The organism is Variovorax sp. MPBD4-3 (genome assembly GCF_058809745.1).
The window spans coordinates 1-55,888 of the sequence record NZ_JBXASW010000030.1 but is presented as its reverse complement, the minus strand read 5'-3'; the positions used below and the strand labels follow the sequence as shown (position 1 = coordinate 55,888).

Sequence of the window (55,888 nt, the reverse complement as noted above, 5' to 3'; positions counted from 1 at the left end):
CGCGGCCAGCTTGGCGGCCAGGTCGCGGTCGTAGGCCGGCGCGCCCTCGTCGCTGAGCGCCAGCAGCGCGATGAACTGCACGCCGGCTTCGACCAGCTCGTTGGCGCGGTGCAGCAGCTTTTCTTCCACGCCGCCTTCGTACAGGTCGGAGATCAGCACCAGGATGGTGTTGCGCGGCTCGCGGATCAGGCCCTGGCAGTAGCCCACGGCGCCGTTGATGTCGGTGCCGCCGCCCAGCTGCACGCCGAACAGCAGGTCGACCGGGTCCTGCAGCTGCTCGGTCATGTCGACCACGCTGGTGTCGAACACCACCAGCCTGGTCGCCACCGCCGGCAGGCTGGCCATGACGGCGCCGAAGATGCTCGAATAGACCACCGACGCGGCCATGGAGCCGCTCTGGTCGATGCACAGGATCACCTCGCGCTGCGGCTGCCGCGCCTTGCGGCCGTAGCCGACCAGCGACTGCGGCACTACCGTGCGGTACTCGGGCTGCCAGTGGCGCAGGTTGGCGCGGATGGTGCGGTTCCAGTCGATCTCCGAATGGCGCGGGCGGCGGTTGCGCTGGCTGCGGTTGAGCGCACCGCTCACGGCGCTGCGCATCGGCTCCTCGAGCTTCTTCATGAGCTCGTCGACCACCTTGCGCACCACGGCGCGTGCGGTGTCCTTGGTGCCCGCGGGGATCACGCTGGCCAGCGCCACAAGGCTGGCCACCAGGTGCACGTCGGGCTGGGCGTTGTCGAGCATCTCGGGCTGCAGCAGCATCTGGCGCAGGTTGAGCCGCTCCATCGCGTCGCGCTGCATCACCTGCACCACCTGGCTCGGAAAGTACTTGCGGATGTCGCCGAGCCAGCGCGCCACGCTGGGCGCCGAATCGCCACGGCCGCCGCGCTGGCCGCCCTGGCCCAGGCCGCGCCGGCCGTCGGCCTCGTAGAGCGCGGCGAGCGCCATGTCGATCTCGCGCACCCGGCCTTCCACGGCGCCGCAGCTGGGCGTGGCCTCGCTGCCGAGCACCAGCCGCCAGCGCTGCAGGCGGTCGGTGGAGGGCGGCGTCTCGTCCGCGGACGCGGCAACGGTGTCGTCGGTGTTCATGCCTTCACTCCCAGCAGTTCCCGCAGCAGCGGCAGCGCGAGCACCGCGCGAGATTCGTCCCACTCGGCGGCGGCTGTGGCGACCACCGCCGTGCCGCCTTTTCCACCGGTCGCGCCCCGCTTCGCGCGCTCGCCCAGCGCGCGCCGGTCGGCGCCCGAGAAGTCGGCGAAGCTGCGGCGCACCAGCGGCAGCACCTGCAGGAAGTGTTCTTCGCCCAGCGCCGACAGCCAGCCGTCGACCAGCGGCCACACGGCCTCGTCGTGCAACAGCACCATCGCGTTGCGGTTGAGGAAGCCTTCGAGCCACGCGGCCGCCTCGGTGGGCGGAGCGCCTGCCGAGAGATTGCGCGCGAGCTGCTGCGAGGCACCTTCGCTGTCGATCTGCGCATCGTCGAGCAGCAGCCGGCAGGCCACGCCGCGCAGCAGCGGCGCCGCGCTCTCGCCGAAGGCGATGGCGCGCAGCGCGCCGCGCCATGCGGCGGTGGTTTCCTCGCCGTCGCGCAGGCGCACCGCGTCGTGTGCGGCGATGAGGCTGGTGCGCAGCGATTCGGCCGCTTCGGCGTCGAGCGCGCCGCAGGCAATGGGCAGGCCGATGGCGCCGCGCACGATGAGGCTGTCGAGCACGTGCGAGAGCAGCGCGCTGTCGGTCTGGCGCACGCTGCCGTAGCGGAACACGTTGGCCAGCGGCGGCACCGCGCCGATGAGCTGCACCGCGTCGCCGGTGAGCGCGGCGCGGTCTTCGAGCGCGCGGGTCACGGCCTGCACTGCCGCGGGCAGGTCGGCCAGCAGCACGGTGTCGACCTGCCCGGCCAGCGCGGTGAGCGAGCTTTCGCCGGCCAACTGCTCCATCACGCGCGAGGTGGCGGCATGCGCCAGGGTCGCGCCGAAGCGGCTGGCCTCGATGATGCGCAGCGCGAATTCGGGCTGCCACTGCAGCTGCCACACCTCGTGGAAGGTGCCGCGGCTGGAACGCTGGCCGACGGTGGGCGCGCCCCAGGGCAGGTCGAGCAGGCGCAGCCGGTGCAGCAGGTGGCTGCGCGCGAGGTCGTTGGGCTGGCGCAGGTCGAGGTCGAGCGTGCGCGCGGTGGCTTCCGGCTTCAGGCGCAGGCTTTTTTGCTGCTGCTCGATGTCGCGCTGCAGCGGCACGGTGGGCACTTCTGCCGGCACCTGGCCCATGCGGTCGCCGACGGTCAGGCGCTCGCGGATCAGCGTGAGCGGCGCCTGCTCGCCCATGCAGATCACGCTGCGCACGGCCTCGTCGAGTTCGGGCAGGCCGGGCGCGGGGCGTTCGCGCAGCGCGGCGAGGGTGTCGGCCAGGCGCGTGGCCTCGATCAGGTGGGCGGAGGAGCAGTCGAGGTCGTGCTCGCGCAGCAGCCGCGCCACGCGCGCGAGCCAGCCGGTGCTGCGGCCCGCCACCTGCTCCCCCTGCTGCCACAGGTGCTCGTACCAGCCCGGCGAATCGATGCCCGCGCCGTAGCCGCTGGCGCTGGTGAGGTGGCGGTAGGTCCACGGCACCCAGGTGGCCAGCACCTTGAGCCTGGGCAGGCCCTTGAGCAGCGCCGCGTCGGCCTTGGCGGTGGCCGCGCCCTGCAGGGCCGGCACGTGCCAGGCGCCGCAGACCACGGCGATGCGCTGGTGGCCGGCCTTGACGGCTTCGCGTATCGATTGCCGCATGAAGGCCTCGCGCAGTTGCTCGCGCTTCGCGGCGCGCGGGCCGCGGCGGTCTTCGGGTGTTTCGGCGCGCACGGCCGTCATGGCCTCGGCGATGGCGCCGAACAGGTCTTCGCCGTCGCCGCGCTCCTCGACCATGTGGTTCCACCAGCTCTCGCCGTCGGCATAGCCGGCGGCGTGGGCGAGCCAGTCGAAGGGGTCGTCGGGGATCCGCTGCAGCGCCGCTTCTTCGCCGGAGGCCGGTGCTTCGTCGTGTTCGTCATCGCCCGGCGGCTCGCCGGCTTCGGCCTCGGGCGCTTCCTGTGCCTTCGCGGCCTCGGCTTCGTCGGCGGCGCGCGCGGCCTGCTCGATCGCCATGCGATGCGACTGCGGCAGGTCGATGAAGCGCACCGGCAGGTTGCGCGACACGCCCCATTGCAGCGCCTGCCATTCGGGCGAGAACTCGGCGAAGGGGTAGAAGGCGGCGAGCCCCGTGTCCTCGCCCGCGTGGATCAGCATCGCGACCGGCGGGCGCAGGTCGGCGTGCGCCATGAAGGACAGCAGGCCTTCCGCGTCGGGCGGGCCTTCGACCAGGATGCAGTCGGGCTGCAGCGACTCGAAGGCGCGCAACAGGCTGCGCGCGCAGCCGGGCCCGTGATGGCGGATGCCGAAGTAGTGCAGCGGAGAGCCCATCTGTTCAGTGCGTCGGAAAAGTGAAGTAGCAGGGGCTCAGAGACCGTAGCGCGCTTCCATGGCCTCGTGCCATTCGGTCGGCTCCCCGGCCGCGCGGGCCAGCTCGGTCCAGCACAGCTGGTGGCCCTTGCACAGCGCAGCCACGCGCGCGGCAATGGCGCGCGGCGGCACGCTGGCGGGCGCGGTCACGGCGAGGTAGAGGCCGGGGAGGCCGTCGTCTTCGTCGTCTTCGTCGTCTTCGTCTTCTTCGTCTTCTTCGTCCGCGCCATCCGCTTCGGCGTCGCTCACGCGGTAGTTGTCGTTGCTGTACTGCCAGGTGCTCCAGCCCGCCTCGTGGAGCGCGTCGCGCAGGGCGCTCACGCTCTCCTCGCCAGGGTGCACGCCGTCGATCATGTAGCTCGGGCCGTAGGGGCCCTTCTCCAGCAGGTGCACGGGCGCGGTGAAGACGCGGGTGTAGGTGCGCAGTTCTTCCTCGTCCTCGGGCGGCTGCTCCGCCAGCCTGGGCTCGAACACCACCCAGTCGCCCAGGCGCTGCTCGAGGCCGCGCGGCGAGGGCTGCACGATGCGCGCGGTGGCCGGGCCGGTGCGGCGCGCGAGCACGTCGCGCTCGCGGCCGTTTTCCTCGCAGCGCAGGTAGACCAGGCCCCAGTCTTCCTCGACCTCGGCATCGTCGGGCTGGCCGGCTTCGAGTTCCATCTCGAGCGCGCGGGCCTGCGCGCGCACGTCGGCCCACTGGCGCGCCGCGGTGGCGGCGATCAGCAGCTCCCAGCGGCGGCCGGGCTCGGGCGCATCGTCGGCGGCCAGCACCATGCGGCGCTGGGCCACGGCCGTGTCGAAGTCCTTCAGTTCCATGGCCGCGTCGGCCCACAGGCGGCGCGTGGCCGTGGCCTCGGGGTCGTGCGCCAGCACCTGCTCGACCAGCGGGCCGACCTGCGTGTAGCGCCCTTCGCGGAAGGCGATGCGCGCGCGGTACCAGGCGGCCATGGCCGGCTGCGCGGCCTCGATGCGTCGCGCCTGTTCCTCGATGGCGCCCAGGTCGCCGGCGCTGAAGCACAGGCCGAACCAGTGGTTCTGCAGCGCCACCGATTGCGGCGCCGCCAGCACCATGGCCTGCAGCCGGCTGCGCGCCTCGTCGTGGCAGCCGTAGTTCGACAGCGCGGAGGCCAGCATCATCGCCAGCCCCTCGTCGCCGGGCAGCGCCTGGTGCGCCTGCTCCAGCCACTGGATGACGGCCTCGTTCGACAGGCCCTCGGCCTCGGGCGAACGCAGCCAGTCGGGCAGCGATTCGGGCGCGCTCGGCGCGGGCTTCGGCGCCACGGCGGCGAGCGCCTGCCCGGCACGCCGCACCTTGTCGGCGGCACCGAAGTCCTCGCGCAGCAGCGGCACGTGGTGGCGTGCACGCGCCACGGCCTGCGCGGCCAGCCACGGCACCTGCCGCGCGCCGGCCAGCTCGGCCTGGGCTAGCGCAAGGTCGATCAGCAGCCGGTGGCTGCCGACGGTGTGCAGGTGCTCGATGGTGGTCCACAGCGCGTGGCCCAGCGCGGGCGTGTTGAGCTCCGGCAGCGCGCGCGCGGCCGCGACGGCGGCGCGGCACCACGACACATGGTCGGCCACCTCGATGTCGCCGAATTCCGGCAACAGGTCCCACCCGGCCTGCGGCTGGCCGGCCAGCACGAGCGCGCGGCTGCGCTGCAGCCGGCGGGTCGACTGCTCGCGGCGGTCGTCCTCGTCGGCTTCGTCCTCGGAGTCGTCGAGCAGCTTGAGCGCGGTGTGCGGGTCGCCGGCCGCGAGCCATTGCTCGACCTCGGTGGTGACGAACAGCGTGGTCACTTCCTCGCCGGCGCGGCGCTGCGCGTCGCGCTGGCTCTTCAGGTAGAGCACGGCCTCGCGCGGCTGGCCCTGGTCGCCCATGGCATTGGCGCGCTCGATGCTCAGGCAGCCGAAGCAGCCCCAGCTGGGGTCGATGCGCGCCAGCGTCTCGTCGCAGGCCGCGAGGCGCTCGCCGGCCCAGCCGGGGCCGTCGACGTTCGCGTAGGTGGCCACCAGGTCCTGCGTGACGCACACGCTCTGCGGGCAGCCCTGGGTCTTTTCCTGGTGCGCCCGCTCGTAGGCATCGACCACTTCGCCGAGCTGCGACTCGCCGTGGTGGCGCGCCACGCGCGAGGCGCACAGCCAGTGCTTGAAGTACACGTCGAGCCACGGAATGTCGAGGCCGCGCGCGCTGGCGAGCGCCTCGGGCACCAGCGCCTCGACCAGCGCATGGTTGCCCTGGAACTGCTGGTGCGGCACATCGTGAATCAGGTAGGCCAGGCGCTGCTGGCCTTCTTCCTCGAGCCGGTCCGACAGGTCGTTGACCCAGGCAAAGCTGTCCATCGTGTTGATCCTCTCTCTTTGGTTTTCTAGGAAGCCGAGCGCGGCGCGCAGAGCGCGGCCACGGCCCGGCTGAAATCGGCCAGCAGTTCGACCAGCGGCGGCTGGCCCTTCAGTTCCTCGCCGCCCGGCGCCATGATGGCCTTGAAGCTGCGCAGCAGCGCGACCGCATGCGCGGGCACGGCGCGGCCCTCGCGGTGGCTTTGCAGCAGCGCCTGGATGGCCGGGTTGTCGAGGTTCACGTACAGCCGCGCCGACACGCTCGCGTCGATGCGCTGGGTGAACGCGCGCGCCAGGCTGAGCGCGGCGCCGGCCATGCGCTTCCTGGCCTCGTCGGTCTCCAGCCGCGCCTTCAGCTGCGCCTCGCGGTCGGGCACGGCGATCAGCGGCAGCTCGGGCGACACGAAGCGCGCGGGCACCACCAGCTCGCCCCATGCGAGGTGTTCGCGCAGCCAGGCGAGTTCGCTCTCGGGCAGGTCTTCGCCGCGGAACATGCGGGCGTTGCCGGCGGCGGTGCCGATCTCGATGAGCTGAACGCCGCGATCGCTTACCCACTGGCGCAGGAAGCCGGCCACGGCGTAGCGGTCGCCGCGCGCCACGGGCACCTGCAGCGCGCGGAACAGCACGTCCTCGAAGCCGCCGCTCTGGCCCAGGCTCAGGTGGATGCGGCCTTCGCGCACCAGGCTGCGCACCGGCAGGTCGCCCTGGCTGGTGGGCAGGCGCACGGCGTCGGCCAGCATGGCGAAGAGCTCGTCCTCGCACAGCGCGGCGCCCAGCAGCGCTTCGTTGTGGCGCGTGAGCAGCCGGCTCCAGGCCGGTGCCTGCGACCGCGAAAGATCGGCCAGGCCGCGGATCAGCGCGTCCTGGATGTGGGCGCGCGTGGCCTGGTAGGCGGCGTCGCGCTGCAGGTCTTCGCGGCTGGCGGTGGGCGTGAGCGCGTTCGACTCGATCACGCCGCCGATGAAGCCGGCCCACACCGGCAGCAGGTCGCGCGCCTCGTCGTCGAGCAGCATGCCGCGCACGTAGACGCTCAGGTGGCGGTTGTCGCTGGTGCCGTAGGTGGCGCCGTCCTGCACCCACAGCAGGCCGCGCGCGTCGCTCTCGCCCTCGGGCTCCACGGGAATCACGCAGATGGGCTCGAAGTGCCGCTCCATGCGTGCGGCGAAGGCCATGCGCTGGCGCTGCAGCACCGCGGGGTGCAGCACCACGCCGTCGGCGGCGGCGCGCCACGGCGGCGGGTCGGCGTTGACGCATTCGTCGTCGAACCACAGCGGCTCGCGCAGCAGCGCGCAATAGCGCCCGAGCACTTTCTTCAGCACGCCGGCCGAGCACAGGTGGTTGAAGTCGCTGCGCATCGAGAGGTGGATCTCGGTGCCCACCGGCCGCGCGTCGATGGCCTGCACCGCGTAGCGCCGGCCGTCCGACGAACGGTAGCGCCAGCCTTCGCCGGGCGACTGGAACGAGGTGCTGTTCACCACAACCTGCTCGGCCACCACGAAGGCGGAGAGAAAGCCCAGCCCGAACAGGCCGATGAGCTCGTCGCTGCCGTCCTTGTCGGACGCGCGCAGCTGCCGCGTGTAGCCGTTGCCCAGCGTGGCGAGGTAGCGGTGCAGCTCCTGCTCGGTGAGGCCGGAACCGTTGTCGCGGATGACGATGGTCTGCGCGGCCTCGTCGGCCAGCACGTCGATGCGGCCGGCCTCGGTGAAGGACGGGTCTTCGAGCCGGCGGCGCGAGATGGAGTCGTGCGCGTTCTGGATCAGCTCGCGGATCGCCACCACGGGCGTGGAATACAGGTGCTTGGCCAGCACGTCGAACAGGCCGTCCAGGTGCACCTGGGTGGTCTGCAGCGCCGGCGTCTGCGAAGGGAGGTCTGGCTGTGGGGAGTCCGACATCGGCGCGCTCACAGCTGCTCGCGGCAGGCGCGGTACAGGTCCTTCCAGTCGCTGCGCTCCTTCACCACCGTCTCCAGGTACTCCTTCCACACCACCTGGTCCTGCACCGGGTCCTTGATGACCGCGCCGATCAGGCCCGAGGCCACGTCGGCCGAGCGCAGCACGCCGTCGCCGAAGTGGCCGGCCAGCGCCATGCCGCTGTTGATGACGGAGATGGCCTCGGCGGTGGAGAGCGTGGAGCTGGGCGACTTGATGCGCGTCTTGCCGTCCTCGGTCTGGCCGTTGCGCAGCTCGCGGAAGATCTGCACCACGCGCCGCACTTCCTGCAGCGCCGGCGGCTCGGCCGGCAGCGCGAGCGCGCGGCCCAGTTCGCCCACGCGCTTGACCACGATCTGCACTTCCTCCGCCTCGCTGGACGGCACCGGCAGCACCACCGTGTTGAAGCGGCGCTTGAGCGCGCTCGACAGCTCGTTCACGCCCTTGTCGCGGTTGTTGGCGGTGGCAATGACCGAGAAACCGCGCACCGCCTGCACCTCGCTGCCGAGTTCGGGAATGGGCAGTGTCTTTTCGGACAGCACGGTGATCAGCGTGTCCTGCACGTCGGCCGGGATGCGGGTGAGTTCCTCGACGCGCGCGATCTTGCCCAGGCGCATGGCGTGCACCAGCGGGCTGGGCACCAGCGCCTTGTCGGACGGGCCGTGGGCCAGCAGCTCGGCGTAGTTCCAGCCGTAGCGCAGCTGCTCTTCGCTGGTGCCGGCGGTGCCCTGGATCAGCATGGTGGAGTCGCCGCTCACGGCGGCGGCCAGATGCTCGGACACCCACGACTTGGCCGTGCCCGGCACGCCGTACAGCAGCAGCGCGCGGTCGGTGGCGAGCGTGGAGACCGCGATTTCCATCAGTCGCGGATTGCCGATGTACTTGGGACTGACCTCGAAGCCGCTGGCGAGCTTGCCGCCCATCAGGTAGGTGAGCACCGCCCAGGGCGAGAGCTTCCAGTTGGCCGGACGCTGGCGGTCGTCGACCTTCTGGAGCGCATCGAGTTCTTCGGCGAATTGCTGTTCGGCATGCTGGCGCAGGACATTGCTCATGGACGGCCTTGGGATGGAGAAGAAGAAGTAGATGAAAGGGTGAGGAACAGCCGGCGCGCGCGCACGATGCGCGCGGTCTCGGCCAGCGCGTTGGCGGTGCCGGGTGTTTCGTCGGCGGCGCGCGGCAGGTCGGCCAGCGCAGGCAGCGCCGAGGGATGCAGCAGCGCCGCAGCGCTGGTGAGCACCTGGCGCAGCATGTAGTCGTTGGCGAGGCTGCCGCGCTCCACGCGCAGGCGCAGTGCGGCGGCCAGCCTCGCGGACAGCTCGGCCGACGGCGTTTCGCCGGGCGCGCAGGCCTGGTCGGCGAAGCCCACGACTTCCTGCGCGCCGTTGCCTTCGGCGCCCAGCTCGGCGAGCCAGTGGCGCTCGCGGCGCGCGCGCGGCAGCAGCGCGAGCAGCTGGCCGATCCAGGCGCGCTGGGCGCGCGGACGGTCGAGCATGGCGTCGCACCAGTCGTGGTCGGGGGCGGCGATGACGGCGTCGTTCCAGCCGCGCAGCAGCGCGTCTTTCCAGTCGCCGGCGGCTGCCCAGTCGAGCAAGGCCGCCGGCGTCATGCCGGTGCGCGCGGTCCACCAAGACAGCGGCGCCTGGCGCACGAGCTGGTAGAGCCACCATGCGCGCTCGCCGAGGCTGTCGTGCGTGGGGCGTGCGGGGTCGATGGCGTCGTCCTTCCAGCGCGCGTCGGCGGCTTCGGGAGCGTCGATGCGCCATGTGGCGCCGTCCTGCTTCAGCAGCCGGTCGAGGAAGGCGGCGATGCGCTGCGCATGCGCGCTCTGCGGCAGGCGCTGCAGCAGTTCGACGGCGGCCTGGCGGACGTCGCGGGCGCGGTCCTTGAGCTGGGCGTCGATCAGTGCCTCGTCGTCGGGGCCGAGGTTTTCGGCGAGCGCGCCGAGCAGCGCGGCGCGGTCCTTGGCGGGCAGTTGCTGCAGCTCGGCGGCAAGGCGTTCGCGCGCGCCGGCCGGGTCGGCCTGGCGCTGTTCGCGCAGCACCGCGACGCGTTGGTCGAGGCTGCCTTCGTCCCAGCGTGTCTGCGCGTCGGCCTGTTCGCTGGCGCCGACGGCATAGCGCCAGTCGTCGTTGCGCGCCGCGAGCCAGAGACCGCGTTCGCCGAGCGCGGGGGCCACGGCGGGCCGCAGGTCGACGGCGCGACGGCCGGCGTCGAGCGCCAGGGGCAGCAGGCTGTGCGGCAGGCGCAGGCCAGCGGCCGCGAGCGCTGCCAGGCCTTCATGCTGCAGGCGCAGCGGGCCGCTCGACAGGGCATCGGCGATGGCGGCCTGCAGCGCGGCGTCCTTGAGTTCGGGGCGTTCGTCTTCGGCGGCGACAGGCGCGTCGGACGGCGGCAGCTTCGGCGCGACGAAGCCCGCGCGGCGCCCGACCGCGACGGCACCCGCCATGCGCAGCAACCGGCCTTGCGCCTCGCCGCCTTGCAGCGCCTGCAACAGCCCGGCGAATTCGCCCGCCATGCCTTCGGCCGGCGGCACGGGCTGGCGCGAGGTGCCGACCAGCGCGGCCTGCAGCAGTTGGTTCCAGTGGCTCATTCGATGACCTCCGTGCTTCGCACTGCGGTGCGAGCTTGCTTGGGGCGGCCCGGCGCTGCGCTCATGTCCGCACTCCCGCCAGCGTCCAGACCGGCGCGCTGCCCGCCACGGCACCCATCGGCCATGCGGTGAGCGGCGCGAACTGCTCGCCGTCCCACTCGCCGAACACGCGCAGCGGCGCACCGCCGGAATGCGCCAGCAGCTGCCATGCCTCCTGCGCCGCGATCTGCATCGGCAGCGCCTGCGGCGCGCCGCCGAGGCGCAGCCACCAGCGGTCGCCGTCGCGGCTGGGCACGGCGTCGGCCCACACCATCGGCAGCAGCGGCTGCCAGGGGTTGGCGGCGATCTGCTGCGCCATGCGCTGCCATTCGTCATCGGGCACGTCATTGGCGGGGGCAGCCGTGGCGGGCGCGTCGGACGGCAGCTCGGCCACCAGCGCGCGCTGCGAGGCATGGCCTGGATAGAAGCACAGCACCGCCGCGCGTTCGCTGCCGCTGACCCAGCCGGTCTCGAAGCCGCGCCCGCCGTGGGCGTAGTCGAGCAGCAGCGCGCGGCGCCCGCTCGCGCGGCCTTGCAGCCACACGTGGCGCTCGACCAGCTTGGTGTCGCGCTCGTCGATGCACTGGCCCAGCACCAGCCAGTGGTCGCTGACGCGTTCGCCCTCGGCGAGCAGCGCCTCGCGGTCCTGCGGCCAGCCGAGCGCGGTGCGCAAATCGGCCAGCGTGGCGGGCGACAGCGATTCGCGGCGCGGGACCGCATCGACGATGAGCTGCAGCCGCCCGAGCCGGTCGAGCAGCCGCGCGGGCCAGCCTTCGCCCACGCCGATGAGTTCGGCCGCCTGCGTGATGCGCTGGCCGAGCCCCGGCGCCTGGGCATCGACCATGCGCGCGGCCATCGCGCTCCAGGCTTGCTGCTGCTCGCTGCCGAGCGATGCCAGGCCGCGCTGCGTCTGGTCGTCGAGCCAGAGTGCAAGCTCCTGCGCGCCGGCCTCGATGCGCTTCCAGCGTTGCGCGTCGCGCCTGGCGGCAGCGGCGGGGTCGGCCGCGGCCGGCGGTTCGGCGGCGCGGGCTTCTTTCTTCTCGGCCTTTTCGCGGCGCGAGGCGAGCCACTCGGCCACCCACGGCGGCGGGTCGCCCTGGGTGAAGCCGGCTTCGTTCTGCGCGCGCAGCAGCATCAGCGCCAGGCCGTGCTTGCAAGGGAATTTGCGGCTCGGGCACGAACACCGGAACACCGGGCCCGTGAGGTCGACCTGCGTCTGGTAAGGCTTGCTGCCGCTGCCCTGGCATTCGCCCCACACGGCGGTGTCGGAGAACGCGAGCGTGGGCCACTTGGCCGGTGCGAGCAAACCCTTGGCGGCCTTGGCCGACGCGTCGTCGGGGGCGAGCGCCAGGACGGCTTCTGTGCTGAGACTCATCGGGGCACCCTCGCGCCGCTCCGCGGCGCGGATGATTGAAAGAACGCGGCCATCAAGGCGCGACGGGATTGCCCGGCGTGCCGGCCTCGCGGGCCGAGGCCGCCGCGGCCGCGACGGCCGGCGTGCGGTAGCTCACGTTCACCGCAGGCTCCGGCGGCGGTCGCGTGATCTTGAAGAGAGGCGGCCTGGCGGGGGCAGCCGGAGCGGCGGCAGTCCGGGCCGCGGGCGCGACCGGCGCTGAAGGCGCAGTAGACGCTATAGGCGTGAAAGGCGCCGCTGGCGTCGAATACAGGATGGGGGCGGGCGTTCCCGGCGCGGCCGTCACGGTGACGGCGGCCGGGGCCACGGTCGAGGCGGCCGGGGCCACGGTCGAGGCGGGCGCGACAGGCGCTGCGGGCGCGGCCTTCGGGTCGTAGAGCACCGCGCCCTTGCTGATCCCCGTGGCCACCGGCCCCACGCCGACACCGACGCCGGCCGAGCCCGACACCTGCCCGCCGTTGTTCACCGCCACGCCCGCGCCGAGCGGGCCGAAGCCCGTGTTGAGCCCGACCGAGAAGTTGCCGTCCTTCGTGGCGCCGAGCCCCAGCGAGAGCCCCGGCACCAGCGGAATGCCGACGTGATAGTGCGAGCAGCCGCCCACCATGAGGAGCAGCAGCGCCGCGGGAACCGCGGCGGCCGTTGTCCGGACGGTGCGCGGCCGGCCGGTCACACCAGCAGCGCGTTCACGCGCCTCACGTAGGCCGCCGGATCGGCGGGCAGGCCGCCTTCGGCCAGCAGCGCCTGGTCGAACAGGATGTTCGCGAGGTCGTCGAAGTGCGCCGAGCCCTCGAGCTTCTTCACCAGCGGATGCTCGGCGTTCACCTCGAGCACCGGCTTCAGCTCGGGCGCGGGCTGGCCGGCCTGCTTGAGCATGCGCGCGAGCTGCGTGCTCATGCCGCCGTCCTGCACCACGAGGCAGGCGGGCGAGTCGACCAGGCGGGTGGTCACGCGCACGTCTTCGGCCTTGTCCTTGAGCGCTTCCTTGAGCTTCTCCAGCAGCGGCTTGAACGACTCGGCGGCTTCCTCGGCAGCCTTCTTCTCGGCCTCGTCCTGCAGCTTGCCGAGGTCGACCGCGCCCTTGGCCACGCTCTGCAGCGGCGTGCCGTCGAACTCGTTGAGGTAGTTCAGCGCCCACTCGTCGACGCGGTCGGTCATGAGCAGCACCTCGATGCCCTTCTTCTTGAAGACTTCGAGCTGCGGGCTGTTCTTGGCGGCGGCGAGGGTGTCGGCGGTGATGTAGTAGATCGCGTCCTGGCCTTCCTTCATGCGGGCCTTGTAGTCCGCGAAGCTCACGCTCACCGAGTCGGTGGTGGTGGAGGCGTAGCGCAGCAGCTTGGCGATGCGGTCGCGGTTGCCGAAGTCCTCGCCCAGGCCTTCCTTGAGCACGGCGCCGAACTCGGCGTAGAACTTGGCGTACTTGCCCGATTCGTCGGCCGCGCTCGCGGCGGCTTCGGCGGCGGTGGGCGCGTTCTTGTCGACCACGTCGGTCACGGCTTCGGTCGGCTCGGGTGCGGGCACCGATTCGCCCGAGCCCACGTCGATGCGGCCTTCGGTGCTCTCGGGGCCGGTCTTCTGCTTCTTCGCCAGGTCTTCGAGCATGCCGAGCACGCGCTTGGTGCTGCCTTCGCGGATGGCCTTTACGTCGCGGCTTTCCTGCAGCAGCTCGCGGCTCACGTTCAGCGGCAGGTCGGCCGAGTCGATCACGCCCTTCACGAAGCGCAGGTAGCTGGGCAGCAGGGCCTCGGCGTCGTCCATGATGAAGACGCGCTTGACGTACAGCTTGACGCCCGCGCTCTTGTCGCGGTTCCACAGGTCGAACGGGGCCTTGGCCGGGATGTAGAGCAGCTGCGTGTATTCGGTGCTGCCTTCCACGCGGTTGTGGCTCCAGGCGAGCGGCGCCTCGTAGTCGTGGCTGATGCTCTTGTAGAACTCTTCGTACTGCTCGGCGGTGATGTCCTTCTTGGGGCGGCTCCACAGGGCGTTGGCCTTGTTGACGGTTTCCCATTCGCCGGTCTTCACCATGTCGCCGGGCTGGTCGTTCTCGCCTTCCTTCCACTCTTCCTTTTCCATCAGGATGGGCAGGGAGATGTGGTCGGAGTACTTGCCGACGATCTGCTTGAGCTTCCAGGCGTTGAGGTATTCGTCGGCGTCGTCGCGCAGGTGCAGCGTGATGCTGGTGCCGCGCTCGGGGCGGGTGATGTCGGCCACCTCGAAGTCGCCGGCGCCGCCGCTGACCCAGCGCACGCCCTGGTCGGCCGGCAGGCCGGCGCGGCGCGATTCGACCGTGATCCTGTCGGCCACGATGAAGCCCGAGTAGAAGCCCACGCCGAACTGGCCGATGAGCTGAGCGTCGGCCTTCTGGTCCCCGCTGAGCTTGCTCATGAAGTCCTTGGTGCCGCTCTTGGCGATGGTGCCGAGGTTGTCGATGGCTTCCTGGCGCGACAGGCCAATGCCCTTGTCGGTGATGGTGATGGTGCGCGCGGCCTTGTCGAAGGACAGGCGCACGTCGAGATCGGACTGGCCCTCGTACAGCTCGGGGTGGTCGAGCGCCTCGAAGCGCAGCTTGTCGCACGCGTCGGAGGCGTTCGAGATCAGCTCGCGCAGGAAGATTTCCTTGTTCGAATAAAGCGCATGCGTGACGAGGTGCAGCAGTTGCGCGACTTCAGCCTGGAACGGGAGTTTGGTGTTGGAGGAATCAGCCATGGAAAAAGAAATATCGAGTCAAAAAAATTCTAAATCGGCACGGTGCCCGCAAGGTGACGGCGTGCCGACTTTCTAAGGTAAGGCGTTCGTGTGCTTCTTCAACATCCCGAGCCTCGGGACTGATGCACTTCGTATTTTTATTAAAACGAATGGCTTCCATGTAGGCGCACGGCGCCTCATGGAACACAAAAGAGTACCGCACCCGGCATCTCCAAAAAATCCGATTTCCGATGCGCCGGGCATGGCGTCGAACGGCAATTCTGCCGGTCGAGGTGCGCGGCGGGGCTGCGCCAGGTCAGCTCCCGCTGGGATTGATCGCCAAAGCTGCGGGGTTGCCCTCGTTTCCAACCCACCAGGAGCTTTGCATGAACAACAAGAATCCCCGGACGCTGTGGATCGCCGCCTGCCTCGGCCTGGCCGCCTTCGCGGCGCAGGCCCAGGTGCCGGCCGACGCGCCGGCCGGCACCACCGTGCAATGCAAGGACGGCAGCTATGCGTCACCCGACACCAGGTCAGGCGCCTGCCGCGGGCACAAGGGCATCAAGACGTGGTTCGGCAAGGGCGCGGCCGCGGCGCCCGCAGCAAACGCCGCTGCCGCGGCTCCGGCCGTGCAGACCCAGTCGGCCGATGTCGGCAAGACCGGCGTCGCGCCGAGCACCGGCACGGCCACCAAGACCCCCGGCGCGCCCGACCCCACGAAGATGGCCGCCGCGCCCGGCGGCGGTGCCGGCAAGGTGTGGGCCAACGACGAGACCAAGGTCTACCACTGCATGGGCGACCGCTACTACGGCAAGACCAAGAAGGGCGAGTACCTGAGCGAGGCCGATGCCAAGGCCAAGGGCATGCACGCCTCCCACAACAAAGCCTGCTCGTAGGCTCCTTCGTCATTTCGGCTGGGATTCGACTTCCCGGGTCCAGCGGTCGATCAGCCGCTTGCGCTCGGCCGCCTTGCCGTATTTCTCGAAGTCGTACTTGATGAGCTTCACGTCGGCCATCGACGGGATGCGCGGGTCGGGCTTGAAGGTCTTGTTGGCCGGCGACTGCAGGCTGCCTGCCTTGCCGCCGATGGACTGGCCCGCGGGGCTCATGAGCCAGTCGTAGTAGCGCCTGGCGTTCTCCTTGTTGCGCGCGCCCTTCACCAGGGCGATGCCGCCGATCTCGTAGCCGGTGCCCTCGCAGGGCGCGGCGGTCTTCACGGGAAATTTGTCGTAGCGCCAGCGCTCGAAGCCGAAGATGAAGCTCACGCCGATGGCCACTTCGCCCTTGGCCACGTTGGGCGCCTGCGCCTGGCCGCTGCGGGTGTAGCTGGTCACGTTGCGGTGCAGCTTCCTGAGGTAATCGAAGGCCTGGTCCTCGCCCATCTGCTGCACCAGGCCCGCGATGATGGTGTAGGCCGTGCCGCTGGAGGCGGGGTGCGATATTTCTATCTCGCCCTTGTATTCGGGCTTGACCAGGTCGGCCCAGCACCTGGGCTCGTGCAGCTTCTTTCTCTTCAGCAGGTCGGTGTTGAAGCCGAAGCCGATGGCGCTGGTGTAGAAGCCGCCCACCATGTTCTGCGACATCGCGTACTGGCGCACCGACCAGTCGTACAGGTCGTTGATGTAGGCCGGCCGGTAGGGCTCCAGCAGGCCCTGCTCGGCGGCCTGCAGGAACGGATCGCCGGTGCCGCCCCACCAGATGTCGGTCTTGGGGTTGGCAGCTTCCGCGCGCAGCTGCGCACCGATTTCGCCGGTGCCCTTGTGGGCCTGCTGCACCTTGATGCCGGTCTCGCGCGTGAAGGCCGCGGCGGCGGCCTCGCACCAGCCAGCGTCGGTGCTGCACAGCGCGTTGACGGTGCCCTGCGCGGCCGCGTTCGACGCGCCCAGCAGCGCCGCCGTGGCCACGAGGGCCGTGCATGCGACGGCGGCTGCGGTGTGTGGAATGGCGAATGGGCGCATGCGGCGGGTCTCCTCGGTGTGCGATGGCAGGAAGCCGCAGGATAGCGCCGCGTCGCGCGGCGGCGCAGGGTTTTCAGCGTGCGGCCAGCAGCGGCGGCAGGTGCTCGGCCAGCCAGTCGATCACCACGCGGGTCTTCAGCGGCAGGTAGCGGCTGCGCGAGCGGATCACGTTCAGCGCAAAGCCGAAGGGCCGCGGCTCGTCGAACACCCGCACCAGCGTGCCGGCATTGAGCGCATCGGCCGCCAGCCAGGCCGGCAGGCGCGCAAGGCCCATGCCGCCGATGGCCGCCTCGAGCAGCACCTCGGCGCTGTCGCAGCGCAGGCGCGACGGCAGCGTCACCTCGACCATGTCCGCGAGGCCGCCTTCGCCCGCATGGAAGCGCCAGGTCGATACCTGCCCGTCGCGCGCGTAGAACACCGCCTCGTGCGGCGCCACGAGCTCGGCCACGCCGCGCGGATGCCCCCGCTCGGCCAGGTACGCGGGCGCGGCGCACAGCGCCATCCATTGCGTGCCGACGGGCCGCGCGACGAGCTCGTCGGTATCGGCCAGTTCGCCGCTGCGAATGGCCAAGTCGAGCCCTTCTTCCACCAGGTCCACCCGCCGGTCGTTGAACGAAAGTTCGAGCGACAGCTGCGGATGCCGCCGCGCCAGCGTCAGCAGCAGCGGCCCCACCTTCAGCCGGCCCAGCATCGCGGGCATGCTCAGGCGCACCAGGCCGGAGGCGGTGCTGCGCGCCGCGTCGGCCATGGCCTCTGCCGCCTCGAGTTCGGCCAGCACGCGGCGGCAGCGCTCGTAGTAGCCGTGGCCTTCCTCGGTGAGGCTCTGGCTGCGCGTGGTGCGCAGGAAGAGCCGCGTGTTCAGCCGCGCCTCGAGCCGACCGATGCTCTTGGCCACGGCCGAGCGCGTGACGTGCAGGCGCTGCGCGGCCAGCGCAAAGCTGCCCGCTTCCACCGCCGCCACGAATTCTTCGATGCCCTGGAGACGCTGACCCATTGGATACTTTCAAGCACCATTAAAGCGAAAATTATCCACCACTGGATATCAGCAATCGTCAATAGCATGGACGCTCTTTTTTCCCCGGAGTCCCCTCATGCAAGAAGCTCGAATGCTGCGCCGCTGGCAATTGCCGGTGCTCGGCCACGCCAACCTCGAACAGGCCGAAGCGCCCCTGCCCGCGCCGGGCGCGAACCAGATCCTGGTGCAGGTCGGCGCGGTGGCGCTCAACTACCGCGACCTGCTGATGGTGCGCGACGGCATGGGCATGCCGCTCGCATTGCCCTTCACGCCCGGCTCCGACATGGCGGGCACCGTGGTGGCCGTCGGCGAGGGCGTGACGCGCTTCGCGGTGGGCGACCGCGTGGTCAATACTTTCTGGGGCGGCTGGATCGACAGCCACTGGCAGGCCGGCGCCACGCTGTTCGGCGGTCCGGGGCCGGGCATGCTGGCCTCGCACGTGTGCATCGACGCGGACTGGGCCGTGGCCGCGCCCGCCACGCTGAGCCTGGCCGAAGCCAGCACCCTGCCCTGCGCCGGCCTCACCGCCTGGTTCGCGCTGGCGGAGACCGGGGGGCTGCGCGCGGGCGAGACGGTGCTCATCCACGGCACCGGCGGCGTCGCGCTGTTCGGCCTGCAGATCGCGCGGATGCATGGCGCGCAGGCCATCGTGGTCACGGGCAGCGAGAGCAAGCGCGCGCAGGTGCAGGCGCTGGGCGCCTCGCACGTGCTGGCGCGCGACGGCGACTGGCCGGCCGAAGTGCGCAGGCTCACGCAAGGCCGCGGCGCCGACCATGTGCTCGAACTCGCGAGCGGACCCAACCTCGACCGCTCTCTGCAGGCGCTGAGGCAGGGTGGGCGCGTGTCGATCATCGGCATGCTCGAAGGCGAGACCCTGAGCGCGTCGTTTTACGCCATGGTGCTGGGCCGCGCCACGGTGCAAGGCATCGGCGTGGGCCACCGCCGCGCGCTGGAAGACCTGGTGCGCGCCATCGACGTGAACGCGCTCAGGCCGGTCATCGCGGCGCGCTACGACTTCGATGCGCTGCCCGCCGCGCTCGACCACCTCGCGCGCGGACCGTTCGGAAAGATCGTGGTCACGCCCTGAAAACGTGACGGAACGCGCAGCCCGCGAACGCGGCATCCTGCTGCAGATACACAAAGCCGCAGCGAACGCGAACAGGCGCCCGTCGCGGGCGCCATCATCGGCGCGACGGCGCTCAGCTGCCGCTGCCCGACTTCACCATCGGCAGCGAGGTCGATTGCCCGATCGGCTCGGTGCCGGTCGGGTGCGACGCCGCATAGGCGCCGGCCTGGATGTCGGCCACCGGCATCGTCGAATTCATCGCGGGTGCGCTGGTCGACTGGCCGATCGGCTCGGTGCCGCTCGGGCGGGCAGCAGCCATCGCGCCGGCCTGCACATCGGGGTTCGTGGGCGAGTTCATCTGCAGCGGATGGAAGTCCGAACCATCGGTGGTTTCGGCCGATGCGGTAACCGCGCCCATCGCTGCCAGCGCAGCAAGGGAACCGACGGCGAGAAGCTTGAGGGAAGTACGCATGGTGTGTTCTCCTGAGGGCATGTTGTCTCCGGCCTCGTGCCATCGCGCGAACTGCGCGTGGCAGGACCTGAACGCACTCTAGGCACGCCATCTGAGTTGAACGTGAGCGAAGAGTTAGGCGCGGATGAGTGAGCGCGCCGCGCGCCGGCCTTCGCACTCAGTGCGAAAGAGGCGCGGCCGGCGACGGCGGCAGATGCACGCGCGCCCTCAGTCCCGGGCCGTCTTCGCGGTTGTGCAGCTCGATGCGCAAGCCGTGCCGCTCCGCCGCCGTGCGGGCAATGGCCAGCCCCAGGCCGCTGCCGCCCGCCGCCGCGCCCGGCACGCGGAAGAAGCGGTCGAACACGCGGCCCATCATGGCCTTGGGAATGCCGGGGCCGTTGTCGAGCACGTCGACCACCGCATGGCCGCCGAACTGGTGCAGCTTCACGTCGACCACGCCGCCTTCGGGCGCATAGCGCAGCGCGTTGTCGATCAGGTTGTCGAACACGCTGCGCAGCTCGGCCGCTGGCGCCACCACCACTGCCGCGATGCCGCCCTCGAAGCCGATGTCCACGCGCCGCGCATCGGCCAGCACCATGAGCTGGCTCACGCTCTCGCGCAGCAGCACTTCGATGTCGACACGCTCGCCGGCAGTGCTGCGCTGCGGCGCGTCCTGGCGCGACAGGTTGAGCAGCTGCTCGATCAGGTGCTGCGCGCGCGTGACACCGGCTTCGAGCTGGTTGAAGCGCTCGGTCGCCTCGCCGGCCGGCACGTGGGCGCGCAGGTTCTCGATCTGCAGGCCGATGGCGGCCATCGGCGTGCGCAGCTCGTGCGCCGCGTCCTGCACGAAGCGGCGCTGCGTGGCGAAGGCGCTGCGCACGCGCGACAGCAGGTTGTTGAAGGCGCCCACCAGCGGTGCGATCTCCTCGGGCACGCGCGACAGCGACAGCTCGGTGGGGCTGCGCTCGTCCTGCGAGGCCACGTCGCGCGCCACCGCGCGCAGCGAGCGCGAGGCGGCCGACACGATGATCCACAGGATCAGCAGCGCGAGCGGCAGCAGCAGCGTGATCGGCAGGCCTTCGAGCAATGCGCGGCGCAGGGCGCGGCGGCGGCGGTAGTCCTCGTTCTGCAGCACCTGCACGCGCGGCTGGTCGGCGCGCGGGCCGGGCTCGGCGGTGAACACGCGCCAGCTCGACTGCGAATGCGCGCCCGTGCTCACGTCGCTGAAGCCCGCGCGCGACTGCAGCGGCACCGCCAGCACCGGCCACGAACTGGCGCGCAGCGTGTGGCCGTCGGGGCTCCATATCTGCACGATGAAGGCGCCGCGCGAGAACGCCGCCTCGCCGTCCATGGGGCGCGGGATCTTGAGCGGGTCGCTGCCCGCGTACGACTCGGCCACCAGGCGCATCTGGTCGTCCAGCGCGTTGTGCACGAGGTTGCCGTAGGCCACGAAGGAGAACCACGCCGTCAGCACCGCGGCGCCCAGGTGCAGCGTGATGAGCCACAGCAGCAGCTGCGTGCGCAGCGAATGCGGCCGCCACCAGCGGCCGCTGCCACGGTCTGCGCCGGTCATGGGCCCCGGGTCCGTTCGCGAAACGCCGCAGCGATACGAAGTGCGCGAAGCTTGGGGGCGCGCCTCATCATGCAACCACGCGCCAGCCCAGGCCGCGGACGTTGCGGATCGCATCGGCGCCCAGCTTGCGGCGCATGCCGTGGATCAGCACGTCGATCGCATTGCTGGTGACCTCTTCTCCCCAGCCGTAGATGCGGTTCTCCAGCTGTTCGCGCGAGAGGATGGCGCCGGGGCGCTCCAGCAGCGCGTGCAGCAGCGCGAACTCGCGCGCGGTGAGCGCTTCGCGCTCGCCGTTGACCACCACTTCGCGCGTGGTGAGGTCCAGCTGCAGCGTGGCGCTGCCGACCAGCGAATGCGCGGCGCCGTCGCGCCGCCGCACCACGGCGCGCATGCGCGCGAGCAGCTCGCGGAATTCGAAGGGCTTGAGCAGGTAGTCGTCGGCGCCGAGGTCGAGGCTGTGGATGCGGTCGTCGAGGCCGTCGCGGGCGGTGAGCACCAGCACCGGCGTGGCGTCGCCGCGTTCGCGGGCGCGGCGCAGCACCTCGGTGCCGTCCTGCCTGGGCAGGCCGAGGTCGAGCAGCACGCAGGTGTAGCCGCCGTCGCCCAGGGCGCTTTGCGCGAGCTCGCCGTCGCGCACCCAATCCGCGGACCAGCCCGCGCCCTCGAGCGCCTGCTTGAGGCTGCGCCCGATCATTTCGTCATCTTCCACCAGCAGAACGCGCATTGCGGCGACTCCTTCGGCCGCAAGGTAGCACGCGACCGGGATGATCGGAAGAGCCTGCGCCGTGGCGCAGAGTAGGTGGGAATACTTAGACGCAGCTTAGGCGGCGGGTGCATCGCGGGGGCAATCGCGCGGGGCAACGGCGCGCCGCGGCAATGCTCAGGCCATGCGCACGGCGTGGCGTTCGCCCTCGCCGTCAGACGCGAAGGCCAGCAGGCCGAGGGCCTCGCTCTCCACCGCGGCGCGGTCGGCCTTCGACCAGCGTGCGAAGGGCTCCAGCAGCACGGCGGCGATGTTCTTTTTCTTCTCGCGCTCGATCTTCCAGACGCCCGCCACGAAACCGTCGAGCAGCACCGTGCCGCGCACGATGCCGTTGGCGGTGAACACGCGCGCACGGTTCGCCTCGCTCAGCACGCGGGCGCGATCGGCATGCGAGAGCAGCAGGTTGTCCCACTCGGCCACGAGGCGCGGCGGCGCGGGCGTGCCGGGGTCGGGCCGGGGCGCGCGGGGCAGGTCGAAGAACTCCTGCCCGTCTTCGCCCACGAACACGCGCAGCCGGGGCCGCAGGCGCTCGGCGACGGCCTTCCAGCCGGTGAGGCCCGACCATGCGCCGGCATCGGCCAGCGTGGCGGGGCCGAAGGCGGCGAGGTAGCGCAGCAGCAGGTCGTCCTGGGTGGCGGGAGCGGCATCGGCCGCCGCATCCCCGAGCCAGTCGCCAAGGGGCTGCAGCAGCGCGCTCTGGTGCGAGTTCCAGGTGCCCGCCGGCGGCAGGTGCGCGAGCGGCAGGCTGTTGCGGATCAGCGCGGCGAGCGAGGCGCTCTCGCGGCCCGGCCAGCGCAGCCCGAGGGCCTGCCCGAGTTCGGCGCCGGTGCGCGGCAGCTCGGCGAGCAGCGTGCGTCCGGCCTCGACCACCGCCGCGCGGTCGATGCCGTCGAGCGCCTTCTTGTGATTGCTGCCCTGCAGGCCACGCTGATGCACCGGCTCCAGCAGCGGGCGCCATGCCAGCGCGTCGCGCGCGCTCATCAGGTGCAGGGTGCCGCGCAGGGTCGACATGCGCACGATGCGCCGCTTGTGCAATGCATCGGTCAGCTGCTCGCGCCGGAAGCCTTCGAGCCGGCTCCAGAGGCCGATGTAGGGCGGGTTGGGTGCCTGCGCCTGCAGACCGGCCAGCCGCTCGACGGCCTGCGTCGCCGTGAGGCTGCGCCGCGCCAGCAGCATCTGCCGCGCCAGCGTGGCGCGGTTCAGCGCGCGCAGGCTCAGAACTTCTCGTGCGGCGCCAGGTATCGCCATTGCCCCACCGGCAGGTTGCCCAGCATGACCTTGCCGATGCGCACCCGCTTCAGGCCCACCACCTTCAGGCCGACCAGTTCGCACATGCGGCGGATCTGCCGCTTCTTGCCTTCGGTGAGCACGAAGCGCAGCTGCTCGGGGTTCTGCCATTCGACCCGCGCGGGCTTCAGCGCCTGGCCGTCGAGGCTCAGGCCGTGGCGCAGCTTCGCGAGCATGGCCGGCGGAAACACCGCCTGCACGTTGGTCGTGACGGGGTCGTCGTCGTCCATGCGCACCAGCTGGCCGGTGGGCGCGGGCTGGCCCAGGCCGTGGTAGGCCACGCGCACCAGGTATTCCTTCTCCATCACCGAGTCTTCGCCGATGAGCTGGCGCGCGATGCGGCCGTCCTGCGTCATGACCAGCAGGCCGATGGAGTCGATGTCGAGCCGGCCGCACGGCGCCAGGCCGCGCAGCTGCTGCGGGCTGAAGAAGAAGCGCGCGTTGTCTTCGGCCCAGCGGTTCTGCGGCGTGAACAGCGTGACCGCCGGTTCATGCCCGTCCTCTGCCTGGCTGCTCACATAGCCGATGGGCTTGTTGATGAGGATGGTGACCTGGTTCGCCTGCTGGCCCCTGGCGGCCTTGTCGATCTCGATGCGGTCGGACGGCGTGACCTTCACGCCCATCTCGGCCGGCCTGCCGTTGACCTTCACCCAGCCGTTGGCGATCCATTCGTCGGCCTCGCGGCGCGAGCACATTTTCAGTTCGGCCATGCGCTTGTTCAGGCGCACGGCATCTGCGGGGGGAGAAGAGGGCTCGGTCATCGGAAGGCTTGATCAATGTGCGGCACCGATGCTATCCTGAACGCAAGCGCGAGCTGATCGCGCCCTTTTTGGGGGATTCCCAAGTGAACACGCAAAACGCACGCAAGTACCAGTACGCCATCGTCATCGGGCGCTTCCAGCCCGTTCATTTCGGACATCAACGACTCATCGAAGAGGCCTCGCGCGCCGCCGATCGGGTCATCGTGGTGGTCGGCTCCGACCGGCAGCCGCGCAGCGTCAAGAACCCCTTCACCTTCGACGAACGCGAACGCATGGTGCGCGCCTGCCTGCGCAGCAGCGACCAGATGCGCGTGAGCGTGGTCGGCGTGGGCGACTCGCCCTACAACGACCAGATCTGGATCGCGTCGATCCAGTCGGCAGTCGAGCGGCTCATCGCGCAGGACGGCCATGCACCGGCCAAGGCCAGGGTGGCGCTGGTGGGACACCTGAAGGACGCATCGAGCTACTACCTGAAGATGTTCCCGCACTGGGAGTTCGTCGGGCAGAACAGCGTGGAGAGCCTCAACGCCACCGACGTGCGCAGCCTCTACTTCGACCCCGAGAACCGCGGGCAGCTCGCGCGCGCCGACCTGCCCGACGGCACGGCCGCGTTCCTCGACCAGTTCACCCGCACCGCCGACTACGCCGAGCTTTGCGAAGAGCGCGCCTTCCTCGTCGACTACCGCGACAAGTACCGCTACGCGGGCAGCGACTTTCCGCCCATCTACACCACGGTCGACGCCGTCGTGGTCGAGGCCGGCCACATCCTGCTGGTGCAGCGCAAGTTCCATCCCGGCAAGGGCACGTGGGCGCTGCCCGGCGGCTTCGTCGGCCAGCAGGAGCGGCTGCAGGACGCGGCCATCCGCGAGCTGAAGGAAGAGACCCGCCTCAAGGTGCCCGTGCCCGTGCTCAACGGCAGCATGAAGGCCAGCCATGTGTTCGACGCGCCCGACCGCTCGCAGCGCGGGCGCACCATCACGCACGGCTTCTTCTTCGAGCTGGCGCACAACCAGTGGACCGGCCTTTCGGAAGTGCGCGCCGACGACGACGCGGCCGAGGTGCGCTGGGTGCCCATTGCCGAGTTCCTCGACATGCAGGACCGCATCTACGAAGACCACTTCTTCATCGCGAATCATTTTTTGGGTGGCCTGGGCAAGAACTGAACGACCAGGCTTTGTCAGCAAGAACGGCCCCGGTTGACGGGTGCCACAGTGAAAGGAGCTTTCACATGAACCGCAATCTCACCTCCTCGCCCCTGGGCAACAACCTGCTGCTTCGCACCGACTCCTACAAGGTGTCGCACTGGATGCAGTACCCGCCCGGCACGCAGACGGTGTACAGCTACATCGAGTCGCGCGGCGGCATCTTCAGCCACTCGCTGTTCTTCGGCCTGCAGGCCTACCTGCGCGAATACCTGCAGACGCCGGTGACGCGCGACGACGTGGAAGAAGCCGCCCTGCTCATGGCCGCGCACGGCGAGCCCTTCAACCGCGAAGGCTGGCTGCGGCTGATCGAGAAGCACGGCGGGCTGATGCCGGTGCGCATCCGCGCCGTGCCCGAAGGCAGCGTGACGCCGGTGCACAACGTGCTCGCGACCATCGAGAACACCGACCCCGAGTTCTTCTGGGTGACGAGCTTTCTCGAGACCGAGCTGCTGCGCGCCATCTGGTACCCGACCACGGTGGCCACGCTGTCGGCCGCCGCGCGCACCACGCTGCTGCGCTACCTGGAAGCGACCTGCGACGACCCGCAGGGGCAGATCGCCTTCCGGCTGCACGACTTCGGCGCGCGCGGCGTGTCGAGCCTCGAATCGGCCGCGCTCGGCGGCATGGCCCACCTGGTGAACTTCATGGGCACCGACACGCTCGCTGCGCTGGTCGCGGCGCGCCGGTACTACGACTGCGACGTGGCGGGCTTCTCGATTCCCGCGGCGGAGCACAGCACCATCACGGGCTGGGGCCACGAGCATGAAGCCGATGCGTACAGCAACATGGTCGACCAGTTCGGCAAGCCAGGCGCCACTTTTGCGGTGGTGAGCGACAGCTACGACATCTTCAATGCCTGCGCGCGCATCTGGGGTGGCGAGCTGAAGGCGAAGGTGGTGGCCTCGGGCGCGACGCTGGTGGTGCGGCCGGACTCGGGCGACCCGGCCGAGACCACGCTGAAGGTGGCGCAGATCCTGGCCGAGCGCTTCGGCACGACGACCAACGCGAAGGGCTTCCGCGTGCTGAACAACGTGCGCATCATCCAGGGCGACGGCGTGAATCTCGATTCGCTGCGGCTGTGCCTGTCGAACTTCTTCCACAACGGTTTCTCGACGGAGAACATCTCCTTCGGCATGGGCGGCGGGCTGCTGCAGCAGGTCAACCGCGACACGATGCAGTGGGCGATGAAGTGCTCGGCGATGCAGGTGAACGGCGAGTGGCGCGACGTGTACAAGTCGCCCGTGGGGGACATGGGCAAGGCTTCGAAGAAGGGGCGTCTTGCGCTGGTGCGCGGTGCGAACGGCGTCGAAAGCACTGTGCGTGAAGAGACGCTGGCGGCAGGCCAGGCCGACTTGCTGCAGACGGTGTTCGAGAACGGGCGCATCGTGGAGAGCACCACTTTCGATGCTGTTCGCGAGCGGGCTGCTGCGGGGGTGAACCAGTTCATCACTTCTCGGGCGCCTCTTTAGGCTTTTGGTTCATTCGTTCATTCGTTCAGGGCGGGTGCACAGGGCACCGGGTACTCCCCTCCGCGAATGTCCCCCGCCCTTCGGGCTCCTCCTTTATTTCGCTGCGGGGAGCACCCGACGCCCTGTGCACAACGGGCGCTGCCGTCGTGCCGCTCAATCAACAGGTGCTCTGAACGATCACGCCGATGGGGTGCCTTGCCCAGCGAAATAAAGGAGGAGGCCGCAGGCCGGGGGACATTCGCGGAGCAAGGTACCCCGTCGGCGTGAGCGAGCCCTGAACAACAGCTGGAAAAGCACTGCCACAAGGCATCGCCATAATCCGCGCAAATCCCGGATTTCATGACCAAACTCCTGATCCTCAGCGTGAGCGCCGGCAACGGCCACGTGCGTGCAGCACAGGCGCTTGCCGCCACCGCCCAGACCCTCGCCCCGCCCTGCACGGCGGTCCACATCGATGCGATGGCCCATGTGGCCGGCGGCTTTCGCAAGGTCTACACCGACTGGTACATCCAGCTCGTGAACCGGGCCCCCGAGCTGTGGTCTTACCTGCACCAGCGCACCGACACCACGCCGCACCACGCACCATCGCAACGCCTGCGCCGCGGCATCGAGCGGCTGAGCACCGGCGCGCTCGTGAAGGAAATCCGCCGCGAGCAGCCCGACGCCGTCATCTGCACCCACTTCCTGCCCGCGGAACTGCTGATGCGCGAACGCAACCGCGGCCGCATCGACTACCCCGTGTGGCTGCAGATCACCGATTACGACCTGCACAACATGTGGCTCGTGCCGGGCATGACCGGCTACCTTGCCGCCACGGAAGAAGTGGCCTTCCGCCTGCGGGCGCGCGGCATTCCGGCGGACCGCATCCACGTCACCGGCATCCCCGTGATGCCGGCCTTCTCCGAGCCCGATGCACCGGCGCTCGCGCGCAACGCCTGCGCGGCCGAACTGGGCCTCGATCCTTCGCGGCCGGTGCTGCTGATGGCCTCGGGCGGTGCGGGCGTGGGCGACCTGCCGAGCATGGTCGAGCGCGTGCTCGGCCTCGGCGGGGAAGGCAACTTCCAGGTCATTGCCGTGGCGGGCCGCAAAGTGGAGGCATACGGCAAGCTCGAGGCGCTGGCCAGGCGCCACCCGGGGCGCGTGGTCGCCGTCGGCTTCACCAACGAAATGCACAAGATGATGGCCGCGTCCGACCTCGTCGTCACCAAGCCGGGCGGGCTCACGGTGTCGGAATGCCTGGCGCTGGGCAAGCCGATGCTGCTGATCTCGCCCATCCCCGGGCAGGAAGAGCACAACGCCGGCTTCCTGATGGAAGAAGGCGCCGCATGGCTGGCCTACGACGCCATCGGCCTCGACTACAAAGTGGCGCGCCTGATGGCCGACACCGCCAAGCTCGCGAACATGGCCGCCCGCAGCCGCGCGCTGGGCAAGCCGCAGGCGGCGCGCGCGGTGCTGCAACACGTTCTGTCGGGCAGCGCCGCATGAGCCGCGACACCGAAAACACCGGCGTGGGCCGCACGCTCGGCTATCTCGCCTGGGTGGCCGTCATGGCCTTCTTCTTCGCCAATGCCGAGATCCAGATCGAAGGCGGCGCCGGCTGGGCCACGTCGCTGCCGACCTGGCGCATCGAGAACAGCATCTGGCTCGACATCTTCTGGGGCGGCCGCGCGATGACGGGCTACCACGCATGGGTGTTCACCTTCATGGCGCTGGTGTTCTTCTCGCCGCTGGCCTTCAACGGCCGCTGGACATGGCGCAACGTCGGGCTCGCGGTGGCGGGGCTGATCGTGTTCTGGGTCTGCGAGGACTTTCTCTGGTTCATCATCAACCCGGCCTTCGGCTGGGCGCGCTTCAACCCGGTCGACGCGTTCTGGCACAAGCACTGGCTGTGGGGCGCGCCGGTCGACTACTGGGGCGGCCTCGCGGTGGCGCTGCTGATCCTCACGGTGCGGCACTGGAAGCGCAAGCCATGAGCGCGGCTGGCGGCGACGACCACGAAACGCGCCCCGGCCACTGGGCCGACCCGCTCGACGAACTGCGGGTGGAGAATCTGCACCGCATCACGCCCACGCTGTACCGCAGCGCGCAGCCCCGGCGCGCCGACATGCCTGCGCTGCGGTCGCTCGGCATCCGCACCGTGGTGAGCCTGCGCTCGTTCAACGACGACAAGAAGGTGTTCGCCGGCACCGGCATGCGGCTGGTGCGCGTGCCGATCAACACCTGGTCCATCGACGACGCCAAGGTGCTGCGCGCGCTGCTCGCCATCCGCGAGGCGCAGAAGCAGGGCCCGGTGCTGATCCACTGCATGCACGGCGCCGACCGCACCGGCGTGATCGCAGCGGTCTACCGCATGGCCGTGCAGGACTGGGACAAGGACAGCGCACGCCACGAGATGCTGCGCGGCGGCTACGGCTATCACACGCTGTGGCGCAACATCCCGCGCTACATCGAGCGGCTCGACCCCGCGAAGATGCGCCGCGCGCTGGCGCATGCCCCCGTGATTCCCGTGGTGTCCTGAAGGCGCCAGCGGCTTCCGTACCCCGCTCCTATACTGGCCGCCCCGTGGCCGATGGCCATCTGCGAAGCTTCACGAAGGGCTCTTCCATGGCACTCCAAATCCGCTCCCTCGTTCGCGCGAACGGCGAACTCGAACTCTCTCTGCACGACGATCCGATCCCCGAGCCGCAGGCCCACGAAGTGGTGATCCGCGTCGAGGCGTCGCCCCTGAATCCGTCGGACCTGGGCCTACTGTTCGGCGCCGCCGACATGAGCACCGCCAAGGCCTCGGGCACGCCCGAGCGCCCGGTCGTCACCGCCACCGTGCCCGAGCGCGCGCTCCCCGCGATGGCGGCGCGGCTCGACCAGTCGATGCCGGTCGGCAACGAAGGCGCGGGCGTGGTGGTCAAGGCCGGATCGTCGCCGGCCGCGCAGGCGCTGCTCGGCAAGACCGTGGCGGCCATCGGCGGCGCGATGTACTCGCAATACCGCTGCCTCGCCGCCGCCCAGTGCCTGGAACTGCCGGACGGCACCACGCCGGCCGAAGGCGCATCCTGCTTCGTCAATCCGCTGACCTCGCTGAGCATGGTCGAGACCATGCGCATGGAGGGCCACAAGGCGCTGGTGCACACGGCCGCCGCGTCCAACCTGGGCCAGATGCTCAACAAGATCTGCCAGAAGGACGGCATCGCGCTCGTCAACATCGTGCGCAAGCAGGAGCAGGAAGACCTGCTGCGCGGCCTGGGCGCGAAATACGTGTGCAACGCGACCTCGCCCACCTTCCTGGAAGACCTCGCGCAGGCACTGGTGGAGACCGGCGCCACGCTGGCCTTCGACGCCACCGGCGGCGGCAAGCTCGCCGGGCAGATCCTCGGCTGCATGGAAGCGGCGCTGAACCGCACCGCCAAGGAATACAGCCGCTACGGCTCGACCACGCACAAGCAGGTGTACATCTACGGCGGCCTTGATCGCTCTCCCACCGAATTCGTGCGCAACTTCGGCATGGCGTGGGGCATGGGCGGGTGGCTGCTGTTCCCGTTCCTCGGGAAGCTCGGCGATGCCGGTACGCAGCGCCTGAAGGCACGGGTCGTCGCCGAATTGAAGACGACGTTTGCCAGCAAGTACACGCGCGAGGTGTCGCTGGTGGAGATGCTGCAGCTCGATGCGATCGGGGTTTATGGCAAGCAGGCTACCGGTGAGAAGTTCTTGTTGAATCCCAACAAGGGCGTTGCAGCCTGACCTGAGGCCTTCGAACACGCCCAAGAAAAAAGGGGCGGCCCCAACAAAGGACCGCCCCTGAGGCCTGTCAGCTCTTCAAAAGCCCGGCCGTTTCACTCGCAGGCGCCACTGCATAGTGGTCGAACTGCATCGTGTACTGTGCGCGGCCCGAAGACAGCGCGCGCAGATTGCCGATGTAGCCGAACATTTCCTTCAGCGGCACATGCGCATCGACGACGGCCGCGTTGCCGCGCACCGACTGGCCACGGACCACGCCGCGCCGCCGGTGCAGGTCACCGATGCAATCACCGAGGTAGTCGGCGGGCGCGATGACTTCCACCGCCATCACCGGCTCCAGCAACTGCGGCGCTGCTTTCGCGGCCGCTTCGCGGAACGCCGCCGCAGCGGCCAGTTCGAACGCCATCGCCGAGGAGTCGCTCTCGTGATGGCTGCCATCCACCAGCGTGGCCATGAAGTCCACGCACGGGAATCCGGCAACCACGCCGGATTGCGCAGCGCGGCGAATGCCGGCCTCGACTGCGGGAATGAACTCGCGCGGAATGGCGCCGCCCACCACCTGGCTCTCGAATGCAATGCCGTCACCGCGCGAACGCGGCGCGATGCGCAGCGTCAGTTCCGCAAACTGGCCGGGGCCGCCGTTCTGCTTCCTATGCACATGGTGCACCTCCGTTTCTCGCGACAAGGTTTCACGGTAGGCGACCTGAGGCCGTCCCACCGACACTTCGACGCCGTATTTCGCGCGCAACTTCTCGACGGACACATCGAGCTGCAACTCGCCCATGCCCGACAGGATCGTCTGACCCGACTCGGCGTCCTGACGCAAGCGCAGGCTCGGGTCTTCCCGCAGCATGGCCTGCAGCGCCTTCGACAGCGCCTGCTGGTCGGCCTGTGCCTTCGGCTCGATCGCGACGTGGATCACCGGCTCGGGCACGCTGATCTCTTCCAGCAGGACCGGATGGTTCCGGTCGCACAGCGTGTTGCCGGTCAACGTGTCCTTCAGCCCGACGATCGCGGCGATGTCGCCCGCCACGAGTTCTTCGCGCTCGATGCGGTCGTCCGCATGCACCTCGTACAGCCGCGTCGCGCGTTCCGTGCGTCCCGTCGTCGCGTTCAGCACCGTGTCGCCACGGCGCAGCCGGCCGCCGTAGACACGCACGAACACCATCGCGCCGTGGTCGTCGCTGGCGACCTTGAACGCCAACGCCGAGAACGGCGCCTCGGAGTCGCATGGAGTCGCCACTTCGCCCGGCATCGGCAGCCAGTCGACAACCGCGTCGAGCAGCGGCTCCACGCCGCGGTTGCGGAATGCCGAGCCCGCGAGCACAGGCACGAAGGCGCTGGCCAGCACGGCCTTGCGGATGCACGCGCGCAGCACGTCGGACGAAGGCTCATTGCCGTTCAGGTAAGCCTCCATGGCCGCGTCGTCCTGCTCGACCGCAAGCTCCACGAGCCGAGTTCGATGGCGCTGAGCCGAAGCCAGCAGATCGACGGGCACGGCAGTCACGCGGCAGGGCTCGCTTGCGTCGTCCTTGTCCCAGACGAGCGCACGCATACCGACCAGATCGACCACGCCACGGAAGCTGCCTTCCGCGCCGATGGGCAATTGCACCGCCACGGCCTTCACGCCCAGGCGTTCTTCCATCATGGCAACCACGCGTGGGAAGTCCGCGCCGAGGCGGTCGAGCTTGTTGACGAAAGCGATGCGCGGCACGCGGTACTTGTCCGCGAGGCGCCAGTTCGTTTCGGTCTGCGGCTCCACGCCGGCCACGCCGTCGAACACGACGACCGCGCCATCGAGCACGCGCAGCGAGCGGTTCACCTCGATGTTGAAATCGATGTGGCCGGGCGTGTCGATGAGGTTGATCTGCGTCGCGTTCCAGTGGACCGTGATGGCCGCGCTGCTGATGGTGATGCCGCGCTTCTGCTCCTGCGGATCGAAGTCCATGCGCGCCGTGCCGCTGCTGACGTCGCCGATGCGATGGCTCTCGCCGGCATAGAACAGGATGCGTTCGGTGGTCGTGGTCTTGCCCGCATCGACGTGGGCAATGATGCCGATGTTGCGGAGGTTTCTGGATTTCGGGTTCATGGCGAATCTTTCTTTTCTCTGGATCGAGGCACGCGCTCTTTCGCGCAGTGCTTCGAAGGCCTGGTTGGCATGTGCGCCAGCCCCAGGCAAAAGATTCGCCCGGGAGGCTAGCGACGAACGGTGTCGTGCAAGGTGCTGATGCGGCGGCCGGAGCCCGGGCGCACGGTGTCCACGCTCCGGCGGAGGCGAATCGTGGCGATCAGCTTGTCGTAGGTACGCATGGCGTGTTGAACGATTGGATGTACGGAAAAACAAAACCCCGGAGGGACGGAGCCTGCCGGGGTTTTCAAGACCGGAAGGCGCAACGCCTTCCGAACGCGATCGAGGGCGATGTCAGGTGGCGATGCTCGCCTCGATGGCTTGGATGAATTTCATGGTGGGCGGGATTGTGAAGATGCCGGCGGGCAAAGGCAAGCGCAGCGATGCGCGGTGTTGGTCGAAAGTCACGGTGCTGGGCAAGCAGCCCATCACGCCCTAGACCACCAGCCGATACCCCACCGCCGTCTCCGTCAGCAGATGCTTCGGCTGCGCCGGATCGGCCTCCAGCTTCTGCCGCAGGTGCCCCATGTAGATGCGCAGGTAGTGGCTCTGGTCGGTGTGCGACGGTCCCCACACTTCGCGCAGCAGTTGGCGTTGCGTCAGCACGCGGCCGGCGTTTGCGACCAGCACCGACAGCAGCCGGTATTCGGTGGGCGTCAGGTGCACCTCGACGCCTGAACGCCGCACGAGCCGTGCCGCGCGGTCGAACTCGATCTCGCCGAAGCGGAACAGCGCGTCGGCCGGTTCGTCGTTGCCGCCGCCCGCGGCGCGGGGGCGCCTGAGGTTGGCCCGCACGCGCGCCAGCAGTTCGCCGGTGCCGAAGGGCTTGGTGAGGTAGTCGTCGGCGCCGGCGTCGAGGGCGGCGATCTTGTCGGCCTCGTCGGTGCGCGCCGACAGCACGATGATCGGCACCGCCGACCAGCCGCGCACGTCGCGGATCAGCGAGACGCCGTCGCCGTCGGGCAGGCCGAGGTCGAGCACCAGCAGGTCGGGCTGGCGCGTGCCGGCCGCCGCCAGGCCGTCGCGCAGGGTGCCGGCTTCGTGCACCAGCCAGCCCTCGGCCTCGAGCGCGCCGCGCACGAAGCGGCGGATCTGCGGCTCGTCTTCGATCACGATGGCGGTAGGGGCTGGCATGGCTTCAGAGTTGGGCTTCGGCGGATTCGGGCGGCTCGCGGCGCGGCAGCGTGACCGTGAATTCTGCACCGCCGCCGCGCGCATTCGCGGCAGTGATCTCGCCGCCGTGCGCGCTCACCACCGCCTTGCAGATGGCCAGGCCCAGGCCGACGCCCGGCGTCGCCGATTCGGCCTCGCCGCGCGTGAACTTGTCGAACAGCTTCTGCTCGTGGCCGAGCAGCGCGGCGGGCAGGCCCGGGCCGTGGTCGCGCACGGTGAGCACCAGCGTGCCGGGCTCGGCCCGCGCGCCGACTTCGATGGGCGGCGCGCCGTACTTGGTGGCGTTCTCCAGCAGGTTGACGAGCACGCGTTCGATCAGGACCGCGTCGAACTCGACCAGCGGCAGCCCGGCGTCGAGCGCGGTGCGCACGACGGTGTCGCCCAGCGAGGTGCGCGCCGCGCGGATGGCCGAGCCCACGACCTCTTCCACCGACTGCCAGTCGCGCCGCAGGTTGACCGCGCCGCCGGCGATGCCGCTTTCGAGCCGCGCCATGTCCAGCAGGTTGTTGACCAGCGCATGCAGCTCGTGCGCCTGCGCGACGATGGCGCGCGCGGCGTTGCCATGCTCCTCGGGCGGCAGGGTCTGCAGCGACTCGGCCAGCGCGATCAGCGCGGTGAGCGGCGTGCGCACGTCGTGCGAGATGGCGCCCAGCAGCGCGTTGCGCAACCGCTCCGATTCCATCTCCACCACGGCCTGCTGCGCCACCTCGACGTAGTGCACCCGCTCCAGCGCGATGGCGATCTGCCGCGCCAGCGTGTCGAGCTGCTGCGCCTGCTCGGGAATGAGCAGCCAGCGCGGCTGCGCGGGCGACAGCGCCAGCACGCCGCGCACGCGCATCGGCGCGCGCAGCGGCACGTAGTGCCAGGGCTGCGCGGCCAGCGTGGCGGTCGCCAGGCCGGCCGGCTGGCCGTGGCGGAAGGCCCAGTCGGCCACCTGCGGATCGAAGCCCTCGGGCGCGTGGTCCGGCATCACGAGCTGGTCGGCAGCGTCGGTCACCAGCACCAGCGCATGGCCGCCGAAATGCCCCTGCACGGCGGCCGTGCCGAGCGTGACCACCTGCGAGCTTTCGAGCGCGGCGGACAGCTCCCGCGTCAGCTCGAACAGCGAACGCGCGCGCCGTTCGCGGCTGGTCGACACACCGGCCGCGAAGCGCAGCCCGGCCGTGAGCTGCCCCACCAGCAGGCCGACGCCCAGCATGATCGCGAAGGTCAGCACGTACTGCACGTCGCTGACCGCGAACGACATGCGCGGCGGCACGAAGAAATAGTCGAAGGCCGCAACGTTGAGCAGCGCCGCCAGCGCCGAAGGCCCGCGCCCGAAGCGCATTGCCACGCCCACCACGCCCAGCAGGAACAGCATGACGATGTTCGACAGCTCCAGCACGCGGGCCAGCGGCGTGCACACCAGCGTCAGCGCAATGCTGGTGGCGGTGGCCCAGGCGTAGGCCGGCCAGTAGGTGGGTGCCTTCTCGTGGTCGTCGCTGTCGATGCGCGCGCCTTCCAGCGGCGCGCGCGACAGGCGGCGCGAGCTGTCGGCCGGCGCGACTTCCATGATGTCGAGCGTGGGCGCGCGTTGCGCCAGCGCGCGCGACAGCGTCGGCGACGCGGCCGCCGGCCACCAGCGCCGCCAGCCCGCGGCCGGCTCTGGGCGCCCGAGCACCAGCGTTGCGCAGTTCAGGCGCCGCGCCTGTTCGGCGAGCTGTTCCGCCACGTCGGAGCCGGTGAGCACCGCCGTGGCGGCGCCCAGTTCCTCGGCCAGCTTGAGCACGGCGAGGATGCGGTCGCGCTCGGCGGCCGCCAGCCTTTGCAGGCGGGGCGTCTCGACATACACCGCATGCCACCGCACATTGAGCTGGCCCGCGAGCCGCGCGGCGGTGCGCACCGTCTGCGCAGCGCCTTCGTGCGGACCGACGCAGGCGAGGATCGCGCCCGAGGTGTTCCAGGCCTGCAGGCCGCGCCCTTTTCCGTTGCCGCCGGCGCCCGGCCCCGACTGCTCCACGCGCCAGCCGCGCACGTCGTCTTCCACGTGCTCGGCGGTGCGCCGCAGCGCAATCTCGCGCAGCGCGATGAGGTTGCCCTTGCGGAAGAAGTTCTGCGCCGCGCGCTCGGCCTGCTGCGGCAGGTAGACCTTGCCGGCCGCGAGCCGCGCCGTGAGCTCGTCGGGCGTGACGTCGACCAGCACCACCTCGTCGGCTTCGTCGAGCACGGTGTCGGGCACGGTCTCGTGCACCCGCACGCCGGTGATGGCGCCGACGGTGCCGTTGAGGCTCTCCAGGTGCTGCACGTTGAGCGCCGACCACACCTCGATGCCGGCGGCCAGCAGCTCCTGCACGTCCTGCCAGCGCTTGGCGTGGCGCGAGCCGGGTGCGTTGGTGTGGGCCAGCTCGTCGACCAGCAGCACGGCGGGCTTGCGGGCCAGCGCGGCGTCGAGGTCGAATTCGGCGAGGGTGCGGCCCCGGTGGGCCAGCTCGCGCAGCGGCAGCGCGTCGAGCCCCGCGAGCAGCGCGGCGGTCTCGCTGCGGCCGTGGGTCTCGACCACGCCGATGAGCACGTCGCGGCCGGCGGCGCGCTCGCGCTGCGCGGCGCTCAGCATGGCCCAGGTCTTGCCGACGCCCGCGCTGGCGCCGAAGTAGATGCGCAGCTTGCCGCGCTGCGCGCGCGCCTCGTCGCTGCGCAGTTGCGCGAGCAGGGCGTCGGGGTCGGGGCGGTCGTCGAGCATGGGTGGCGCGCAGGTTATCGCATCGGAGGGTCCTTGCGGCGGTCCGCGTGCCGCCGCGCGGTGCGCGAGAGCACCCACCAGGCAAAGCCCAGCGGCACGAACAGCGCCGCCATGGCCAGCAGTGCCAGCAACAGGTCAGTGACCATGGCCGAGGCCGCAGCGCGCGAGGTGATCGCGCCAGCTCACGAGCCGGCCGATCTCGCCCGAAGGCACGCACTCGATCAGGCGGTGCAGCACGTCCGCGTAGCTGCCGATGGGCAGGCGGATCATCAGGCGCACGCAGGGCGCATCGCTTTCCTGCGTGCTGCAGGCGTGCAGCAGCGGCTCGCAGCGCACCACGCCCGCGTCGGGGCAGCCGGCCATGCTGCGGCGCACGCGCAGGGCGTCGGCGCAGCAGACGGTGACGTCGAGCACGTAGTACGGGCCTTTTGCGCCCTGCCTGCTGTTCGGCTTGCTCATGAGTGCGTGCGTTCGCGGCACGCCGGGGTGTTCTCGGTAGGCGGCATAGGCCATGGCTTGTTTCTCCTCAACGGGGAGTCGAAGGACTGAAGGAACCTGCAAAAGCGTCGAGCGCGATGTTCAGCGCGAGCACGTTGACGCGCGGCTCGCCCAGGAAGCCCCACTTGGGGCCCTCGGTGTTGTCGGCGATCAGCGTGTTGACGCGGTCCACCGGAATGCCGCGCACGCGCGCCACGCGCGCAGCCTGGTAGCGCGCGGCGGCCGGGCTGATGTCGGGGTCGAGGCCGCTGGCCGATGCGGTGACCAGGTCGACCGGCACCGGCGCGGTGTTGCCCGGGTCGGCCGCGCGCAGCGCCTCGACGCGCGCCTTCACGGCGTCGGCCAGCGCGGGGTTGAGCGGGCCCTGGTTCGAGCCGCCGGAGGCCACGCCGTTGTAGGGCTGCGGCGCGGTGGCCGACGGGCGGCCCCAGAAGTGCTTCGGGTCGCTGAAGTTCTGGCCGATGAGCTTCGAGCCCACCGTGGTGCCGTCGAGCACGACCAGGCTGCCGGCCGCCTGCGCCGGGAACACCGCCTTGGCGGCGCCGGTGACGGCCATCGGATAGATCAGGCCGGTGAGCGCGCTCAGCAGCACGAAGAGCACGAGCGCGGGGCGGGCGATGTTGCCGCTGTTGTTGTTGTTCATGATGGAAGACTCCTCAGACGAGATGGACGACGACAAGAAGCCAGTCGATCAGCTTGATGCCGATGAAGGGCACCAGCAGGCCGCCCAGGCCATAGATGGCCAGGTTGCGGCGCAGCAGCGACGCGGCGCCCACGGGCCGGTAGCGCACGCCCTTCAGTGCCAGCGGAATCAGGAACACGATGACCAGCGCGTTGAAGATCACCGCGCTCAGGATGGCCGAGGAGGGGCTCGCCAGGCGCATCACGTTCAGCGCGCCCAGCTGCGGATAGGTCGACACGAAGATCGCCGGAATGATGGCGAAGTACTTCGCCACGTCGTTGGCAATCGAAAAGGTGGTGAGCGAGCCGCGCGTCATGAGCAGCGCCTTGCCGGTCTCCACCACTTCCAGCAGCTTGGTCGGGTTGGAGTCCAGGTCGACCATGTTGCCGGCCTCCTTGGCGGCCTGCGTGCCGCTGCCCATGGCCACGGCCACGTCGGCCTGCGCGAGCGCGGGAGCGTCGTTGGTGCCGTCGCCGGTCATGGCCACCAGGCGGCCTTCGGACTGGTACTGGCGGATGAGCGCCAGCTTGTCCTCGGGCGTGGCTTCGGCCAGGAAGTCGTCCACGCCGGCTTCGGCCGCGATGGCCGCCGCCGTGAGCTTGTTGTCGCCGGTGATCATCACCGTCTTGATGCCCATGCGGCGCAGTTCGGCAAAGCGCTCCTTGATGTCGGTCTTGACGATGTCCTTGAGCTCGACCACGCCGAGCACGCGGTCGCCTTCGGCCACGGCCAGCGGCGTGCTGCCGCGGCGCGCGGTTTCCTCGGCCGCGCGCAGCACCTCGGGCGCCATGCTGCCGCCGAGCGCTTCCACGTGGCGGCGCACCGCCTCGACCGCGCCCTTGCGCAGCAGGATGTCGTCGGTGTCCAGGCTGTTGGGCGCGGCCGGCAGGTCGACGCCGCTCATGCGGGTCTGCGCGGTGAAGGGCACGAAGCGCGCGCCCTCGACGGCGGTGGTGTCCAGCCCGTCGCGGCGAGCCAGCTCGACGATGCTGCGGCCTTCGGGCGTCTCGTCGGCCAGCGACGAGAACATGGCGGCGCGCGCCAGCCGGGCCTTGGTGATGCCGGGCGCGGGCAGGAAGGCCGTGGCCTGGCGGTTGCCGTGCGTGATGGTGCCGGTCTTGTCAAGCAGAAGCACGTCGACGTCGCCGGCGGCTTCCACCGCGCGGCCCGAGGTGGCGATCACGTTGGCCTGCATCATGCGGCTCATGCCGGCCACGCCCACGGCCGACAGCAGCCCGCCGATGGTGGTCGGGATGAGGCACACCAGCAGCGCGACCAGCGCGGTGAGCGACACCACGGTGCCGGCGCCGGCGGCTTCCACGCTGAAGATCGAGAACGGCAGCAGCGTGACCGTGACCATCAGGAACACGATGGTCAGCGCCACCAGCAGGATGGTCAGCGCGATCTCGTTGGGCGTCTTCTGGCGCTTGGCGGCCTCGACCATGCCGATCATGCGGTCGAGGAAAGACTCGCCCGGATTCACCGAGATGCGCACCACCAGCCAGTCGGACAGCACGCGGGTGCCGCCGGTCACGGCAGAGAAGTCGCCGCCCGATTCGCGCACCACGGGCGCCGATTCGCCGGTGATGGCGCTTTCGTCGACCGAGGCCACGCCTTCGATCACTTCGCCGTCGAGCGGAATGACGTCGCCGGTCTCCACCAGCACGACATCGCCCTTGCGCAGGTTGGGCGCCTGCTCCGGCAGCCACTGGGCGCCGTGATGCGGCTCCTGCAGCTTCTTGGCCCAGGTGTCCTTGCGCAGGCCGCGCAGCGAAGCGGCCTGCGCCTTGCTGCGGCCCTCGGCCAGGGCCTCGGCGAAGTTGGCGAACAGCACGGTGAACCACAGCCAGATGGTCACGGCCAGCACGAAGGCGGGCTTCATGCCGGTGTCGCCCGGGAAGCTCAGCGCATGCACCCAGAGCACCGTGGTCAGGATGCTCCCGATGTACACGATGAACATCACCGGGTTGCGCCACTGGGTGCGCGGGTCGAGCTTGGCGAAGGCGGCCCACAGCGCGGGCTTGACCAGCGCCGCGTCGAACAGCGAGAGAGATGTCTTGGTATTGGCAGTAGTCATGTTGCGCTCCTTCTCATTTCCAGAGCACGAGGTGTTCGACGATCGGGCCCAGGGCCAGCGCCGGCACATAGTTGAGCAGGCCGACCAGCAGCACCGTGCCGATCAGCAGGGAGACGAACAGCGGACCGTGCGTGGGCAGCGTGCCGCTGGTGACGGGCAGGCGCTTCTTGGCGGCCAGCGCGCCGGCCACGGCCAGCACCGGCACGATCATCGCGAAGCGGCCGAGCCACATCGCCAGCGCGAGCAGGCCGTTGTAGAAGGGCGTGTTGGCCGACAGGCCCGCGAAGGCGCTGCCGTTGTTGTTGGCGGCCGAGGTCAGCGCGTACAGGATTTCGGAGAATCCGTGCGCGCCCGGGTTCGCGATGCCGGCCTTGCCGGCGCCCGCGATCACCGCCACCGCCGTGCCCGCCAGCACCAGCACCGGCGTGACCAGGATGGCGATGGAGATCAGCTTCATCTCGCGCACCTCGATCTTCTTGCCGAGGTACTCGGGCGTGCGGCCGATCATCAGCCCGGCGATGAACACCGCGAGCATCGCGAAGATGAGCATGCCGTACAGGCCCGAGCCCACGCCGCCGAACACCACCTCGCCCAGCTGCATCAGCACCATCGGCACCATGCCGCCCAGCGGGGTGAGCGAGTCGTGCATGCCGTTGACCGCGCCGCACGAAGCGGCCGTGGTGATGGCGGCGAACAGCGACGAGGCATCGATGCCGAAGCGCACTTCCTTGCCTTCCATGTTGCCGCCGGCCTGCAGCGCGCTCGACACCTGGTCCACGCCCAGCGAGGCGAACAGCGGGTTGCCGGCCTGCTCGGCGGGCGTGATGACCATCACCGCGATGACGAACATGATCGTCATCGCCGCGAGCACGGCCCAGCCCTGGCGCATGTCGCCGACCACGCGGCCGAAGGTGAAGCACAGCGCGGCCGGGATCAGGAAGATCGCGATCATCTGCAGCAGGTTCACCAGCGCCGTCGGGTTTTCATACGGATGCGCCGAGTTGGCGTTGAAGAAGCCGCCGCCGTTGGTGCCCAGCATCTTGATGGCTTCCTGCGAAGCCACCGGGCCCATGGCCAGGGTCTGCGTCTTGGTGGTGGCGTCTTCCATCACCGGCTGGCCCTTCTCGTCCTTCAGGGGCTGGCCGTCGGCGCCGTTCTTCGGCTGCTGGAAGGCGGTGGTCTCCAGCGTGCTCACCTCCTTGTAGGCGTCGAGGTTCTGGATCACGCCCTGGCCCGCGAAGATCATCGCGAGCACGAACGAGATCGGCACCAGCACCCACAGCGTGATGCGCGTGACGTCGGCCCAGAAGTTGCCGACCAGGCCCTTGCCGTCGCCGCGCCGCGCAAAGCCGCGCACCAGCGCGAAGGCCACCGCGATGCCGGTGGCGGCGGACAGGAAGTTCTGCACCGTCAGGCCGAGCATCTGCGTGAGATAGCTCATGGTCGACTCGCCGGCGTAGCCCTGCCAGTTGGTGTTGGAGACGAAGCTCACCGCGGTGTTGAAGGCCGAGTCGGGCGACACGGCCGTCATGCCCGCGGGGTTCAGCGGCAGCCAGCCCTGCAGGCGCTGCAGGGCGTAGAGAAAGATCGCGCCCACGGCGTTGAAGGCCAGCAGCGCGAGCGCGTAGCGCAGCCAGTGCATCGACTGCCCGGGCTGCGTGCCGGCGAGCTTGTACAGCGGCGCCTCGACGCGCTGCATCCAGCGCGGCACGCGCTCGTCGCACAACGCGGCAAGGAACTTGCCGACGGGCCAGGCCAGCACCAGCAGCGCGGCCAGGAAAAGGGCCAGCAGGCCCCAGGCGGAGGAAGTCATTTCAGAATTCCTCCGCGCAGATCAGCGCGAACACGAGGTAGGCGAAAAGCACCACGGCGATCAGCGCGCCGAAGCCATACAGAACTTCGAGGCTGATCATGACGGCGCTCCGTCGGTCTTGTTCGATGGCTTCGGTGCGTCGAGCCTGTTCAGCCCCACCACCATGGCCCCCACCACGGCCCAAAGCGCCAGCAAGGCGCCCATCCAGACGATGTCCATGCATCACTCCTGCAAACGAGAAAAGATGGGCTTCAGTCTCGGCAGTCGTGCGTCAAAACGGGGGAAAGAGTGAAGGTACGGCCGTAAAGAAAGCGTAAAAAACGGGCCGTCGCCTCGCGGTGCCGACGTGGCTTCAGGTGTTCGCTCGAATAGCCCCAGCCTATGACGGCCATTGCCGGGCCTTCCTCGACAGGCAGCCGGCGCCATCAAATAATCCAAGCACTTTCTTTGATTAATAATGGGCGTCGTAATGAACAAGCAATCAAGGGCGTGGCTGGGCGCTGGCCTGGCGACATTGGTACTGGGGGGAGCCGGCTACGGGCTCGTCACGAAGCTCGAGCCGGCACACGCGCAGGAAGCCGGCATGCCGCCGGCCAAGGTGGCCGTTGCCACCGCGCGGAAGACGGAGGTGGCGCGCTTCCTCAGCGGCATCGGCACGCTGGAGGCCAACCGGCAGGTCGAGGTGCCGGCCGAGGTGGAGGGCCGCGTCGCGAAGATCCTCTTCACGCCCGGCGGCCAGGTGCGCGCGGGGCAGCTGCTGGTGCAGCTCAACGACGCGCCCGAGCAAGGCGACCTGGAGCGCCTGACGGCCCAGCGCGCCAATGCGAAGGCGCTGCTGGAACGCACGCGCCGCCTGCTGCCGCAGCAGGCCGCCACGCAGGAACAGCTCGAACAGGCGCAGGCCGCCTTCGACCAGGCCAGCGGCGACCTGCGGCGCGCCCAGGCCGTGCTGGAGCAGAAGCGCATCAAGGCGCCGTTCGACGGCGTGCTCGGCATCCGCCGCGTCAACCTCGGCCAGTTCGTGCGGGCCGGCGATGCGCTGGTATCGCTCACCGACAGCCGCACGCTGTTCGCCAACCTCACGCTGCCGGAGACCGCACTGCCCATGCTCCAGCGCAACCAGCAGGTGGCGCTGTCGGTCGATGCGTATCCGGGCCGGGTGTTCCAGGGCAGGCTCAGCACCATCGAGCCTCAGATCGGCAGCGACACACGCACCGTGCGCCTGCAGGCCACCATCGACAACGCAGACGGCGCGCTCACGCCCGGCATGTTCGTCAATGGCAAGGTCGCGCTGCCTGCACGCACCGACGCCATCACCGTGCCCGAGACGGCCATCACCTACAGCACGCACGGCGACTCGGTCTTCGTGGTGCGGCCCGCCGACAAGGGCGACGGCTTCACCGCGCAGCAGGTGTTCGTGAAGGCCGGCGAGCGGCAGGATGGGCTGGTCGTGATCGAGACGGGCCTCGCGCCCGGCGACAAGGTCGTCACCTCAGGCCAGCTGCGCCTGTACACCGGCGCGGCCGTGATACCGACGGCCAAGGACACGCTGGCCCTCGCACAGGAAGCCAGGCCATGAAGTTCACCGATCTCTTCGTGCGCCGGCCCGTGCTGGCGCTGGTGGTGAGCACGCTCATCCTGCTGCTTGGCGCGGGTGCGCTGGGCGACCTGCCGGTGCGGCAATACCCGCTGACCGAGAGCACCACGCTCACCATCACCACGCAGTACCCCGGCGCCTCGCCGGAGCTGATGCAGGGCTTCGTCACGCAGCCGATCGCGCAGGCGGTGGCGACCATGGAGAACGTCGACTACCTGTCGTCGTCTTCCACGCTGGGCCGCAGCGTGATCAGCGTGCGCATGAAGCTCAACGCCGATGCCAACCAGGCGCTCACGCAGGCGATGGCGCAGGTCAGCCAGGTCAAGTACCGGCTGCCGGCCGAGGCCTTCGACCCGGTGATCCTGAAGTCATCGGGCGAGGCCACTGCGGTGGCCTACGTCGGCTTCTCGAGCAAGACGATGCCGATGCCGGCGCTCACCGACTACCTCTCGCGCGTGGTGCAGCCGCAGTTCGCGTCCATCACCGGCGTGTCGGGCGTCGAGGTATCGGGCGGGCAGACGCTGGCGATGCGCGTGTGGCTCGACCCCAACCGCATGGCCGCGCGCGGCATCTCGGCCGGCGAGCTGGCCGACGCGCTGCGCCAGAACAACGTGCAGGCCGCACCCGGGCAGGTGAAGGGCTTGTACGTGGTGTCGAACATCCGCGTGAACACCGACCTGGTGAACGTGGCCGAGTTCCGCGACATGGTGGTCAAGCGCGACGGTGACGCCATCGTGCGCCTTGGCGACGTGGCCACCGTGGAGCTGGGCGCTGCAAGCGCCGACAGCAGCGCCACGATGGACGGCGTGCCCGCCATCTACCTCGGCCTGCAGGCGGCACCCAACGGCAATCCGCTGGTGATCGTGAAGCGCATCCGCGACCTGCTGCCTGGCATCAAGCAGAACCTGCCGCCGGGCGTGGAAGTGCAGCTGCCCTTCGAGCTGGCACGCTTCATCAAGGCTTCCATCGACGAGGTGCGCAAGACGCTGCTCGAAGCCATCGCCATCGTGGTGATCGTGATCTTCCTGTGCCTGGGCTCGGTGCGCGCAGTGCTGATCCCGGTGGTGACCATTCCGCTGTCGATGCTGGGCGCCGCCGCGCTGATGCTGCTGTTCGGCTTCAGCATCAACCTGTTGACTTTGCTGGCGATGGTGCTGGCCATCGGGCTGGTGGTGGACGACGCCATCGTGGTGGTGGAGAACGTGCACCGCCACATCGAGGAAGGCAAATCGCGCGTGCAGGCCGCGCTGATCGGCGCGCGCGAAGTGGCCGGCCCGGTGATCGCGATGACGCTCACGCTGGCGGCGGTGTACGCGCCCATCGGGCTCATGGGCGGGCTCACCGGCTCGCTCTTCAAGGAGTTCGCCTTCACGCTGGCGGGCGCGGTGGTGGTGTCGGGTGTGATCGCGCTCACGCTGTCGCCGGTGATGAGTTCGTTCCTGCTGCCGCAGGACGCCACCGGCAGCCGCATGGCGCGCGCGGCGGAGTCGTTCTTCCACAAGCTTGCAACGGATTACGGCCGGCTGCTCGACGTGTCGCTGCACCACCGCTGGGTGACCGGCGTGTTCGCCGCGCTGGTACTGGCGAGCCTGCCTTTCCTCTACAACGCGGCGCAGCGCGAACTGGCTCCTGGCGAAGACCAGGCCATGGTGCTCACCGCCATCAAGTCGCCGCAGCACGCCAACATCGACTACGTCGAGAAGTTCGGCAAGAAGTGGGACGAGGTGTTCGCGGCGCTGCCCGAGAACACCGGCCGCTGGCTCATCAACGGCTCCGACGGCGTGTCGAACAGCATCGGCGGCGTGCAGCTGTCCGACTGGAAAGACCGCAAGCGCAACGCCGACCAGATCCAGGGCGACACGCAGGGCCGCATGAACGAGGTGGAAGGCAGCAGCGTCTTCGCGTTCCAGCTGCCCTCGCTGCCAGGCTCCACCGGCGGGCTGCCGGTGCAGATGGTGATCCGCAGCGCGGGCGACCACCGCACCGTGTTCGAGGCCATGGAAGCGCTGAAGAAGTCGGCGCGCGACAGCGGCAAGTTCGCCGTGGTCGACAGCGACCTGGAGTTCAACAGTCCCACGGTCGAGATCCGCGTGGACCGCGCCAAGGCCAACAGCATGGGCGTGACGATGAAGTCCATCGGCGACACGCTGGCGGTGCTGGTGGGCGAGAACTACGTCAACCGCTTCGGCATGGACGGCCGCTCGTATGACGTGATCCCGCAGTCGCCGCGCGAGCAGCGGCTGACGGCCGAGGCGCTCTCGCGCTATTTCGTGAAGAGCGCGAGCGGCCAGCCCGTGCCGCTGGCCAACCTGGTGCAGCTGTCGACCAGCGTGGGCCCGAACAAGCTCACGCAGTTCAACCAGCTCAACGCCTCCACCTTCCAGGCCATTCCGGCGCCGGGCGTGACCATGGGCGACGCGGTGGCCTTCTTGAGCGAAGAGGCGAAGAAGCTGCCGGCCGGCTTCAGCTACGACTGGCAGTCGGACGCGCGGCAGTTCACGCAGGAGGGCTCCGCCCTGGTGATGGCCTTCGTGTTTGCCATCGTGGTGATCTACCTGGTGCTGGCCGCGCAGTACGAGAGCCTGCGCGACCCGCTGATCATCCTGATCAGCGTGCCGATGTCGATCTGCGGCGCGCTGGTGCCGCTGGCGCTGGGCTTCGGCACCATCAACATCTACACGCAGATCGGGCTGGTGACGCTGATCGGGCTCATCAGCAAGCACGGCATCCTGATGGTGGAGTTTGCCAACGAGATCCAGATGCAAAAAGGCCTCGACCGGCGCGCATCGATCGAAGAGGCCGCGCGCATACGGCTGCGCCCCATCCTGATGACCACGGCCGCGATGGTGATGGGCCTGGTGCCGCTGCTGTTCGCGAGCGGTGCGGGCGCCAACAGCCGATTCAGCATCGGCCTGGTGATCGTGGTCGGCATGCTGGTGGGCACGCTGTTCACGCTGTTCGTGCTGCCCACCATGTACACACTGCTGGCGCGCGACCACCGCGCGGCGGGCCGCTCGCGGCGCACGGCCGAACTCGATGCGCTGGCCGAAGGAGCATGACCATGAACCGACTCTTTTCATGCACAGCACCCTTTGCGTTGAGCCTGCTCGTGCTGGCCGGCTGCGCGGTCGGGCCTGAGTACACCGCGCCTTCGGACGCGCCGGTTGCCATCTCCGCGCCCGAGCGCTCGCTGTTCGCCGGCGACGCGGTGCAGCGCGACTGGTGGCGCCAGCTCGACGATCCGCAGCTCGATGCGCTGATCGATCGCGCACTGGCCGCCAACCACGACATCCGCATCGCGCAGGCCCGCTTGCTCGAAGCCCGCGCCACGCAGACCGAGGCGGAGCTAGACCGGCTGCCGGTGGTCACCGCAGGCGCGAGCAAGACGCGCAGCATCGCGCAAGGCAACAACGCGGCGCAGCCCGATGCGCGCTCGCTGTCGCAGAGCAGCCGCGCGGGCTTCGACGCCTCGTGGGAAATCGACCTGTTCGGCCGGCTGAAGCGGCTCGACGAGGCCGCTACCGCGCGCGCCGAAGCCAGCGCCGCAGACCTTGAGCAGGTGCGCATCGTGGCCGTGGCCGAACTGGCCCGCAACTACTACGAGATGCGCGGCGCGGAGCAACGCATTGCCGTGACGCGCCGCACGCTCGACAGCCTGCGCCAGAGCCTGCGCGTGACCGATGCGCAGGTGCGGACCGGCCGCGGCCTCGAAGGCGACCTGGCGAGCGCGCAGGCCAACCTCGCGAGCACCGAGAGCCAGCTGCCGGCGCTCGAGACGACGCGCCGCCAGGCCGCCTACCGCGTCGCGGTGCTGGCCGGCCTGCGCCCCGCCGAGCTCGAACCGATGCTGCAGCCCCGGCCGCTGCATGCACTCGACAGGCGCCTGCCCGTCGGCGACCTGGCCGACCTGCTGCGCCGCCGGCCCGACGTGCTGCGCGCCGAGCGCGGCCTCGCAGCCAGCACGGCGGACGTGGGCGCGGTCACGGCCGAGCTGTATCCGCGCTTCGACATCGGCGGCTTCCTCGGTTTCATCGCCTTGCGCGGTTCCGACCTGGGAAGCTCGTCGAGCCGGGCTTTCAGCGTGACGCCCGGCGTGGGTTGGCCCGCCCTTCGGCTGGGCTCGGTGAAGGCCCGCGTGCGCGGCGCCCAGGCCCGCGCCGAAGGCGACCGCGCGCTCTACGAGCAGACCGTGCTGCGCGCCATCGAGGACGTCGAGAACGCCCTCGCCGGGTACGGCCAGAACCAGCTGCGGCTGCAGCGGCTGGTGGAGGCTTCGGCCCGCAGCGCCCGCGCCGCCGAACTGATCGAGGTGCGCTACCGCGAAGGCGCCGCGCCCTACCTGAGCGTGCTCGACGCCCAGCGCACCCTGCTGCGCGCGCAGGATGCCGTGGCCGAGGCCGAAACCGCCTCGTACACCAGCCTCGTCGCGCTCTACAAGGCGCTGGGCGGCGGCTGGCAAGCACCCGCGGCGGCAAGGGGAGGTCCAACCACCTGACAATGGACCCGTTTTCCTCCACGACCGAACCCGCCATGCCCGCCCCAGATGCCGCCAAGCCCACCTGGATGCCGCACCAGCCGGCAGACCGCATCCTCTCGACGCTCAAGACCCGCGGCGCGCTCGGCATTCCCGACATCGCCAAGGTGCTGAACGTCACCGTGGAAGCGGTGCGCCAGCAGATGGCCAAGCTGGAGGCCGAGGGCCTGGTCGACGCCGAGAGCCGCCCGATCGGCCGCGGCCGGCCCACGCAGATCTGGCGGCTCACCGGCGAAGGCCACAAGCGCTTTCCCGACACGCACGCCGAGATGACGGTGCAGATGATCAGCGCCGTCATCAGCGTGTTCGGCGAGAAGGGCATGGACCAGCTCATCACGGCGCGCGAGGCCGCCATGCGCGCCAGCTACACGCAGGCCATGCGCGGCGCGCGCAGCCTGAAGACGCGGCTTGCGCGGCTGGCGGAAATCCGCAGCCGCGAAGGCTACATGGCCGAGTTCCGGCCCGAAGACGAGGAAGGCCAGGGCAACGGCTGGCTTTTCATCGAAAACCATTGCCCCATCTGCACGGCGGCGCAGGCCTGCAGCGGCTTCTGCCGCAGCGAACTGCAGCTCTTCGACGAAGTGCTGGGGCCCGACGTGACCGTGAGCCGTGTCGAGCATGTGCTCGCGGGCGCGCGGCGCTGTGCCTACCGGGTCGTGCCCAAGCCGGGCGCGGTGCCGGCCGACGAGTGAATCCGCTTTTTCTTTTTCAACAACCACGAAGGTAATCACGATGGAACACAAGCTCCCACCCCTGCCCTACGCCCTGGACGCGCTGGCACCCGAGTACTCGCAAGAAACGCTGGAGTACCACTACGGCAAGCACCACAACGCCTACGTGGTGAACCTCAACAACCTGCAGAAGGGCACCGAATTCGAAGCGATGACGCTCGAGGAGATCGTCAAGAAATCCAGCGGCGGCATCTACAACAACGCAGCCCAGATCTGGAACCACACCTTCTTCTGGAACTGCATGAAGCCGCAAGGCGGCGGTGCTCCCGGCGGCGCGCTGGCCAAGGCCATCGAAGCCAAGTGGGGCAGCTACGACGCCTTCAAGGAAGCCTTCGTGAAGTCGGCCGTGGGCAACTTCGGCTCGGGCTGGACGTGGCTGGTGAAGAAGGCCGACGGTTCGGTGGACATCGTGAACACCGGCGCCGCCGGCACGCCGCTGACCACCGCGGACACCGCGCTGCTGACGGTGGACGTCTGGGAACACGCCTACTACATCGACTACCGCAACCTGCGCCCGAAGTTCGTCGAGACCTTCCTGGCCAAGCTGGCCAACTGGGAATTCGCAGAGAAGAACTTCGGCTGACGCATCGCCGGCCGCCCGGCCGGCCCCTGAAGCACGCGGCCCCCATGCCCATTCTCGGCATGGGGGCCGCTCCATTTCCGAGCCAGCGCGAGCCGATACGGGTCCCATCGCGAATCGCGAAAACCCCCGGCACACCGCTTCCGGCACACTGCACCCCCGGTGCAGTGAAGACAATGCGACTGCAACCCCGATCCGCTTCGCTCCCCACAAAGAGACAACCATGATCCGCAGACACCTCGGCACGCTGGCCATCGCGCTGGCACTCCCGCTGGCCTTCACGGCCCCCCTCGCCCACGCACAGACCGCGGCCTACCCCGCCAAGCCGATCCGCATGATCGTGCCCTTCCCGCCCGGCGGCGGCACCGACATCCTGGCGCGCCTGGTCGCGCAGAAGCTCACCGAAGTGAACCACTGGACCGTGGTGCCCGACAACCGCGCGGGCGCCGGCGGCACCATCGGCATCGCCGAGGCAGCGCGCGCCGCGCCCACGGGCTACGACATCGTGATGGGCCAGAAGGACAACATGGTCGTCGCGCCCTGGCTCTACAAGAACCTGAGCTACAACCCCGTGAAAGACCTGACCGCCGTGGCCCACGTGGCCTACACGCCGGTGGTGATCGTCACGCAGGCCAACTCCAAGTTCAAGACGCTCGACGACGTGGTGAAGGCCGCGCGCGCCGCGCCCGACACCATCACCTACGGCTCGCCCGGCAACGGCACCACCATCCACTTGGCCGGCGAGATCTTCAACGGCGCGGCCAAGATCAAGATGCGCCACGTGCCCTACAAGGGCTCCAACGCGGCCATGATGGACGTGCTCGCGGGCAACGTCGACCTGATGGTGTCGTCGGTGCCCTCGGCCATGGCGCAGATCAAGGCCGGCAAGCTGCGGCCGCTGGCGGTCACCTCGGCCAAGCGCAGCACCTCGCTGCCCGACACGCCCACCGTGGCCGAGCTGGGCTACAAGGACTTCGACGTGAGCACCTGGTACGGCCTGTTCGTGCCGGCCGGCACGCCCAAGGACGTGGTGGCCACGCTCAATGCCGAAGTCAACAAGCTGCTGGCCACGCCTGAAATGAAGGCAGCCATCATCGCCCAGGGCGCCGAGCCGCAAAGCATGACGCCGGACCAATTCGGCAAGCTGCTGAAGACCGACTACGAAAAGTGGAAGGGCATCGTGCAAGCCTCGGGCGCGACAATCGAATAAGGCAGGGCGTCGCAGAATGGTGTCTCCGGAACAAGCCGCAACGACGGCATGGAGACACCGATGGTTCCTTCCTTTCCCCTGAAGACAGCCGCCCTGGCGGCGGTTGTCGCCCTCGTCCAGGGCTGCGCGCAGACACCCGCGCAGAAGCCTTCCGACGCAACAGTGGCCGCGCACGTCGCGGCGGCCACGCAGGCCGCGGGCACCGACCTCGGGCCCCTGCTCTCGCTTTGCAAGCCCGCCCCCGCCACGCGTCCGCCGCAGGAAGAGCTCGACAGGGGCCTTCCGCTGCTCATCAACAAGCCGGCACCGCCGCCCGCCAAGGCCTTCGACAACCTGTACTTCGTGGGCGCCGACTGGGTCAGCGCGTGGGCCATCAAGACCTCGGACGGCATCATCCTCATCGATGCGCTCAACAACCAGGTGGAAGCCGCCGCGCTCATAGAAGGCGGCATGCGCAAGCTGGGCCTGGACCCGGCGCAGATCAAGTACGTGGTCGTCACGCACGGCCACGGCGACCACTATGGCGGCGCGCCCTACCTCGCGCAGAAGTACCGCGCGCGCGTGGTGATGAGCGACGCCGACTGGACGATGACCGAGACCAAGCTCGAATTCGCCACGCCCATCTGGGGCGCGCCGCCCAGGCGCGGCGCGGGCGACATCTCGGTGAAGGACGGCGACCGCATCACCCTGGGCGACACCACCGTCACGCTGTACCTCACGCCCGGCCACACCATGGGCACGCTCTCGCCGGTGTTCGACGTGAGCGAGAACGGCAGGAAGCACCGCGCCATGCTCTGGGGCGGCACGGGCTTCAACTTCGGCAAGGACATGCAGCGGCTGGACAGCTACATCGCGTCCACGCGGCGCATGGACTCTCTGGTGAAGGCGCAGAACATCGACGTGATGCTGTCGAACCATTCGAACGTCGACAGCTCGCAGGCCAAGATGGCCGCGCTGCGGAACCAGCCGGCCGGCGCGCCGAACCCCTTCGTGATGGGCACGCCGACGGTGGAGCGGGCGTTGCGCGTGATGGGCGAGTGCGCGCAGGCGCAGCGCGACAGGTTCGCGATGCGGTGAGCGGGTCTTTGCTCCTTCCCCCTCCGGGGGAGGGAGAAATACCGAAGACTCAGTCCGGCACGAACTTGCTGTTGAAGATGGCCACGTCCGATTCGAGCTCGAACGTCGCCACCTGCCCCATCTTCCCGTCGCTCATCCTGCAGGCCGAGAACAGGCTGTAGCGGCCCTTGAAGTAGAACTCGTCCATCACGATCAGCGCGTACGGGTAGGGCACGAAGACCTGGTGCTCGAAGACGATGCGGTGCACGTTCCTCGGCGAGGGGAAGAGCTTGTATTCGAGCGTGTCGATCGACTTGGCGGTGGCCATGGCTTGGGTGTCCCAGGTTTCAGGCCGGATCGCGCACGTCGGCCACGGGCTTGGCGCCGAAGTCTTCGCGCGCCAGGTAGCCCAGCACCTTCGCAGCAGCCGTGGCGGGGCTGTCGAGCATGCCTTCGTTCTTCATCTTCTCGAAGCGCGTGCGGTCGGGGAACTTGTCGGCCGAGGCGCCACGCAGCTGCACCTGCATGTCGGTGTCGATCACGCCGGGCGCGAGCGAGACGATGCGCGCGCCGTTCGGGGCGTTCGCCTCTTCGAGCGCCACGGCGCGCGAGAAGTGGTCCATGCCGGCCTTGGCCGCGCAGTAGGGCGCCTGGCTGCCCATCGCATTGCGCCCCAGGCCCGACGAGATGTTGAGCACCTTGCGCACGCCGCGCCATTCGCGCGTCGCGCCCAGGAACGCGGCGGTCAGCAGCATCGGCGCTTCCAGGCCGATGCGCAGGGCCAGCGACAGCTCGGCCTCCACGGCGCGCGACAGCGGCGCGGGGTTGCCGACGGTGCCGGCGTTGTTGATGAGCGTGACGCTGTCGAAGCGCTGCGCGTCGACGGTCTTGAGCCATGCCGACACGCGCTCCGATGCAGCCACCGGGTCGGACAGGTCCTGCTCCCATTGCACGAGTTCGGCGCCGGCGGCCTTGGCGGCTTCGGCCAGCTCGGGCGACTGCTTGCGCGAGATGCCGAGCACCGTGTGGCCGCCCTGCAGCAGCTGCAGGGCCATGGCCTGGCCCAGGCCGCGCGAGGCGCCGGTGATGATGGTGAGGTGGGAAGCGGTCATCGGAGAGTGGTCTTTCTGGAAAGGAGGCGGGGAGATTAAGGGGTATTGAAAAGCCTCGCGGCTCAACCGGTCCGGAACTGCTTGCGCAGGAAGTTGCGGTGCCGCGCGATGTGCTGCAGCTGCGCGGGCGCGACGGTGCCGCCCAGGTCGACTTCGTCCGCGCCATTGAGCACCGCGTTGGCGTTGGCCATGGCGCGCGCCACGACCTCTTCCTCGCTCACGCCGAGCTGCGCCGCAAGGTCGAGCGCCACGCGCCGCATGGCGCGCTGCGAAAGCATCCACATGGCGCCGAAGCGGTCCCATGCGAGCGCGGTTTCCTCGGCCTTCTCTCGGTCGGCGAGGATTTCGCTGAGCGGCTTGGCCAGCACCACATCGAGTTCCTCGAGCTTTTCGGCCAGCTGCTCGTTGCGCGCGAGCGCCTCTTCGAGCGTCGGTCCGGCGTCTTCAGCCTCGGGCTTCTTCGGCTGCTCCGGGGGCGGGATGAACGCGGCCTGCGCATTCGCGGGCACGATCTGTATCTGGTCTTTGAGCGTCATGAGGTTTCCGTTTCCGCGGAGGGTTGGATGTTCTTCTTGTTCGACATCGCGGTGGCGCGCAGGCCCGGCAGGTCGAGCACGCGCAGGCCACCGTACTCCACGCGGATCAACCCCTGCGCCGACAGGCCGTTGAGCGCCTCGTTGACCCGCTGGCGCGACAGGCCGACCAGGTAGGCCAGCTCCTGCTGCGTGATGCGCAACACCTCGCCCACGCCGGGGTACAGCACCGGGTTGAACAGCGACACCAGGTTGCGCGCCACGCGGGCGTCGGGGTTGTTGAGCCGGTCGATCTCCAGCGCCGCGATGAACTGGCCGAGCCGCTCGTTGAGCTGGTTCATCACGAAGCGGTTGAAGCCGATGGAATGGTCGAGCAGCCAGTGGAAGCTCTCGGTCGGCAGGCCCGCGATGAGGCTGCGGCGCAGCGCCTGGATGTTGTAGCGGTAGGGCTCGCGCTTCATCACGGTGCCTTCGCCGAACCAGCCGCCGGGCGGCACGCCGGTGTAGGTGACGGAGCCGCCGTCGGCGTTGTCGTTGCTCATCTTCAGCAGCCCCTCGACCACGCCGAACCAGTAGGTGGGCGAGCGGCCGACGCGGCACACCAGGTCGCCGGGCTCCGCTTCGCCGACCACCAGCGTGGCCTCGGCGCGGCGGCGTTCGGCGGGGGTGAGCGTGGGCAGCCAGGGAATGCCGTCGAGCTCGGCGGCGTTGGCCGGACGCACGCGGTCCTTGATCGAACCGCCGAGCACGTTGTTGTGGTTGAGGTTGCCGCGAGGCATCGGGAAACTCCGGGGAGTAGTGTCCCTAGGATTGTCGTTGGAACGACAACCGGGCGTCAAAGTGAGACCTACGATCCGCCCACTGTGCAAACAACCGCCCCCACCTTCCCCCGCCTGATGCTCGCGCATGCCGAGGCCCGACCCGAGGCGCCCGCCGTGCGCGAGAAGGATCTCGGCATCTGGCAAACCTGGACCTGGAACGCCGTGGCGCAGGAAGTGCGCGAAATGGCCTGCGGCCTGGCGAGCCTGGGCTTCAAGGCCAACGACAACCTGGCCATCGTCGGCGCCAACCGGCCGCACCTGTACATGGCGGTGATCGCCGCGCAGAGCCTGCGCGGCGTGCCGGTGCCGCTGTACCAGGACGCGGTGGCCGGCGAGATGGTCTTCATGCTGCAGGACGCGGGCATCGAGTTCGTGATCGCCGAAGACCAGGAGCAGGTCGACAAGCTGCTCGAGTGCCGCGAGATCCAGCAAGGCAAGCTGCCGGCCATCCGCCACATCATCTACGACGACCCCAAGGGCCTGCGCCACTACGACCAGCCCGGGCTCATGAGCTACGAGCAGCTGCGCGCGCTGGGCCGCGAGTTCGACAAGGCCAACGTGGGCTACTACGACCGCGCGGTCGCCAGCGGCGAGGCGACGGACGTGGGCGTGATCCTCTACACCTCCGGCACCACCGGCCGCCCCAAGGGCGTGTGCCAGACGCATGCGAGCTTCATCGCGGCGGGCCGCGGCGGCGTGGAGACCGACCGGCTCGGCCCCGGCGACAACATCATGAGCTACCTGCCGATGGCCTGGGTGGGCGACCACCTGTTCTCGGTGGCGCAGTGGCTGGTGGGCGGCTTCACGCTCAACTGCCCCGAGTCCGCCGAGACGGTGATGAACGACATGCGCGAGATCGGCCCGAGCTATTACTTCGGCCCGCCGCGCACCTTCGAAGGCCTGCTCACCGCCGTGTCGATCCGCATGGAAGACGCGGCCGCGCCCAAGCGCTGGCTGTATGCGAAGTTCATGGCCCTGGCGCAGCGCGTTGGCGCGGACATCCTCAACGGCGCGCCGGTGGGCGCCGGCGACCGGCTGATGTACGCCCTGGGCAACCTGCTGATCTACGGCCCTCTGCGCAACGTGCTGGGCATGAGCCGCATCCGCGTGGCCTACACGGCGGGCGCGGCCATCGGGCCCGACCTGTTCCGCTTCTACCGCTCCATCGGCGTCAACCTGAAGCAGTTCTACGGCCAGACCGAGACCTGCGCCTACGTGTGCCTGCAGCAGGACGGCAAGGTCAAGCTGCAGACCGTGGGCACGGCCGCGCCGGGCATCGAGCTGAAGATCGCGGAAGACGGCGAGGTGCTGGTGCGCGGCGTGTCGGTGCTCAAGGAGTACTACAAGCGCCCCGACGCCACCGCCGAGGTGCTCGACGCCAACGGCTACTTCCACACCGGCGACGCGGGCGTGCTCGACAGCGAAGGCCACCTGCGCATCATCGACCGCGCCAAGGACGTGGGCCGGCTCGTGAGCGGCGCGATCTTCGCGCCCAACTACATCGAGAACAAGCTCAAGTTCTTCCCGCAGATCAAGGAGGCCGTGTGCTTCGGCAACGGCCGCGACGAAGTGTGCGCGGCCATCAACATCGACTACGAGGCCGTGGGCAACTGGGCCGAGCGGCGCGGGCTGGCCTACGGCGGCTACGTCGACCTGGCCGGCAAGCCCGACGTGCTGGCGCTGGTGGCCGAATGCATCGGCAAGGTGAACGCCGACCTCGCGGCCGAGGACGGCATGGGCGAGACGCAGATCGCGCGCTTCCTGGTGCTGCACAAGGAGCTCGACCCCGACGACGACGAACTGACCCGCACGCGCAAGGTGCGCCGCGGCTTCATTGCCGAGAAATACGCGGTGCTGGTCGATGCGCTCTATGGCCGCAGGACCGAGCAGTACATCGAGACCCAGGTCAAGTTCGAGGACGGGCGCACGGGCACGGTGAGCGCCACGCTGAAGGTCGTCGATGCGAAGACTTTCCCCATCATCGTGAAGGCGGCGGCATGAGCACCAGGAAGACCGGCGAGGTCATCCTCGACGTGCAGAACATCAGCCTGAGCTTCGGCGGCGTGAAGGCGCTGACGGACATCAGCTTCAACGTGCGCGAGCACGAGGTGCGGGCCATCATCGGCCCCAACGGCGCGGGCAAGAGCTCGATGCTGAACTGCATCAACGGCGTCTACTGGCCGCAGCAGGGCTCCATCACCTTCCGCGGGCAGACCTTCAAACACATGAACTCGCGCCAGGTGGCGGAGATGGGCGTGGCGCGCACCTTCCAGAACCTGGCGCTGTTCAAGGGCATGAGCGTGCTCGACAACATCATGACCGGGCGCAACCTCAAGATGAAGAGCGGCCTGTTCGCCCAGGCGCTGCGCTGGGGCCCGGCCGAGCGCGAGGAGCTGCGGCACCGCGAGTTCGTCGAGCACATCATCGACTTCCTGGAGATCCAGGCGCACCGCAAGACACCCGTGGGCCGCCTGCCCTACGGCCTGCAGAAGCGCGTCGACCTGGGCCGCGCGCTCGCGATGGAGCCGCAGGTGCTGCTGCTGGACGAGCCCATGGCCGGCATGAACGTGGAAGAGAAGCAGGACATGAGCCGCTTCATCCTCGACGTGAACGACGAGTTCGGCGCGACCATCGTGCTGATCGAGCACGACATGGGCGTGGTGATGGACATCTCCGACCGCGTGGTGGTGCTGGACTACGGCAAGAAGATCGGCGACGGGACGCCCGATGAGGTGCGGAACAACGACGACGTGATCCGGGCATACCTCGGCGTGGAGCACTGACGCCATGACAACCATCGCCCTGAAGCATTGCTCCTTCCCCCTCCGGGGGAAGGCTGGGATGGGGGCACGCGGAGCGCCCGACAGATACGCCGCCTGGGCCCCCCCCC

Annotated in this window: 48 protein-coding genes (1 of these 48 cut by a window edge); 18 read left to right on the top strand and 30 right to left on the bottom strand. The window is 69.6% G+C overall.

The features are described 5' to 3' along the window. The 9 genes from AC1RVW_RS18070 to htpG form a co-directional block, all read right to left on the bottom strand. On the bottom strand, positions 1 to 1,089 hold the 5' portion of the coding sequence (locus AC1RVW_RS18070; protein ID WP_493201550.1) for a VWA domain-containing protein. 126 nt of this gene lie to the left of the window's left edge; only the first 1,089 of its 1,215 coding nucleotides appear in the window; its start codon is at positions 1,087 to 1,089; the stop codon falls past the left edge of the window. Next, positions 1,086 to 3,431: a DUF5682 family protein gene (locus AC1RVW_RS18065; protein WP_493201548.1), complete on the bottom strand. Its 2,346-nt coding sequence runs from the start codon at positions 3,429 to 3,431 to the stop codon at positions 1,086 to 1,088. The genes AC1RVW_RS18070 and AC1RVW_RS18065 overlap by 4 nt, the downstream gene beginning before the upstream one ends. Positions 3,432 to 3,467: 36 nt before the next feature. Then, positions 3,468 to 5,804: a tetratricopeptide repeat protein gene (locus AC1RVW_RS18060; RefSeq protein WP_493201546.1), complete on the bottom strand. Its 2,337-nt coding sequence runs from the start codon at positions 5,802 to 5,804 to the stop codon at positions 3,468 to 3,470. 26 nt (positions 5,805 to 5,830) lie between these two features. After that, positions 5,831 to 7,693, bottom strand: coding sequence for an ATP-binding protein (locus AC1RVW_RS18055; RefSeq protein WP_493201544.1), 1,863 nt, complete (start codon positions 7,691 to 7,693; stop codon positions 5,831 to 5,833). 8 nt (positions 7,694 to 7,701) lie between these two features. Beyond that, a complete protein-coding gene (locus AC1RVW_RS18050; protein WP_081267506.1) occupies positions 7,702 to 8,781 on the bottom strand; it encodes an ATP-binding protein in 1,080 nt (359 codons plus the stop codon). Next, entirely contained in the window at positions 8,778 to 10,319 is a 1,542-nt protein-coding gene (locus tag AC1RVW_RS18045; protein WP_493201543.1) for a DUF5691 domain-containing protein, read from the bottom strand. Before AC1RVW_RS18045 ends, AC1RVW_RS18050 begins: the two co-directional genes overlap by 4 nt. A gap of 61 nt (positions 10,320 to 10,380) precedes the next feature. After that, positions 10,381 to 11,733: an SWIM zinc finger family protein gene (locus AC1RVW_RS18040; RefSeq protein ID WP_493201541.1), complete on the bottom strand. Its 1,353-nt coding sequence runs from the start codon at positions 11,731 to 11,733 to the stop codon at positions 10,381 to 10,383. 52 nt (positions 11,734 to 11,785) lie between these two features. Continuing rightward, positions 11,786 to 12,442 (bottom strand): hypothetical protein, encoded by a 657-nt coding sequence (locus AC1RVW_RS18035; protein ID WP_493201539.1) that lies wholly within the window; start codon positions 12,440 to 12,442, stop codon positions 11,786 to 11,788. Beyond that, positions 12,439 to 14,475, bottom strand: coding sequence for a molecular chaperone HtpG (gene htpG, locus AC1RVW_RS18030; RefSeq protein WP_493201537.1), 2,037 nt, complete (start codon positions 14,473 to 14,475; stop codon positions 12,439 to 12,441). The genes AC1RVW_RS18035 and htpG overlap by 4 nt, the downstream gene beginning before the upstream one ends. Before the next feature lie 365 nt (positions 14,476 to 14,840). On the opposite strand from htpG, the gene AC1RVW_RS18025 reads away from it, so the two are divergent. Continuing rightward, positions 14,841 to 15,350, top strand: a complete 510-nt coding sequence (locus AC1RVW_RS18025; protein ID WP_493201535.1) for a DUF3761 domain-containing protein — start codon at positions 14,841 to 14,843, stop codon at positions 15,348 to 15,350. Positions 15,351 to 15,359: 9 nt separating this feature from the next. On the opposite strand, the gene AC1RVW_RS18020 is transcribed toward AC1RVW_RS18025, so the two are convergent. Then, complete coding sequence (locus tag AC1RVW_RS18020; RefSeq protein WP_493201533.1) at positions 15,360 to 16,412, bottom strand: ABC transporter substrate-binding protein; 1,053 nt, start codon at positions 16,410 to 16,412, stop codon at positions 15,360 to 15,362. A 73-nt stretch (positions 16,413 to 16,485) separates the two neighbouring features. Beyond that, a complete protein-coding gene (locus tag AC1RVW_RS18015) occupies positions 16,486 to 17,406 on the bottom strand; it encodes a LysR family transcriptional regulator (protein ID WP_493201531.1) in 921 nt (306 codons plus the stop codon). Positions 17,407 to 17,503: 97 nt separating this feature from the next. Here AC1RVW_RS18015 and AC1RVW_RS18010 point away from each other — a divergent pair, with 97 nt between their 5' ends. Further along, entirely contained in the window at positions 17,504 to 18,514 is a 1,011-nt protein-coding gene (locus AC1RVW_RS18010) for a zinc-dependent alcohol dehydrogenase family protein (RefSeq protein WP_493201529.1), read from the top strand. A 112-nt stretch (positions 18,515 to 18,626) separates the two neighbouring features. Here AC1RVW_RS18010 and AC1RVW_RS18005 read toward each other — a convergent pair whose 3' ends face one another. The 5 genes from AC1RVW_RS18005 to AC1RVW_RS17985 form a co-directional block, all read right to left on the bottom strand. After that, positions 18,627 to 18,965 carry a hypothetical protein gene (locus AC1RVW_RS18005; protein ID WP_106936516.1) on the bottom strand — a complete coding sequence of 113 codons (339 nt, stop codon included), beginning with the start codon at positions 18,963 to 18,965 and terminating at the stop codon, positions 18,627 to 18,629. A gap of 157 nt (positions 18,966 to 19,122) precedes the next feature. Continuing rightward, a complete protein-coding gene (locus tag AC1RVW_RS18000) occupies positions 19,123 to 20,517 on the bottom strand; it encodes a sensor histidine kinase (RefSeq protein WP_493201526.1) in 1,395 nt (464 codons plus the stop codon). A 67-nt stretch (positions 20,518 to 20,584) separates the two neighbouring features. Then, positions 20,585 to 21,241, bottom strand: a complete 657-nt coding sequence (locus AC1RVW_RS17995) for a response regulator (RefSeq protein WP_081267495.1) — start codon at positions 21,239 to 21,241, stop codon at positions 20,585 to 20,587. Between the two features lie 156 nt (positions 21,242 to 21,397). After that, positions 21,398 to 22,528 (bottom strand): winged helix DNA-binding domain-containing protein, encoded by a 1,131-nt coding sequence (locus tag AC1RVW_RS17990; protein WP_493201524.1) that lies wholly within the window; start codon positions 22,526 to 22,528, stop codon positions 21,398 to 21,400. Beyond that, a complete protein-coding gene (locus AC1RVW_RS17985) occupies positions 22,495 to 23,328 on the bottom strand; it encodes a pseudouridine synthase (protein WP_493201522.1) in 834 nt (277 codons plus the stop codon). The genes AC1RVW_RS17990 and AC1RVW_RS17985 overlap by 34 nt, the downstream gene beginning before the upstream one ends. 83 nt (positions 23,329 to 23,411) lie before the next feature. Between AC1RVW_RS17985 and AC1RVW_RS17980 the strand changes: the two genes are divergently transcribed. The 6 genes from AC1RVW_RS17980 (at position 23,412) to AC1RVW_RS17955 (ending at position 29,737) form a co-directional block, all read left to right on the top strand. After that, entirely contained in the window at positions 23,412 to 24,491 is a 1,080-nt protein-coding gene (locus AC1RVW_RS17980) for a bifunctional nicotinamide-nucleotide adenylyltransferase/Nudix hydroxylase (RefSeq protein ID WP_106936512.1), read from the top strand. 65 nt (positions 24,492 to 24,556) lie between these two features. Then, a complete protein-coding gene (locus AC1RVW_RS17975; RefSeq protein WP_493201520.1) occupies positions 24,557 to 26,002 on the top strand; it encodes a nicotinate phosphoribosyltransferase in 1,446 nt (481 codons plus the stop codon). A 339-nt stretch (positions 26,003 to 26,341) separates the two neighbouring features. After that, the gene (locus AC1RVW_RS17970) at positions 26,342 to 27,487 is read left to right on the top strand and encodes an MGDG synthase family glycosyltransferase (RefSeq protein WP_493201518.1); all 1,146 of its coding nucleotides are present in this window, start codon (positions 26,342 to 26,344) and stop codon (positions 27,485 to 27,487) included. Beyond that, positions 27,484 to 27,975, top strand: a complete 492-nt coding sequence (locus tag AC1RVW_RS17965; RefSeq protein ID WP_106936510.1) for a hypothetical protein — start codon at positions 27,484 to 27,486, stop codon at positions 27,973 to 27,975. Before AC1RVW_RS17970 ends, AC1RVW_RS17965 begins: the two co-directional genes overlap by 4 nt. Continuing rightward, entirely contained in the window at positions 27,972 to 28,520 is a 549-nt protein-coding gene (locus AC1RVW_RS17960) for a tyrosine-protein phosphatase (protein ID WP_493201516.1), read from the top strand. The genes AC1RVW_RS17965 and AC1RVW_RS17960 overlap by 4 nt, the downstream gene beginning before the upstream one ends. Before the next feature lie 86 nt (positions 28,521 to 28,606). Continuing rightward, entirely contained in the window at positions 28,607 to 29,737 is a 1,131-nt protein-coding gene (locus AC1RVW_RS17955; RefSeq protein WP_493201514.1) for a zinc-binding dehydrogenase, read from the top strand. Positions 29,738 to 29,804: 67 nt separating this feature from the next. On the opposite strand, the gene fusA is transcribed toward AC1RVW_RS17955, so the two are convergent. Next, positions 29,805 to 31,823, bottom strand: a complete 2,019-nt coding sequence (gene fusA, locus AC1RVW_RS17950) for an elongation factor G (protein WP_493201512.1) — start codon at positions 31,821 to 31,823, stop codon at positions 29,805 to 29,807. Positions 31,824 to 32,160: 337 nt separating this feature from the next. Between fusA and AC1RVW_RS17945 the strand changes: the two genes are divergently transcribed. Continuing rightward, a complete protein-coding gene (locus tag AC1RVW_RS17945) occupies positions 32,161 to 32,301 on the top strand; it encodes a hypothetical protein (protein ID WP_493201510.1) in 141 nt (46 codons plus the stop codon). On the opposite strand, the gene kdpE is transcribed toward AC1RVW_RS17945, so the two are convergent. From kdpE to AC1RVW_RS17900, 9 genes are read right to left on the bottom strand one after another with little or no spacing between them, the layout of a single operon-like run. Next, the gene (gene kdpE / locus AC1RVW_RS17940) at positions 32,298 to 32,996 is read right to left on the bottom strand and encodes a two-component system response regulator KdpE (RefSeq protein ID WP_493201509.1); all 699 of its coding nucleotides are present in this window, start codon (positions 32,994 to 32,996) and stop codon (positions 32,298 to 32,300) included. The genes AC1RVW_RS17945 and kdpE overlap by 4 nt on opposite strands. Before the next feature lie 4 nt (positions 32,997 to 33,000). Further along, complete coding sequence (locus AC1RVW_RS17935; protein ID WP_493201507.1) at positions 33,001 to 35,754, bottom strand: DUF4118 domain-containing protein; 2,754 nt, start codon at positions 35,752 to 35,754, stop codon at positions 33,001 to 33,003. Positions 35,755 to 35,768: 14 nt separating this feature from the next. Further along, positions 35,769 to 35,900: a hypothetical protein gene (locus AC1RVW_RS17930; protein WP_267898697.1), complete on the bottom strand. Its 132-nt coding sequence runs from the start codon at positions 35,898 to 35,900 to the stop codon at positions 35,769 to 35,771. Then, positions 35,890 to 36,267, bottom strand: a complete 378-nt coding sequence (locus AC1RVW_RS17925; RefSeq protein ID WP_081267484.1) for a hypothetical protein — start codon at positions 36,265 to 36,267, stop codon at positions 35,890 to 35,892. The genes AC1RVW_RS17930 and AC1RVW_RS17925 overlap by 11 nt, the downstream gene beginning before the upstream one ends. A 13-nt stretch (positions 36,268 to 36,280) precedes the next feature. Then, the gene (gene kdpC, locus AC1RVW_RS17920) at positions 36,281 to 36,895 is read right to left on the bottom strand and encodes a potassium-transporting ATPase subunit KdpC (protein ID WP_081267483.1); all 615 of its coding nucleotides are present in this window, start codon (positions 36,893 to 36,895) and stop codon (positions 36,281 to 36,283) included. A gap of 13 nt (positions 36,896 to 36,908) precedes the next feature. Then, positions 36,909 to 39,011 carry a potassium-transporting ATPase subunit KdpB gene (gene kdpB, locus AC1RVW_RS17915; RefSeq protein ID WP_106936506.1) on the bottom strand — a complete coding sequence of 701 codons (2,103 nt, stop codon included), beginning with the start codon at positions 39,009 to 39,011 and terminating at the stop codon, positions 36,909 to 36,911. 13 nt (positions 39,012 to 39,024) lie between these two features. Then, positions 39,025 to 40,824 carry a potassium-transporting ATPase subunit KdpA gene (gene kdpA, locus AC1RVW_RS17910; RefSeq protein ID WP_493201504.1) on the bottom strand — a complete coding sequence of 600 codons (1,800 nt, stop codon included), beginning with the start codon at positions 40,822 to 40,824 and terminating at the stop codon, positions 39,025 to 39,027. A gap of 1 nt (position 40,825) precedes the next feature. Continuing rightward, positions 40,826 to 40,924 carry a K(+)-transporting ATPase subunit F gene (gene kdpF / locus AC1RVW_RS17905; RefSeq protein ID WP_019657711.1) on the bottom strand — a complete coding sequence of 33 codons (99 nt, stop codon included), beginning with the start codon at positions 40,922 to 40,924 and terminating at the stop codon, positions 40,826 to 40,828. After that, the gene (locus AC1RVW_RS17900; RefSeq protein WP_267898696.1) at positions 40,921 to 41,043 is read right to left on the bottom strand and encodes a hypothetical protein; all 123 of its coding nucleotides are present in this window, start codon (positions 41,041 to 41,043) and stop codon (positions 40,921 to 40,923) included. The genes kdpF and AC1RVW_RS17900 overlap by 4 nt, the downstream gene beginning before the upstream one ends. Before the next feature lie 250 nt (positions 41,044 to 41,293). Between AC1RVW_RS17900 and AC1RVW_RS17895 the strand changes: the two genes are divergently transcribed. The 7 genes from AC1RVW_RS17895 to AC1RVW_RS17865 all read left to right on the top strand — a co-directional run bounded on the left by AC1RVW_RS17895 (position 41,294) and on the right by AC1RVW_RS17865 (position 50,553). Further along, positions 41,294 to 42,403 carry an efflux RND transporter periplasmic adaptor subunit gene (locus AC1RVW_RS17895; RefSeq protein ID WP_493201502.1) on the top strand — a complete coding sequence of 370 codons (1,110 nt, stop codon included), beginning with the start codon at positions 41,294 to 41,296 and terminating at the stop codon, positions 42,401 to 42,403. Then, the gene (locus tag AC1RVW_RS17890) at positions 42,400 to 45,480 is read left to right on the top strand and encodes a MexW/MexI family multidrug efflux RND transporter permease subunit (protein ID WP_493201500.1); all 3,081 of its coding nucleotides are present in this window, start codon (positions 42,400 to 42,402) and stop codon (positions 45,478 to 45,480) included. The genes AC1RVW_RS17895 and AC1RVW_RS17890 overlap by 4 nt, the downstream gene beginning before the upstream one ends. Further along, positions 45,477 to 46,916, top strand: coding sequence for an efflux transporter outer membrane subunit (locus tag AC1RVW_RS17885; protein ID WP_493201498.1), 1,440 nt, complete (start codon positions 45,477 to 45,479; stop codon positions 46,914 to 46,916). The genes AC1RVW_RS17890 and AC1RVW_RS17885 overlap by 4 nt, the downstream gene beginning before the upstream one ends. 35 nt (positions 46,917 to 46,951) lie before the next feature. Beyond that, complete coding sequence (locus tag AC1RVW_RS17880; RefSeq protein WP_493201497.1) at positions 46,952 to 47,647, top strand: helix-turn-helix transcriptional regulator; 696 nt, start codon at positions 46,952 to 46,954, stop codon at positions 47,645 to 47,647. A gap of 40 nt (positions 47,648 to 47,687) precedes the next feature. Continuing rightward, complete coding sequence (locus AC1RVW_RS17875) at positions 47,688 to 48,269, top strand: Fe-Mn family superoxide dismutase (RefSeq protein WP_493201495.1); 582 nt, start codon at positions 47,688 to 47,690, stop codon at positions 48,267 to 48,269. A gap of 220 nt (positions 48,270 to 48,489) precedes the next feature. Continuing rightward, positions 48,490 to 49,476 carry a Bug family tripartite tricarboxylate transporter substrate binding protein gene (locus AC1RVW_RS17870; RefSeq protein ID WP_493201494.1) on the top strand — a complete coding sequence of 329 codons (987 nt, stop codon included), beginning with the start codon at positions 48,490 to 48,492 and terminating at the stop codon, positions 49,474 to 49,476. 60 nt (positions 49,477 to 49,536) lie between these two features. Further along, positions 49,537 to 50,553 (top strand): MBL fold metallo-hydrolase, encoded by a 1,017-nt coding sequence (locus AC1RVW_RS17865; protein WP_493201492.1) that lies wholly within the window; start codon positions 49,537 to 49,539, stop codon positions 50,551 to 50,553. Positions 50,554 to 50,602: 49 nt separating this feature from the next. Here AC1RVW_RS17865 and AC1RVW_RS17860 read toward each other — a convergent pair whose 3' ends face one another. From AC1RVW_RS17860 to AC1RVW_RS17845, 4 genes are all read right to left on the bottom strand, one after another. Further along, on the bottom strand, positions 50,603 to 50,860 hold the full coding sequence (locus AC1RVW_RS17860; protein ID WP_081267473.1) for a hypothetical protein: 258 nt from the start codon (positions 50,858 to 50,860) through the stop codon (positions 50,603 to 50,605). Positions 50,861 to 50,879: 19 nt separating this feature from the next. Next, a complete protein-coding gene (locus AC1RVW_RS17855) occupies positions 50,880 to 51,644 on the bottom strand; it encodes an SDR family NAD(P)-dependent oxidoreductase (RefSeq protein WP_493201490.1) in 765 nt (254 codons plus the stop codon). A gap of 62 nt (positions 51,645 to 51,706) precedes the next feature. Further along, entirely contained in the window at positions 51,707 to 52,180 is a 474-nt protein-coding gene (locus AC1RVW_RS17850) for a hypothetical protein (RefSeq protein WP_493201489.1), read from the bottom strand. After that, positions 52,177 to 52,956, bottom strand: a complete 780-nt coding sequence (locus AC1RVW_RS17845) for a Crp/Fnr family transcriptional regulator (RefSeq protein WP_081267470.1) — start codon at positions 52,954 to 52,956, stop codon at positions 52,177 to 52,179. Before AC1RVW_RS17845 ends, AC1RVW_RS17850 begins: the two co-directional genes overlap by 4 nt. Before the next feature lie 84 nt (positions 52,957 to 53,040). On the opposite strand from AC1RVW_RS17845, the gene AC1RVW_RS17840 reads away from it, so the two are divergent. After that, positions 53,041 to 54,999 carry an AMP-dependent synthetase/ligase gene (locus tag AC1RVW_RS17840; protein ID WP_493201487.1) on the top strand — a complete coding sequence of 653 codons (1,959 nt, stop codon included), beginning with the start codon at positions 53,041 to 53,043 and terminating at the stop codon, positions 54,997 to 54,999. Further along, entirely contained in the window at positions 54,996 to 55,781 is a 786-nt protein-coding gene (locus AC1RVW_RS17835) for an ABC transporter ATP-binding protein (RefSeq protein ID WP_081267468.1), read from the top strand. The genes AC1RVW_RS17840 and AC1RVW_RS17835 overlap by 4 nt, the downstream gene beginning before the upstream one ends. The last annotated feature ends 107 nt before the right edge of the window (positions 55,782 to 55,888 follow it).

Excerpts from the sequence above, each read along its gene's own strand:
- AC1RVW_RS17880 (WP_493201497.1), top strand. The coding sequence starts at position 46,952 with ATGCCCGCCCCAGATGCCGCCAAGCCCACCTGGATGCCGCACCAGCCG.
- AC1RVW_RS17985 (WP_493201522.1), bottom strand. The coding sequence starts at position 23,328 with ATGACCGAGCCCTCTTCTCCCCCCGCAGATGCCGTGCGCCTGAACAAG.
- AC1RVW_RS17995 (WP_081267495.1), bottom strand. The coding sequence starts at position 21,241 with ATGCGCGTTCTGCTGGTGGAAGATGACGAAATGATCGGGCGCAGCCTC.
- kdpC (WP_081267483.1), bottom strand. The coding sequence starts at position 36,895 with ATGAACAACAACAACAGCGGCAACATCGCCCGCCCCGCGCTCGTGCTC.
- AC1RVW_RS17895 (WP_493201502.1), top strand. The coding sequence starts at position 41,294 with ATGAACAAGCAATCAAGGGCGTGGCTGGGCGCTGGCCTGGCGACATTG.
- AC1RVW_RS18040 (WP_493201541.1), bottom strand. The coding sequence starts at position 11,733 with ATGAGTCTCAGCACAGAAGCCGTCCTGGCGCTCGCCCCCGACGACGCG.
- kdpE (WP_493201509.1), bottom strand. The coding sequence starts at position 32,996 with ATGCCAGCCCCTACCGCCATCGTGATCGAAGACGAGCCGCAGATCCGC.
- AC1RVW_RS18050 (WP_081267506.1), bottom strand. The coding sequence starts at position 8,781 with ATGAGCAATGTCCTGCGCCAGCATGCCGAACAGCAATTCGCCGAAGAA.
- AC1RVW_RS17835 (WP_081267468.1), top strand. The coding sequence starts at position 54,996 with ATGAGCACCAGGAAGACCGGCGAGGTCATCCTCGACGTGCAGAACATC.
- AC1RVW_RS18020 (WP_493201533.1), bottom strand. The coding sequence starts at position 16,412 with ATGCGCCCATTCGCCATTCCACACACCGCAGCCGCCGTCGCATGCACG.
- AC1RVW_RS17970 (WP_493201518.1), top strand. The coding sequence starts at position 26,342 with ATGACCAAACTCCTGATCCTCAGCGTGAGCGCCGGCAACGGCCACGTG.
- AC1RVW_RS17870 (WP_493201494.1), top strand. The coding sequence starts at position 48,490 with ATGATCCGCAGACACCTCGGCACGCTGGCCATCGCGCTGGCACTCCCG.
- htpG (WP_493201537.1), bottom strand. The coding sequence starts at position 14,475 with ATGGCTGATTCCTCCAACACCAAACTCCCGTTCCAGGCTGAAGTCGCG.
- AC1RVW_RS17900 (WP_267898696.1), bottom strand. The coding sequence starts at position 41,043 with ATGGACATCGTCTGGATGGGCGCCTTGCTGGCGCTTTGGGCCGTGGTG.
- AC1RVW_RS17930 (WP_267898697.1), bottom strand. The coding sequence starts at position 35,900 with ATGGTCACTGACCTGTTGCTGGCACTGCTGGCCATGGCGGCGCTGTTC.
- AC1RVW_RS17845 (WP_081267470.1), bottom strand. The coding sequence starts at position 52,956 with ATGCCTCGCGGCAACCTCAACCACAACAACGTGCTCGGCGGTTCGATC.
- AC1RVW_RS18045 (WP_493201543.1), bottom strand. The coding sequence starts at position 10,319 with ATGAGCCACTGGAACCAACTGCTGCAGGCCGCGCTGGTCGGCACCTCG.
- AC1RVW_RS18010 (WP_493201529.1), top strand. The coding sequence starts at position 17,504 with ATGCAAGAAGCTCGAATGCTGCGCCGCTGGCAATTGCCGGTGCTCGGC.
- AC1RVW_RS17865 (WP_493201492.1), top strand. The coding sequence starts at position 49,537 with ATGGTTCCTTCCTTTCCCCTGAAGACAGCCGCCCTGGCGGCGGTTGTC.
- kdpB (WP_106936506.1), bottom strand. The coding sequence starts at position 39,011 with ATGACTACTGCCAATACCAAGACATCTCTCTCGCTGTTCGACGCGGCG.
- AC1RVW_RS17960 (WP_493201516.1), top strand. The coding sequence starts at position 27,972 with ATGAGCGCGGCTGGCGGCGACGACCACGAAACGCGCCCCGGCCACTGG.
- AC1RVW_RS18025 (WP_493201535.1), top strand. The coding sequence starts at position 14,841 with ATGAACAACAAGAATCCCCGGACGCTGTGGATCGCCGCCTGCCTCGGC.
- AC1RVW_RS18055 (WP_493201544.1), bottom strand. The coding sequence starts at position 7,693 with ATGTCGGACTCCCCACAGCCAGACCTCCCTTCGCAGACGCCGGCGCTG.
- AC1RVW_RS18060 (WP_493201546.1), bottom strand. The coding sequence starts at position 5,804 with ATGGACAGCTTTGCCTGGGTCAACGACCTGTCGGACCGGCTCGAGGAA.
- AC1RVW_RS18065 (WP_493201548.1), bottom strand. The coding sequence starts at position 3,431 with ATGGGCTCTCCGCTGCACTACTTCGGCATCCGCCATCACGGGCCCGGC.
- AC1RVW_RS17875 (WP_493201495.1), top strand. The coding sequence starts at position 47,688 with ATGGAACACAAGCTCCCACCCCTGCCCTACGCCCTGGACGCGCTGGCA.
- AC1RVW_RS18005 (WP_106936516.1), bottom strand. The coding sequence starts at position 18,965 with ATGCGTACTTCCCTCAAGCTTCTCGCCGTCGGTTCCCTTGCTGCGCTG.
- AC1RVW_RS17855 (WP_493201490.1), bottom strand. The coding sequence starts at position 51,644 with ATGACCGCTTCCCACCTCACCATCATCACCGGCGCCTCGCGCGGCCTG.
- AC1RVW_RS17990 (WP_493201524.1), bottom strand. The coding sequence starts at position 22,528 with ATGGCGATACCTGGCGCCGCACGAGAAGTTCTGAGCCTGCGCGCGCTG.
- AC1RVW_RS17935 (WP_493201507.1), bottom strand. The coding sequence starts at position 35,754 with ATGCTCGACGACCGCCCCGACCCCGACGCCCTGCTCGCGCAACTGCGC.
- AC1RVW_RS17860 (WP_081267473.1), bottom strand. The coding sequence starts at position 50,860 with ATGGCCACCGCCAAGTCGATCGACACGCTCGAATACAAGCTCTTCCCC.
- AC1RVW_RS18000 (WP_493201526.1), bottom strand. The coding sequence starts at position 20,517 with ATGACCGGCGCAGACCGTGGCAGCGGCCGCTGGTGGCGGCCGCATTCG.
- AC1RVW_RS17850 (WP_493201489.1), bottom strand. The coding sequence starts at position 52,180 with ATGACGCTCAAAGACCAGATACAGATCGTGCCCGCGAATGCGCAGGCC.
- AC1RVW_RS18015 (WP_493201531.1), bottom strand. The coding sequence starts at position 17,406 with ATGGGTCAGCGTCTCCAGGGCATCGAAGAATTCGTGGCGGCGGTGGAA.
- AC1RVW_RS17890 (WP_493201500.1), top strand. The coding sequence starts at position 42,400 with ATGAAGTTCACCGATCTCTTCGTGCGCCGGCCCGTGCTGGCGCTGGTG.
- AC1RVW_RS17975 (WP_493201520.1), top strand. The coding sequence starts at position 24,557 with ATGAACCGCAATCTCACCTCCTCGCCCCTGGGCAACAACCTGCTGCTT.
- fusA (WP_493201512.1), bottom strand. The coding sequence starts at position 31,823 with ATGAACCCGAAATCCAGAAACCTCCGCAACATCGGCATCATTGCCCAC.
- AC1RVW_RS17925 (WP_081267484.1), bottom strand. The coding sequence starts at position 36,267 with ATGGCCTATGCCGCCTACCGAGAACACCCCGGCGTGCCGCGAACGCAC.
- kdpA (WP_493201504.1), bottom strand. The coding sequence starts at position 40,824 with ATGACTTCCTCCGCCTGGGGCCTGCTGGCCCTTTTCCTGGCCGCGCTG.
- AC1RVW_RS17965 (WP_106936510.1), top strand. The coding sequence starts at position 27,484 with ATGAGCCGCGACACCGAAAACACCGGCGTGGGCCGCACGCTCGGCTAT.
- AC1RVW_RS17885 (WP_493201498.1), top strand. The coding sequence starts at position 45,477 with ATGACCATGAACCGACTCTTTTCATGCACAGCACCCTTTGCGTTGAGC.
- kdpF (WP_019657711.1), bottom strand. The coding sequence starts at position 40,924 with ATGATCAGCCTCGAAGTTCTGTATGGCTTCGGCGCGCTGATCGCCGTG.
- AC1RVW_RS17955 (WP_493201514.1), top strand. The coding sequence starts at position 28,607 with ATGGCACTCCAAATCCGCTCCCTCGTTCGCGCGAACGGCGAACTCGAA.